The organism is Micromonospora sp. SD19, assembly GCF_054462275.1.
Genome location: NZ_JBTLMN010000002.1, coordinates 628682 through 685058, shown reverse-complemented (window position 1 = coordinate 685058; position 56377 = coordinate 628682). Strand labels below are relative to the sequence as shown.

The 56377-nt window shown below is 71.8% G+C and carries 57 protein-coding genes and 1 tRNA gene (1 of these 58 only partly in view); 44 read left to right on the top strand and 14 right to left on the bottom strand.

Annotated features, from left to right (window positions below; genetic code table 11):
- Window positions 1–982: the 3' end of an ABC transporter permease gene (locus tag ACX27O_RS10335; protein ID WP_458939339.1), read on the top strand. It extends 1493 nt beyond the left edge of the window; 982 of the gene's 2475 nt are visible here — the last part of the coding sequence; its start codon lies off the left edge, out of view; it ends in the stop codon at window positions 980–982.
- Window positions 983–1073: 91 nt separating this feature from the next.
- Here ACX27O_RS10335 and ACX27O_RS10330 read toward each other — a convergent pair whose 3' ends face one another.
- Window positions 1074–2336: a nucleotide sugar dehydrogenase gene (locus ACX27O_RS10330; protein ID WP_030338052.1), complete on the bottom strand. Its 1263-nt coding sequence runs from the start codon at window positions 2334–2336 to the stop codon at window positions 1074–1076.
- 123 nt (window positions 2337–2459) lie between these two features.
- Entirely contained in the window at window positions 2460–3830 is a 1371-nt protein-coding gene (locus ACX27O_RS10325) for a serine/threonine-protein kinase (protein WP_081884236.1), read from the bottom strand.
- A gap of 537 nt (window positions 3831–4367) precedes the next feature.
- Between ACX27O_RS10325 and ACX27O_RS10320 the strand changes: the two genes are divergently transcribed.
- The 10 genes from ACX27O_RS10320 (at window position 4368) to ACX27O_RS10275 (ending at window position 12185) form a co-directional block, all read left to right on the top strand.
- Window positions 4368–4997, top strand: coding sequence for an RNA polymerase sigma factor (locus ACX27O_RS10320; protein ID WP_210861090.1), 630 nt, complete (start codon window positions 4368–4370; stop codon window positions 4995–4997).
- A 16-nt stretch (window positions 4998–5013) separates the two neighbouring features.
- Window positions 5014–5832, top strand: coding sequence for a hypothetical protein (locus ACX27O_RS10315; protein ID WP_458939338.1), 819 nt, complete (start codon window positions 5014–5016; stop codon window positions 5830–5832).
- A 155-nt stretch (window positions 5833–5987) separates the two neighbouring features.
- Window positions 5988–7223: an ergothioneine biosynthesis glutamate--cysteine ligase EgtA gene (egtA, locus tag ACX27O_RS10310; RefSeq protein WP_210865862.1), complete on the top strand. Its 1236-nt coding sequence runs from the start codon at window positions 5988–5990 to the stop codon at window positions 7221–7223.
- An 80-nt stretch (window positions 7224–7303) separates the two neighbouring features.
- On the top strand, window positions 7304–8650 hold the full coding sequence (gene egtB, locus ACX27O_RS10305) for an ergothioneine biosynthesis protein EgtB (RefSeq protein WP_458939471.1): 1347 nt from the start codon (window positions 7304–7306) through the stop codon (window positions 8648–8650).
- Between the two features lie 43 nt (window positions 8651–8693).
- Window positions 8694–9470, top strand: coding sequence for an ergothioneine biosynthesis protein EgtC (gene egtC, locus ACX27O_RS10300; RefSeq protein WP_210865861.1), 777 nt, complete (start codon window positions 8694–8696; stop codon window positions 9468–9470).
- 20 nt (window positions 9471–9490) lie between these two features.
- Window positions 9491–10456: an L-histidine N(alpha)-methyltransferase gene (egtD, locus tag ACX27O_RS10295; protein WP_458939337.1), complete on the top strand. Its 966-nt coding sequence runs from the start codon at window positions 9491–9493 to the stop codon at window positions 10454–10456.
- Window positions 10457–10673: 217 nt separating this feature from the next.
- Window positions 10674–11261, top strand: coding sequence for a TMEM165/GDT1 family protein (locus ACX27O_RS10290; RefSeq protein WP_030338044.1), 588 nt, complete (start codon window positions 10674–10676; stop codon window positions 11259–11261).
- A 39-nt stretch (window positions 11262–11300) separates the two neighbouring features.
- Window positions 11301–11663, top strand: a complete 363-nt coding sequence (locus ACX27O_RS10285; protein WP_051708909.1) for a DUF1622 domain-containing protein — start codon at window positions 11301–11303, stop codon at window positions 11661–11663.
- Complete coding sequence (locus tag ACX27O_RS10280; protein WP_156058029.1) at window positions 11660–11983, top strand: hypothetical protein; 324 nt, start codon at window positions 11660–11662, stop codon at window positions 11981–11983. Before ACX27O_RS10285 ends, ACX27O_RS10280 begins: the two co-directional genes overlap by 4 nt.
- Window positions 11984–11987: 4 nt before the next feature.
- The gene (locus tag ACX27O_RS10275) at window positions 11988–12185 is read left to right on the top strand and encodes a hypothetical protein (RefSeq protein ID WP_030338041.1); all 198 of its coding nucleotides are present in this window, start codon (window positions 11988–11990) and stop codon (window positions 12183–12185) included.
- Window positions 12186–12263: 78 nt separating this feature from the next.
- Here the strand turns inward: ACX27O_RS10275 and nhaA are convergent, their stop codons facing one another.
- Window positions 12264–13622, bottom strand: coding sequence for a Na+/H+ antiporter NhaA (nhaA, locus tag ACX27O_RS10270; RefSeq protein ID WP_030338040.1), 1359 nt, complete (start codon window positions 13620–13622; stop codon window positions 12264–12266).
- 338 nt (window positions 13623–13960) lie between these two features.
- Here nhaA and ACX27O_RS10265 point away from each other — a divergent pair, with 338 nt between their 5' ends.
- Window positions 13961–15424: a tyrosine-protein kinase domain-containing protein gene (locus ACX27O_RS10265; protein ID WP_030338039.1), complete on the top strand. Its 1464-nt coding sequence runs from the start codon at window positions 13961–13963 to the stop codon at window positions 15422–15424.
- Here ACX27O_RS10265 and ACX27O_RS10260 read toward each other — a convergent pair.
- Window positions 15405–15959 carry an arsenate reductase/protein-tyrosine-phosphatase family protein gene (locus ACX27O_RS10260; RefSeq protein ID WP_030338038.1) on the bottom strand — a complete coding sequence of 185 codons (555 nt, stop codon included), beginning with the start codon at window positions 15957–15959 and terminating at the stop codon, window positions 15405–15407. The genes ACX27O_RS10265 and ACX27O_RS10260 overlap by 20 nt on opposite strands.
- 168 nt (window positions 15960–16127) lie before the next feature.
- Here ACX27O_RS10260 and ACX27O_RS10255 point away from each other — a divergent pair, with 168 nt between their 5' ends.
- From ACX27O_RS10255 to ACX27O_RS10240, 4 genes are all read left to right on the top strand, one after another.
- Window positions 16128–17375 carry a glycosyltransferase family 4 protein gene (locus ACX27O_RS10255; protein ID WP_458939336.1) on the top strand — a complete coding sequence of 416 codons (1248 nt, stop codon included), beginning with the start codon at window positions 16128–16130 and terminating at the stop codon, window positions 17373–17375.
- Window positions 17376–17479: 104 nt separating this feature from the next.
- Window positions 17480–19258, top strand: a complete 1779-nt coding sequence (locus ACX27O_RS10250) for a DUF4012 domain-containing protein (RefSeq protein WP_309140851.1) — start codon at window positions 17480–17482, stop codon at window positions 19256–19258.
- 13 nt (window positions 19259–19271) lie between these two features.
- Window positions 19272–19901 (top strand): hypothetical protein, encoded by a 630-nt coding sequence (locus tag ACX27O_RS10245; RefSeq protein WP_030338035.1) that lies wholly within the window; start codon window positions 19272–19274, stop codon window positions 19899–19901.
- Window positions 19902–20972: 1071 nt separating this feature from the next.
- Window positions 20973–21536, top strand: a complete 564-nt coding sequence (locus ACX27O_RS10240; RefSeq protein ID WP_458939335.1) for a hypothetical protein — start codon at window positions 20973–20975, stop codon at window positions 21534–21536.
- A gap of 121 nt (window positions 21537–21657) precedes the next feature.
- On the opposite strand, the gene ACX27O_RS10235 is transcribed toward ACX27O_RS10240, so the two are convergent.
- Both ACX27O_RS10235 and ACX27O_RS10230 read right to left on the bottom strand, forming a co-directional pair.
- Window positions 21658–23097 carry an MFS transporter gene (locus ACX27O_RS10235; protein WP_030338033.1) on the bottom strand — a complete coding sequence of 480 codons (1440 nt, stop codon included), beginning with the start codon at window positions 23095–23097 and terminating at the stop codon, window positions 21658–21660.
- 85 nt (window positions 23098–23182) lie between these two features.
- A complete protein-coding gene (locus tag ACX27O_RS10230; protein ID WP_210859535.1) occupies window positions 23183–23419 on the bottom strand; it encodes a hypothetical protein in 237 nt (78 codons plus the stop codon).
- 147 nt (window positions 23420–23566) lie between these two features.
- On the opposite strand from ACX27O_RS10230, the gene ACX27O_RS10225 reads away from it, so the two are divergent.
- Window positions 23567–24724 (top strand): geranylgeranyl reductase family protein, encoded by a 1158-nt coding sequence (locus tag ACX27O_RS10225; protein WP_357635288.1) that lies wholly within the window; start codon window positions 23567–23569, stop codon window positions 24722–24724.
- A gap of 1 nt (window position 24725) precedes the next feature.
- Window positions 24726–24986: a hypothetical protein gene (locus ACX27O_RS10220; protein ID WP_245233798.1), complete on the top strand. Its 261-nt coding sequence runs from the start codon at window positions 24726–24728 to the stop codon at window positions 24984–24986.
- A gap of 57 nt (window positions 24987–25043) precedes the next feature.
- Here the strand turns inward: ACX27O_RS10220 and ACX27O_RS10215 are convergent, their stop codons facing one another.
- A complete protein-coding gene (locus tag ACX27O_RS10215; RefSeq protein WP_210859531.1) occupies window positions 25044–26834 on the bottom strand; it encodes a bifunctional metallophosphatase/5'-nucleotidase in 1791 nt (596 codons plus the stop codon).
- A gap of 187 nt (window positions 26835–27021) precedes the next feature.
- Here ACX27O_RS10215 and ACX27O_RS10210 point away from each other — a divergent pair, with 187 nt between their 5' ends.
- The gene (locus ACX27O_RS10210; protein WP_309140766.1) at window positions 27022–27924 is read left to right on the top strand and encodes an SDR family oxidoreductase; all 903 of its coding nucleotides are present in this window, start codon (window positions 27022–27024) and stop codon (window positions 27922–27924) included.
- A gap of 160 nt (window positions 27925–28084) precedes the next feature.
- Here the strand turns inward: ACX27O_RS10210 and ACX27O_RS10205 are convergent, their stop codons facing one another.
- Entirely contained in the window at window positions 28085–28744 is a 660-nt protein-coding gene (locus ACX27O_RS10205; RefSeq protein WP_036412771.1) for a nucleotidyl transferase AbiEii/AbiGii toxin family protein, read from the bottom strand.
- Window positions 28741–29082: a hypothetical protein gene (locus ACX27O_RS10200; protein WP_458939334.1), complete on the bottom strand. Its 342-nt coding sequence runs from the start codon at window positions 29080–29082 to the stop codon at window positions 28741–28743. The genes ACX27O_RS10205 and ACX27O_RS10200 overlap by 4 nt, the downstream gene beginning before the upstream one ends.
- A gap of 775 nt (window positions 29083–29857) precedes the next feature.
- Between ACX27O_RS10200 and ACX27O_RS10195 the strand changes: the two genes are divergently transcribed.
- The 7 genes from ACX27O_RS10195 to selB all read left to right on the top strand — a co-directional run bounded on the left by ACX27O_RS10195 (window position 29858) and on the right by selB (window position 40024).
- Entirely contained in the window at window positions 29858–30424 is a 567-nt protein-coding gene (locus tag ACX27O_RS10195; RefSeq protein ID WP_458939333.1) for a hypothetical protein, read from the top strand.
- Window positions 30425–31277: 853 nt separating this feature from the next.
- Complete coding sequence (gene fdh, locus ACX27O_RS10190) at window positions 31278–34550, top strand: formate dehydrogenase (RefSeq protein WP_458939470.1); 3273 nt, start codon at window positions 31278–31280, stop codon at window positions 34548–34550.
- The gene (locus ACX27O_RS10185) at window positions 34540–35664 is read left to right on the top strand and encodes a 4Fe-4S dicluster domain-containing protein (protein ID WP_458939332.1); all 1125 of its coding nucleotides are present in this window, start codon (window positions 34540–34542) and stop codon (window positions 35662–35664) included. Before fdh ends, ACX27O_RS10185 begins: the two co-directional genes overlap by 11 nt.
- A complete protein-coding gene (gene nrfD, locus ACX27O_RS10180) occupies window positions 35661–36800 on the top strand; it encodes an NrfD/PsrC family molybdoenzyme membrane anchor subunit (protein WP_210857802.1) in 1140 nt (379 codons plus the stop codon). Before ACX27O_RS10185 ends, nrfD begins: the two co-directional genes overlap by 4 nt.
- A 13-nt stretch (window positions 36801–36813) precedes the next feature.
- Window positions 36814–36909 (top strand) — tRNA-Sec (locus ACX27O_RS10175).
- A 23-nt stretch (window positions 36910–36932) separates the two neighbouring features.
- On the top strand, window positions 36933–38237 hold the full coding sequence (selA, locus tag ACX27O_RS10170) for an L-seryl-tRNA(Sec) selenium transferase (protein WP_030327727.1): 1305 nt from the start codon (window positions 36933–36935) through the stop codon (window positions 38235–38237).
- Window positions 38238–38239: 2 nt separating this feature from the next.
- On the top strand, window positions 38240–40024 hold the full coding sequence (gene selB, locus ACX27O_RS10165; protein WP_458939331.1) for a selenocysteine-specific translation elongation factor: 1785 nt from the start codon (window positions 38240–38242) through the stop codon (window positions 40022–40024).
- An 18-nt stretch (window positions 40025–40042) separates the two neighbouring features.
- Here the strand turns inward: selB and ACX27O_RS10160 are convergent, their stop codons facing one another.
- A complete protein-coding gene (locus ACX27O_RS10160) occupies window positions 40043–41083 on the bottom strand; it encodes an NAD(P)-dependent alcohol dehydrogenase (RefSeq protein WP_458939330.1) in 1041 nt (346 codons plus the stop codon).
- A gap of 96 nt (window positions 41084–41179) precedes the next feature.
- On the opposite strand from ACX27O_RS10160, the gene ACX27O_RS10155 reads away from it, so the two are divergent.
- The 5 genes from ACX27O_RS10155 to ACX27O_RS10135 all read left to right on the top strand — a co-directional run bounded on the left by ACX27O_RS10155 (window position 41180) and on the right by ACX27O_RS10135 (window position 44445).
- Window positions 41180–41788, top strand: a complete 609-nt coding sequence (locus tag ACX27O_RS10155) for a TetR/AcrR family transcriptional regulator (RefSeq protein WP_030327724.1) — start codon at window positions 41180–41182, stop codon at window positions 41786–41788.
- Between the two features lie 55 nt (window positions 41789–41843).
- The gene (locus ACX27O_RS10150; protein WP_458939329.1) at window positions 41844–42575 is read left to right on the top strand and encodes a hypothetical protein; all 732 of its coding nucleotides are present in this window, start codon (window positions 41844–41846) and stop codon (window positions 42573–42575) included.
- A 57-nt stretch (window positions 42576–42632) separates the two neighbouring features.
- Window positions 42633–42830, top strand: coding sequence for a hypothetical protein (locus ACX27O_RS10145; RefSeq protein ID WP_030327722.1), 198 nt, complete (start codon window positions 42633–42635; stop codon window positions 42828–42830).
- A gap of 79 nt (window positions 42831–42909) precedes the next feature.
- Window positions 42910–44187 (top strand): hemolysin family protein, encoded by a 1278-nt coding sequence (locus tag ACX27O_RS10140; protein ID WP_458939328.1) that lies wholly within the window; start codon window positions 42910–42912, stop codon window positions 44185–44187.
- A 72-nt stretch (window positions 44188–44259) separates the two neighbouring features.
- Complete coding sequence (locus tag ACX27O_RS10135) at window positions 44260–44445, top strand: hypothetical protein (RefSeq protein ID WP_036410487.1); 186 nt, start codon at window positions 44260–44262, stop codon at window positions 44443–44445.
- 5 nt (window positions 44446–44450) lie between these two features.
- Here ACX27O_RS10135 and ACX27O_RS10130 read toward each other — a convergent pair whose 3' ends face one another.
- Window positions 44451–45101, bottom strand: a complete 651-nt coding sequence (locus ACX27O_RS10130; protein WP_458939327.1) for a hypothetical protein — start codon at window positions 45099–45101, stop codon at window positions 44451–44453.
- Between the two features lie 133 nt (window positions 45102–45234).
- On the opposite strand from ACX27O_RS10130, the gene ACX27O_RS10125 reads away from it, so the two are divergent.
- Window positions 45235–45438 (top strand): hypothetical protein, encoded by a 204-nt coding sequence (locus ACX27O_RS10125; protein ID WP_124774060.1) that lies wholly within the window; start codon window positions 45235–45237, stop codon window positions 45436–45438.
- 5 nt (window positions 45439–45443) lie between these two features.
- Here ACX27O_RS10125 and ACX27O_RS10120 read toward each other — a convergent pair whose 3' ends face one another.
- The 3 genes from ACX27O_RS10120 to ACX27O_RS10110 form a co-directional block, all read right to left on the bottom strand.
- Window positions 45444–45920 carry a hypothetical protein gene (locus ACX27O_RS10120; RefSeq protein WP_124774061.1) on the bottom strand — a complete coding sequence of 159 codons (477 nt, stop codon included), beginning with the start codon at window positions 45918–45920 and terminating at the stop codon, window positions 45444–45446.
- On the bottom strand, window positions 45917–46129 hold the full coding sequence (locus tag ACX27O_RS10115; protein WP_030327717.1) for a hypothetical protein: 213 nt from the start codon (window positions 46127–46129) through the stop codon (window positions 45917–45919). Before ACX27O_RS10115 ends, ACX27O_RS10120 begins: the two co-directional genes overlap by 4 nt.
- 99 nt (window positions 46130–46228) lie before the next feature.
- The gene (locus ACX27O_RS10110; protein ID WP_458939326.1) at window positions 46229–47110 is read right to left on the bottom strand and encodes a universal stress protein; all 882 of its coding nucleotides are present in this window, start codon (window positions 47108–47110) and stop codon (window positions 46229–46231) included.
- A gap of 116 nt (window positions 47111–47226) precedes the next feature.
- Between ACX27O_RS10110 and ACX27O_RS10105 the strand changes: the two genes are divergently transcribed.
- From ACX27O_RS10105 to ACX27O_RS10050, 12 genes are all read left to right on the top strand, one after another.
- Window positions 47227–47973 carry an SAM-dependent methyltransferase gene (locus ACX27O_RS10105; protein WP_458939325.1) on the top strand — a complete coding sequence of 249 codons (747 nt, stop codon included), beginning with the start codon at window positions 47227–47229 and terminating at the stop codon, window positions 47971–47973.
- A 71-nt stretch (window positions 47974–48044) separates the two neighbouring features.
- Window positions 48045–49217, top strand: a complete 1173-nt coding sequence (locus tag ACX27O_RS10100) for a PP2C family protein-serine/threonine phosphatase (protein ID WP_458939324.1) — start codon at window positions 48045–48047, stop codon at window positions 49215–49217.
- Between the two features lie 56 nt (window positions 49218–49273).
- Window positions 49274–49735 carry a MarR family winged helix-turn-helix transcriptional regulator gene (locus ACX27O_RS10095; protein ID WP_285796217.1) on the top strand — a complete coding sequence of 154 codons (462 nt, stop codon included), beginning with the start codon at window positions 49274–49276 and terminating at the stop codon, window positions 49733–49735.
- Window positions 49736–50029: 294 nt separating this feature from the next.
- Entirely contained in the window at window positions 50030–50662 is a 633-nt protein-coding gene (locus tag ACX27O_RS10090) for a CDP-alcohol phosphatidyltransferase family protein (RefSeq protein WP_357839679.1), read from the top strand.
- Entirely contained in the window at window positions 50659–51603 is a 945-nt protein-coding gene (locus ACX27O_RS10085; protein WP_458939323.1) for a DUF881 domain-containing protein, read from the top strand. The genes ACX27O_RS10090 and ACX27O_RS10085 overlap by 4 nt, the downstream gene beginning before the upstream one ends.
- The gene (locus ACX27O_RS10080; protein WP_030327710.1) at window positions 51600–51932 is read left to right on the top strand and encodes a small basic family protein; all 333 of its coding nucleotides are present in this window, start codon (window positions 51600–51602) and stop codon (window positions 51930–51932) included. Before ACX27O_RS10085 ends, ACX27O_RS10080 begins: the two co-directional genes overlap by 4 nt.
- Before the next feature lie 11 nt (window positions 51933–51943).
- Complete coding sequence (locus ACX27O_RS10075) at window positions 51944–52939, top strand: DUF881 domain-containing protein (protein ID WP_357596061.1); 996 nt, start codon at window positions 51944–51946, stop codon at window positions 52937–52939.
- A 60-nt stretch (window positions 52940–52999) separates the two neighbouring features.
- Entirely contained in the window at window positions 53000–53380 is a 381-nt protein-coding gene (gene gcvH, locus ACX27O_RS10070) for a glycine cleavage system protein GcvH (RefSeq protein ID WP_091397961.1), read from the top strand.
- Between the two features lie 214 nt (window positions 53381–53594).
- On the top strand, window positions 53595–54047 hold the full coding sequence (odhI, locus tag ACX27O_RS10065) for an oxoglutarate dehydrogenase inhibitor Odhl (protein WP_007071101.1): 453 nt from the start codon (window positions 53595–53597) through the stop codon (window positions 54045–54047).
- Window positions 54048–54097: 50 nt separating this feature from the next.
- The gene (gene ftsR, locus ACX27O_RS10060; RefSeq protein ID WP_279515601.1) at window positions 54098–54799 is read left to right on the top strand and encodes a transcriptional regulator FtsR; all 702 of its coding nucleotides are present in this window, start codon (window positions 54098–54100) and stop codon (window positions 54797–54799) included.
- A 183-nt stretch (window positions 54800–54982) separates the two neighbouring features.
- The gene (locus ACX27O_RS10055; protein ID WP_030327706.1) at window positions 54983–55447 is read left to right on the top strand and encodes a bifunctional nuclease family protein; all 465 of its coding nucleotides are present in this window, start codon (window positions 54983–54985) and stop codon (window positions 55445–55447) included.
- Between the two features lie 159 nt (window positions 55448–55606).
- Complete coding sequence (locus tag ACX27O_RS10050; protein WP_081883657.1) at window positions 55607–56203, top strand: MerR family transcriptional regulator; 597 nt, start codon at window positions 55607–55609, stop codon at window positions 56201–56203.
- Window positions 56204–56377: the final 174 nt, after the last annotated feature.

The window sequence follows — 56377 nt, the reverse complement described above, 5'->3', positions numbered from 1 at the left end:
CACCAAGGACGGCATCGAACGCAGCGTCGACGCTCAGATCGGCACCGACTTCGTGGTCAGCGGAATCGGACAGGACCTGCCGGCCGCGCTCGTCGGTGAGCTCATCGCCCGCCCCGAGTTGGGGGTCGTGCACGAGCAGCGCAGCGTCGTCGTCGACGACGTCGAGATCCGCGCGGCCCACCCGGCGCTGGTCTCTCGGACGCTGAGCGGAGTGCTGGCCGGCGACGCCGACCGTGTCGGTCCGGGGCAGGTGCTGGTGCACAGCGAGTTGGCGCGCTCCCGTGGTTGGCAGGTCGGTTCGCCGGTGACCGTCGCGGGCCGGTCGATGCGGGTGGCCGCCGTGGTCACCGACGACACCCCCGGCGGTGCGGTGCCGGCGGGTCACGTCATCGACCTGTCCGACCAGGACTTCGCCGCGCTCTTCCCCGCCCAGCGGGGCTACCTGGCCGAGATCGACCCCGCCGCCGGGGTGAGCGCCGATCGGGCTCGTGCGGCGATCACGGCCGTGCTCGGCCGGTACCCGACGGTGAACCTGATGGACCAGGGCGCGTACAAGAAGATGCTCACCGGCACTGTGGACATGCTGCTCGCCTTCGTCACCGCGCTGCTCGGCCTGGCCGTGGTGATCGCCCTGGTCGGCGTCGCGAACACGCTGAGCCTGTCGGTGCTCGAACGGACCAGGGAGAACGCCGTGCTGCGGGCCGTCGGGCTCAGCCGGGGGCGGATGCGGGCCGTGCTCGCCGTCGAGGCGGTGCTGATGGCGGTGGTCGGCGCGGTGCTCGGCGTCGGGCTCGGCACCGGAGTCAGCGCGTCCACGATGGCCCTGCTGGACCGCCTCGGCGGCGACTTCCACGTGGTGCTGCCGTTCGGTCAGCTCGGGCTGATCCTCGGCGTCGCGGTGCTGGCCGCCCTGCTCGCCTCGGTGCTGCCGGCCCGCCGGGCGCTGTCCCGCCCGGTCGTCGAGGCGCTCGCCGACCAGTGACCGGCCGGGTTGTCGGCAGTGGCACCGGACGGACATCGCCGGCCGGCCCCGCCCTCTTCCCCGGTGGCGGGACCGGCCAGCGGTGCCGGGTCTACAGGCGCTCGACCATCGGGCCGACGCACCGGTTGCGGGTGTCGAAGACGTAGCGGGCGTGCGTGACCACGAGGTCGTAGTCGAAGATGTCATGGTCGGTGACCACCACCACCGCGTCGGCGGCGCGCACCTCCCGCTCGGTGAGCCCGACCATGGTGACCCCGGCGGGGAGCTGGTGCGCCTCCGCGTACGGCTCGACGGCGTGCACCTCGGCGCCGAGGGCCTGCAACCGTCGCGCCACATCGACGGCCGGGGAGTCCCGCATGTCGCCGGTGTTCTTCTTGTAGGCCAGACCGAGCAGCAGCAGCCGGGCGCCTCTGGCGGCCCGACCGTCCCGGTTCAGCCCCGCCATGATCCGCTGCGCGACGTGCTCGGGCATCTCGTGGTTGACGTCGTTGGCCAGCTCGATGAACCGGAACTGCCGCCCGAGGCGGCGCTTGACCTGCCAGGACAGGTAGCACGGGTCGATCGGCAGGCAGTGCCCCCCGACGCCGGGGCCGGGCCGGAACGGCAGGAAACCGAACGGCTTGGTCGAGGCCGCGTCGATCGCCTCCCAGACGTCGATGTCGAGGTGGTGCGAGAGCATGGTCAGCTCGTTGATCAGCGCGATGTTGACCTGGCGGAAGGTGTTCTCGATCAGCTTGGTCAGCTCGGCGACGCGGGTGGAGTCCACCGGCACGGTGCGTTCCACGAGGCGCCGGTAGAACTCGTCCACCCGGGCCAGCGACGCCCGGTCCACACCGGAGACCACCTTCGGGGTGTTCTCCAGGCGCCAGGTCGGGTTGCCCGGGTCGATCCGCTCCGGGCTGTAGCCCAGGTGGAAGTCGCCGGGGCTGGTCAGCCCGCTGGCCGACTCCAGCAGCGGGCGCAGCAGCTCCTCCGTGGTGCCGGGGTACGTGGTCGATTCCAGGATCACCGTGCAGCCCGGGCGTACGTACGGGCCGATGCCGATGCCGGCCTGCTCGACGAAGCTCAGGTCGGGGGTGCCGTCGCGCAGCGGGGTCGGCACCGTGATGACGCAGATGTCGAACCCGTCGGCGTCGGTGTACTCGGTGCTGGGGTGGTAGCGACCGCTGCCCAACGCCCGGCCCAGCCGGTCGGCCGGGATGTCCTCGACGAACGACTCGCCGGAGGCGAGGCGCTTGACCCGGTCGGCGTCGACGTCCAGCCCGACCACGTCGAGCCCCGCCTCGACGGCCCGCATGGCCAGTGGCAGTCCCACATACCCCTGACCGATGACGACCAGCTTTTCAGCGCTCACCCAGGCTCCCGCAGCAGATGGTGTAAATGGCCTGCTGAGAGCCTAGAGGCGTCTTCGGTGACGTAAGTCCGTTTTGGGGATATGGGTGCCGGTGGGACTGTGGGGACGTCGACGGCGCGTGGCTCAGCCGCCGGCCGGCACCTCCGGATCGGCCGGCGCGCTCGTGGTCGTGGGCGGCGTGGTCGGCGGCGTCGGATCGGTCGGTGGCAGGCTGGTCGGTGGTGCGCTGGTCGGTGGTGCGCTGGTGACGACCGCCGTCGGCGTCGGCGAAGTGGCGGTCTGGCTCGGCTCCAGGCTCGGCGTGGCCGAGACCGAAACCGACGGCGGGTTGTTGGGTGCCCGCGTGCGGTCGGGCCGGCCTGGGTCGACGCTGGTGATCTGTTCGTTGGCCGCGGGCAGGTCCACGGGACCGCTCGGCGCGACCGTCGGCGCGGTGGTCGGCAGATGGACCGCCGGATCCTCGCCCGCGTGGCGCTGCGCGGCCAGTGCCGCGCCGAGCCCGACCAGCGCGACGAGCATGGCCGCGGCCGCACCGACCAGCGGGCCCCGCCGGCGCGCCGCCCGTGACCCGTTCGCCACCGCCGCGCCCACCGGCACGTCGGTGCGGGTGCCCGGCCCGGCGTTGCGCAGCGCGACAGGGGTGGCCATCGCCGTCGGTGGCTCGCCGTCGGTGACCGCCGTCCGAGCGGCCTCGGCCATCGCCGCGCCGCTGGTGAACCGCTCCAGCGGATCCTTGGCCAGGGCCCGCGACACCAGGGCGCGGACCGCCTCCGGGATGTCGTGCGGCAGCTCCGGCGGCTCGTCGTCCAGGTGTCGGACGGCGACCTGCAGGGGGTTGTCGCCGGTGAACGGCGGACTGCCGGTGAGGCAGCAGTAGGTGACCGCGCCCAGGGCGTAGATGTCGGTGGCGCCGCTGACCGGCCGACCGGCCGCCTGCTCGGGAGCCATGTAGAGGGCGGTGCCCGGCACCGCGTTGGTGCTGGTGATGCTGGTGATGTCGGTGGAGCGGGCCACGCCGAAGTCGACCAGGACGACGGTGCCGTCCTCCTGCACCAGCAGGTTGCTGGGCTTGACGTCGCGGTGCACGATGCCGCCGCGATGGGCCGCGTTGAGCGCTGCCGCCGCCTGGGCCACGATCGACATCGTCTCGGCCACGTCGAGCCGCCCGGCCGCCTCGATCCGCTTGGACAGGGGCTCACCGGCGACGAACTCCATGACGAGGTAGTCCGCCCGGCCGCCGTCGGGCAGGTCGTCCGCGCCGCAGTCGAAGACCTGCACGATGCCGGGGTGCCGCAGCGCCGCCATGATCCGGGCCTCGGCGCGGAACCGGGCGATGAAGTCCGGGTCGGAGACCAGCGCGGGGAGCAGAACCTTGACCGCGACCTGTCGGCCGAGGATCAGGTCGGAGGCACGCCAAACGTCGCCCATGCCGCCCGTGGCGACACGTTCGTCCAAGCGGTAGCGACCGCTGAGCACGACCTCCGATGACAACACCGCCTTACCGTACCTAGCGCGGCTCGGGCCGGCGCGCCGTGGCAGGGCCGCCGTGCGGCTGGTTCAGGTTGGCTGATTCGCTGTGACCTGTGTGGACGCTCACCCTTGGTGACGCAGCGGATATGCGGTGTCACGAAAAGCGACAAATTCCGTCGTTCAAGCCCTCAGCGGTGGCAAGAAACCGCCTCCGAACGCGGTTCGTGTTCCCTGCTCACCGGCCGTTACCGCGACGCGCCGCCCGGCAGGGCTGAGAATTGTCACTCTTCCGTGACACGACGCCGACTTGTCGCGTCGTGGGCCCCCTCCTAGCGTTAGCCCCGGCTCGGGCCCTCCCGGCTACCTCGGCGGGCAGCGCGCCGATCGACCCCCTGGCGTCGGCCCCAAACACGCCGCCCCGACAATCGTGGTCGCGGGCACAACGAGAGCGGCGGAGGGCGGTGCGGGCGTGGTGTTGAACGGGCGGACGACTCGTACCCCGTGCCGTGCCCCGGTGCCGTTGGTCGGGCGGGGCCGCCCCGGGCGATACGTGGGCCGCGGATGACCGACGATCTGTCGGAGGTGGTGAGCGCCGCGCAGGCCGGAGACGAAGAGGCGTTCCGCTTCCTCTACCGCAGCCTCCAGCCCGGGCTGCTGCGGTACCTGACCGCCATCGTCGGGGCCGACGCCGAGGACGTCGCCTCCGAGACGTGGCTGCAGGTCTCCCGTGACCTGCCCGGCTTCACCGGGGGTGAGTTCCGGGCCTGGACGGTCACCATCGCCCGTAACCGCGCCATGGATCATCTCCGCCGGATGCGCCGCCGCCCCTCGCTCCCGGTCCCGGTGCAGTCGCTCGTCGATCTGGCCAGCGACGCGGACACCGCCGAGCGAGCCAGCGAGACGATCGGTACCGAGACCGCGCTCGCGCTGATCGCCACCCTGCCGCCCCGGGAGGCCGAAGCGGTCCTGTTGCGGGCCGTGATCGGCCTGGACGCGGGATCCGCCGGCCGGGTGCTGGGCCGCCGCGCCGGTGCCGTACGCACCGCCGCTCACCGGGGTCTACGACGGCTGGCGGTGCTGTTGGAGCGGCAGAGCCCGACCGGGTCGCCGGTCGCGAGCGAGGGGACGCCGCCGCGTGCGGGCAGCGGCCCCGCCCGGCGGGCACCGCAGGCCGAACCGGCGGACGGCTGACGTGAGGGGACTCCCGATGAACCCGTTCCGGCGGGCCGACCACGCCGACGCCGAGCGGCTGCTCGACGCGGCCCGCGCCCGGCTGGCCACCGCGCCGGCCCAGCGTCACGCCGCCACGCCCGCGGACGCGACCGCGCCGGAGGCGTACGCCACCGGCCCGAACGTGCCCCCGGCCGAGCCGGTGGCCGCGTTGCTCGCCGCTGCTGCCGGGCCGGTCCGTGCGGGCGAGCTGGCCGGGGAGGAGGCCGCGCTGGCCGCGTTCCGGGCCGCCCGGGCCAACCCGGCCTCAGTCGCGCCGCAGCCGACCCGTCGTCGTCGGATCCGGACCGGCGTGGTGGCCTGGATCGGCGCGGTGGCCGCCACCGCCACCGCGGGGGCCGCCTTCGCCGCGGTCACCCGGGACCGGGCACCGGACCCCGTCGCGCCGGCCCCGTCGGGCTCGTCACCGTCGCCGCAGCCGGGCACGTCCCGGTCGGCCGAGTCCGGTCGGTCGGTGGCCCCGGGTGTCCCGTCGCCGGGCACGTCGTCGTCCGTCACCGCCACGCCATCGGCCAGTCCCGCCCTCGCCAACCAGCTGCCCGGACTGTGCCGTGCGTGGCGGGCCAAGAAGCCCGACCAGCGGGAGAGGGCACTGCGCTCGCCGGCCTTCCACCCGTTGGTGACCGCCGCGGGCGGCCCCGCCGACGTCGAGGCGTACTGCCAGCGCCTGGTGCCGGAGACGAAGCCGTCCGAGTCGGCGAAGGTCACCCCGTCCGAGTCGGCGAAGAGCAAGCCGTCCCCGGCGGCGAAAGCCCCACCGTCACCACCGCGGCCAGGCCATCCCACCGACGGCTGAACGGTAGGCGGCCGAGACGGTTTGGTTCCGCCCTGCGCCGGAAATTCGTCTGTTAGACAGAGATTGGCGGCACGCACACCCACCGACGGTGTCGGTGGGTGGGTTTACGGTGGCGCGAAGTCCCGAAACCGGCACACGGAGAGGGGGTCCGACCCGTGGTGACGTCACCCGACCTGGACCGCAGCATCATCCTGCGCGATTCCGCAGCCGCGGTCCGACACCTCGTCCGGATCTGTTTCAAGACCGGGCCGCCCACCCACACCGGCGTCGAACTGGAATGGACCGTGCACGACGCCGCCGATCCCGCCCGCCCCGTCGACGCGACGCGGCTGCGGACGGCGTTGGGGCGGCACACCCCCACCACGCTGGATGCCGGCAGCCCGGCCGAGCCGCTGCGAAACGGCGGCACCGTCACCCTGGAGCCGGGTGGCCAGTTGGAGATCTCCACCCCGCCCCGCCCCTCGGTCGCCGCGCTGATCAGCGCCACCGAGGCCGATATCGCCCAGGTCACCGACCTGCTGGCCGCCGCCGGGCTGATCCTGGGCCGCAGCGGCATCGATCCCCACCGACGGCCCCGCCCGGTGGTGGAAACCCCCCGCTACCGCGCGATGCGCGACACCTTCGACCGTCGTGGCCCGGCCGGCCGCACGATGATGTACAGCACCGCCGGCCTGCAGGTCTGCCTCGACGCCGGTGAGGCGGACCAGGTCGGTGACCGCTGGGCAGCGGCCCACGCGGTCGGGCCGCCACTGCTCGCGGCGTTCGCCTCCGCCGCCCGACACGCCGGGCGGCGCACCGGTTGGGCGTCCGCCCGGATGGCCGCCTGGCTGGCCATCGACCCGGCCCGGACCCGCCCGGTCTGGTCACCCGCCGGCGCCGCTGACGATCCGATCGACGCCTGGGTCAGCTATGTGCTCGCCGCGCCGCTGCTGTGCCTGCGCCGGCGTGACGCCGACTGGGCCGCGCCGCCCGGCGTGACGTTCGCCGACTGGCTCGACGGCGCGTTGCCGCAGTCGCCCACCACCGATGACCTCGACTACCACGTCAGCACGCTCTTCCCGCCGGTGCGGCCGCGCGGCTACCTGGAGTTGCGCTACCTGGACGCCCAGCCCGACCGGGACTGGCGGCTGCCGTTGGCGGTGCTGACCGCCCTGTTCGACGACCCGGGCACCGTGCGCGAGGCGTCCGCGATCGCCATGCCGGTGGCGCACCGCTGGTCGGCGGCCGCCCGGCACGGTCTGGCCGACCCGGCGCTGGCCGCCGTCGCGGCGGCCCTGCTCGACCTGGCCCTGACCGCCCTACCCCGACTGGAGCTGCCGGCCAGCACCCACGACGAGATCCAACAAGGGGTACGCCGACGGCTGGCCGCCGCAGAGAGGAGAGACCAGTGAGCGCGAGGAGTGAGCCGGGGTTGCGAGCCTCGCAGTCGCGAACGGAGGGCGGCTCGGTGAGCGCGAGGAGTGAGCCGGGGTTGCGAGCCTCGCAGTCGCGAACGGAGGGCGGTGTTCACGGGGAGCGGTTGCGCGACCGCATCGCGGCGGAGTTGGCGCGGGCGCGTGCCCGTACCACCTTGTTGACCGAGGTGGTCGACGACGGCGACCTGATGCACCAGCACTCACCGCTGATGTCGCCGCTGGTCTGGGACCTGGCCCACGTGGGTAACCAGGAGGAGCTCTGGTTGGTCCGGGACGTCGGGGGCCGGGAGCCGGTCCGGTGTGACATCGACGAGTTGTACGACGCGTTCAAGCAGCCACGTCGGGACCGCCCCGCGTTGCCCCTGTTGCCGCCCGCGGAGGCGCGCGCCTATCTGGCCACCGTTCGGGACAAGGTGCACGACCTGCTCGACGCGGTGGCCTTCACCGAGCGGCCGCTGGTCGCCGACGGCTTCGCGTTCGGCATGATCGTGCAGCACGAGCAGCAGCACGACGAGACCATGCTCGCCACCCACCAGCTGCGTTCGGGGCCGGCGGTGCTGCACGCTCCGCCGCCGCCGGAGCCGTCGGCGCGGGTCGGCGGGGAGGTGCTGGTGCCGGCCGGTGAGTTCATCATGGGCACCGACACTGATCCGTGGGCGTTGGACAACGAGCGCCCGGCGCACCGGGTGGACCTCCCGGCGTACGCCATCGACGCCGCGCCGGTGACCAACGGCCAGTACGCGGCCTTCATCGCCGACGGCGGCTACACCGAGCGGCGTTGGTGGAGCCCGGCGGGTTGGGAGCATCGGGTTCGCGAGCAGCTCAGCGCGCCGATGCACTGGCGCCGCGACGGTGACGACTGGTCGTACCGGCGCTTCGGTCGGTGGGATCGGGTTCGCGCCGATGAGCCGGTGGTGCATGTGTGCTGGTACGAGGCGCAGGCGTACGCGGCGTGGGCCGGCAAGCGGTTGCCGACCGAGGCGGAGTGGGAGAAGGCCGCCCGGTGGGATCCGGCGACCGGGCGGTCCCGTCGTTACCCCTGGGGGGACGACGACCCGACCCAGGTGCACGCCAACCTCGACCAGCGTCATCTGTGGCCGGCGCCGGTGGGCGCGTACCCGGCGGGTGCGTCGCCGTTGGGTGTGCACCAACTCATCGGCGATGTGTGGGAGTGGACCTCGACGACGTTCGACGGGCACCCGGGGTTCACCGCGTTTCCGTACCGCGAGTACTCGGAGGTCTTCTTCGGCGACGACTACCGGGTGTTGCGCGGTGGCTCGTTCGGCACCGACCGCTCTGCCTGTCGGGGCACCTTCCGCAACTGGGACTATCCGATCCGCCGGCAGATCTTCAGCGGTTTCCGCTGCGCCCGGGACGTGCGACCGGACGAGTCGTACCGGTGAGTGGCCGCACGACCGGTGGCCCGGCGGCGGGCCGTGGGCGCTGATGTGCCGCCACCTGGCCTACCTGGGGCCGCCGGTGACCCTCGCCGAGCTGTTGTTCGAGCCGCCGTACTCGTTGGTGCGGCAGTCCTGGGCGCCGCGCGACATGCGCGGCGGCGGCACGATCAACGCCGACGGGTTCGGTGTCGGCTGGTATCCGGGTGAGGGTGAGCCGGTGCGGTACCGGCGGGCGCAGCCGATCTGGAGCGACCCGACCATCGCGCAGCTGGCCGCGGTGACGCGCAGCGGCGCGGTGCTGGCGGCGGTGCGCTCGGCCACGGTGGGGATGGCGGTGCTCGACGGCGCGGCGGCGCCGTTCGCCGAGGGGCGCTGGCTGTTCAGCCACAACGGTGTGGTCCGCGGCTGGCCGGACAGCGTGGTGCCGCTCGCCACCGGTCTGCCGGTGCGTGACCTGCTCACCCTGGACGCGGCCACCGACTCGGCGCTGCTCTGGGCGTTGGTGCGGCATCGGTTGCGCGCCGGCGTCGACCCGGTCGAGGCGGTCGGGCGGACGGTGACCGACGTCGCCGCCGCCGCTGCCGGGTCGCGGCTCAACCTGCTGCTCACCGACGGGCACCGGGTGGTGGCCAGCGTGGCGGGGCACGCGTTGTCGGTCCGCGAGTCGCCGGGTTCGGTGCTGCTCGCCTCGGAGCCGCATGACGACGATCCCGGGTGGCGGCCGGTGCCGGAGGGGCACCTCGTCGTCGCCACCGCGGGCGAGGTGCGGGTACGTCCACTGCCGGCTGCGGTGCGCCGCGCCGGGCACACACGCAACGGTTGATCGAGCAGAGGAGCGAACCGATGACAGCCGAACCCCTGGAGATCTACCTGGAAGAGGGTGACCTGGAGCGCGGCCTGCGTGACGACGTTCGGGCCGGGCTGAGCGCCGGGAGGAAGTGGCTGCCGCCGAAGTGGTTCTACGACGCGCGGGGGAGCGAGCTGTTCGAGGAGATCACCCGACTTCCGGAGTACTACCCGACCCGGGCCGAGCGGGCGGTGCTGGCCGCGCACGCTGCCGACATCGCGGCGCTGACCGGGGCGAAGACGCTCATCGAGTTGGGTTCCGGTTCGTCGGAGAAGACCCGGCTGCTGTTGGACGCGTTCACCCGCCAGGGTGGGCTGGGCACGTTCGTTCCGCTGGACGTGTCGGTCAGTGCCCTGCGCGGGTCCACCGCCGAGATCGCCGCCGACTATCCCCGCCTGCGGGTCCGGGGCATCGTCGGGGACTTCACCCGGCAACTGGACCGGCTGCCCACCGGCGGTCGGCGGTTGGTGGTGTTCCTCGGCGGCACCATCGGCAACCTGTTGCCCGCCGAGCGGGCCGAGTTCCTCACGGCGATGCGCGCGGCGCTGGAGGTCGGCGACTGGCTGTTGCTCGGTACGGACCTGGTGAAGGACCCGTCGGTGATCGTGCCGGCGTACGACGACGCCGCCGGGGTCACCGCCGAGTTCAACCGCAACGTGCTGCACGTGATCAACCGCGAGTTGGGCGCCGACTTCGACCCGGGCGCGTTCGAGCACGTCGCGGTCTGGGATTCCGACAATGAGTGGATCGAGATGCGGTTGCGGGCGACCCGGCCGATGAGCGTGCGGGTGCTGGGGCTGACCGTCGACTTCGCGGCGGGGGAGGAGCTGCGGACCGAGGTCTCGGCGAAGTTCCGCCGGGAGGGGATCGCCGCCGAGTTGACCGCGGCCGGCTTCGGCACGGCGGAGTTCTGGACCGACCCGGACGCGCTCTTCGGCGTCACGCTGGCGCGGGCGCGGTGAGCCTGTTCACCCGACCCGGTCGGGCCGGAGGGTGATCCGCTAGGCTGACCACGCGAAGGGGAGTAGCCCCCAATGTCGTGGTCGACATACTGGTGCGTTCTGCATCCGGCCACGCGGCCCCGGTTCTCCCGGGGCGGGCGAGACCTTCGACTCAGGCTGTTGCAGCCGGGTCGAGGGCGCCCCTGTACCTCCTCCCGGCGTGAACGGGAAGGACGTCATGGAGGGATTCTTCGCCGCGCTGGTCGTCAGCTTCGGCGTCATCTTCGTCGCCGAGCTGGGGGACAAGTCCCAGCTGATGGCGCTGACCTTCGCCACGCGGTTCAAACCGATCCCGGTGCTGATCGGCATCACGGTGGCGACAGCTGTGGTGCACCTGGCGTCGGTCGCCATCGGCGCGGGTCTCGGGGCGGTGCTGCCCACCGAGTGGATCTCCCTGGTGGCCGGCGTGGCGTTCCTCGGGTTCGGTGCGTGGACGCTACGCGGGGACAAGCTCACCGAGGAGGAGAAGCGCAAGGCCGAGAAGACCAACAAGACCGCGCTGGTGGCGGTGTCGGTGGCGTTCTTCCTCGCCGAGCTGGGCGACAAGACGATGCTGGCCACGATCACGCTCGCCACCAAGTACGGCTGGTTCGGTGTCTGGCTCGGCTCGACGATCGGCATGGTGGCCGCGGACGCGCTGGCCATCCTGGTCGGCCGGATGCTCGGTCGGCGGCTGCCGGAGAAGACCATCAAGTACGGCGCCGCGATCCTCTTCGCCATCTCCGGTCTCTGGCTGATCCTGGAGGCGGTGAACGAGCTGACCTGAGCGCCGACTAGCTGCCCCGTGGGCGGGTAACGGCCCGGGGTGGACCCGGCCGAGTTGTTGCGCCAGGGCGACCAGGTGCTGGTTGCGGTGGTGGAGGTGGCCGGCGCGCTGGTGATCTTCGTTGGCGCGGTGTGGGCGGCGGTGCGGTTCGTGGTCGAGGGGCTGCGACACCGCACCGCCGCCCGCTTCACGCCGATCCGACTCTCGCTGGGTCGGTTTCTGACCCTCGGCCTGGAGTTCCAGCTGGCGGCCGACGTGCTGCGCACGGCGGTGTCCCCGTCGTTCGCGCAGATCGGCCAACTGGCCGCGATCGCGACGATCCGAACGGCGTTGAACTACTTCCTGGGCCGGGAGATCCGCCAGGAGCAGCGTCAGGTGGCTGAGGGCGAGCAGCGGCGGTGACGGGCGTCCTGGTCACAGCGGTCACCGCGCTGGCGCTGGTCGCTGGCGTGGTCACCGCGCTCAGCGCCCGCGCGCTGCGCAGCGGCGTGCGCGTCCTGCTGGACCTGCTCACCGCGGCCGGCCTGCTGCGGCTCGCCGGTGATCCGGGTTGGAACGGGCTGGCCGGCGCGGTGGCGATCATCGCCCTGCGTCAGCTGCTCGGGGCGGCGCTGAGCAGGCCAGCACCGTGGTCCGGCCGACAATCCCCGGCCCGCTGCGCCGACGACGATCACCACCTACCGTTGGCGTCGACAGGTGAAATCGGTAAATCGGGAGGATGACCAGATGGGTCGGCACGACGAACCGAACGAGTACGGCTTCGCCGGCGGTGCCACCGCTCCGGAGCCGCAGCCCGGCGGGAAGCCCGACGAGCAGGACCGCGCCGAGGCGGTGGCGGTGCCGGGCGACGACCTCACCGGGCCGACCGCCGAAGCGTTGGCCGAGGAGACCGAGGACCTGCCCCCCGCCGACCGTCGCCACTGAGCGCCGGCCCCGGGCCGCCGGCGCGGCGACGAGCCCATGCTCGTCAGGCCGCGCCGTGCGCACCCCGGGGCGGGCGGTTCAGTGGGCGTCGGGGTGCTGGTAGACGTCGGGTACGCCATCCCCGTCGGCGTCCATCCGCTCGCGTTGCGCCACCCTCCGGTACGTCGCGTTGCGGCGGCTGAGCACCGTGGCGGCCAGCCCGGCGGAGATCACCGAGCCGAGCAGTACGGCGACCTTGACCCGGTCGTCGGCGGTGCTGCCCGCCCCGAAGGCCAGGTCGCCGATGAGCAGCGAGACGGTGAACCCGACGCCGGCCAGCAGGGCGATCCCGAGCAGGTCGGTCCAGGTGATGTCCTCGTCGAGTTCGGCGCGGGTGAACCGGGCCAGCAGGTACGTCGACCCGAAGATGCCGATGCTCTTGCCGAACACCAGCCCGGCGACGATGGCGATCACGATCGGGTCGCGCAACAGGGCACCCAGGTCGGTGCCGCGCACTGTGACACCGGCGGCGAACAGGGCGAAGATCGGCACCGCGAGGCCGGCCGACACCGGCCGCCAGCGATGCTCCAGGCGCGCGGCGAGGCCACCCTGGTCCGCTCCCGCGTCGGCGGTGGCCGGCTGGCCGCCGCCGCGCGGTCGGCGGGCGAGCACCGGGACGGTGAAGCCGAGCAGGACGCCGGCCACCGTGGCGTGCACGCCCGAGGCGTGCATCAGGGTCCAGGCGGCGACCGCGAGGGGGATCAGTGCCCACCACCAGGTACGCCCCCGCTGCACCAGCACCGCGAAGAGCGCGATCGGCGCCAACGCGGCGAGCAGCGCGAGAGGTTGGAAGTCGGCGGTGTAGAAGATCGCGATGATGGTGATCGCGAACAGGTCGTCGACCACCGCGAGGGTGAGCAGGAATGCGCGCAGGCCCTGCGGCAGATGTGAGCTGACCACGGCGAGCACGGCGAGCGCGAAAGCGATGTCGGTGGCGGTCGGAATGGCCCATCCGCGCAGGCCGTCGCCGCCCGCGCTCAGCACCACCGCCACGTAGATCAGCGCCGGCAGCAGCATTCCGCCGAGTGCGGCCGCCACCGGCAGCGCGGCCCGGCGCGGGTCGCGCAGTTCCCCGGCGACGAACTCCCGTTTGAGTTCCAGGCCCACCACGAAGAAGAAGATGGCCAGCAGGCCGTCCGCCGCCCAGGTGGCCACGTCCAGGTCGAGGTGCCAGGGGGCGCCCGGCCAGGGCACGGCATGGCTGAGCCGGGTGTACGAGTCGGACCACGGGGAGTTGGCCCAGATCAGCGCGAGCACGGCGCCGGCCAGCAGCAGCGCGCCACCGACGGTTTCGGTGCGGAGCACGTCGGCCAGGTGCCGGGCCTCCGGCCAGGACGACCGGGAGAACAGCCGGGTCTTCGGCGGGCGTGGCCCCGATGGCGGGGTGTGGGAGGTCATCTGCGGGCTCACCTAGGGGAGTCGGGACGGCAAAAATCCACTCGCCGACCAGGCTTCCCGGCACACCGTTGTCAACCCTATCCGGCGCCTCGGGCGGGGCGACGGCCGGGCCGAACGGCTGCCGTCCGATCGGCCCGGCGACTTTTTCCCGGTTGTCGCCGCTGCCGAATGGGTGTTTGTCGGGTTGGTCAAGCGGGCGCGCATCACGTCACCGGAAAATGCATAACTCCGGACATAAGGCGTATGAGCCGCTTTAATGGTTTCACGAGTTTAGAGACGACCTTGGGGGTTTTCGTGAAGTTCTTTGGCGTAACCGGACCGACACGGAGGCGCTCCTGATGGACCTGCTCCGCCAATTGCGCCACGTGCGTCGGCACTGGTGGGTCGCACTGGTCACGGTCATGGTGGCCCTCGGCGTCTCGGCGTTCGTGACCGTACGGGCCCAACCCCGGTACGTCGCCTCGGTGACCTTCTTCGTCACGACCCCCAACTCGGGCGTCACCGACGCCTACCAGGGCGGGCTCTTCCTGCAACAGCGCGTCAAGTCGTACGCCGACCTGCTCAGCAGCGACCGGCTGGCGCAGAGCGTGGTGGCCGAAACTCCGGTCGGCCTCACCGCCGACGAGGTGCAGCGCCGGGTGAGCACCTCCACCGAGACCGGCACCGTCCTGCTGCGGGCATCGGTCACCGACACCGACCAGACCCGCGCGTTGCGGGTGACGGAGAGCCTCGCCAGCAAGTTCGTCGAACTCGTCCAGAAGGTCGAGACGACGCCGGAGGGCAAGGCACCCATCAAGATCGAGGTGGTGAGTGGCCCGCGGGTCAGCGCCAACCCCGTCTCGCCGCAACCGGTGCGCAACCTCACCCTCGGTGGTCTGATCGGCCTGATCCTCGGCATCGGCCTGGCGATCCTGCGCGGCGTCGCCGACGTCCGACTGCGCGACGCCGCCGGACTGCAACGCGCCACCGGCAGCCCGCTGCTCGGTGAGATCCCGTTCGAGGCCAACGCCCGCAGCGCCCCGCTCATCGTGGGCGACGCCGCGACCTCGGCGCGGGCCGAGGCGGTCCGCAAGCTGCGCACCAACCTGCGTTTCGTGGACGTCCACGAGCCGGCCCGGGTCATCGCGGTGACCAGCGCCCTGCAGGGCGAGGGCAAGACCACGCTCTCCTGCAACCTGGCCATCGCGCTGGCCGAGGCGGGCTGGCGGGTGCTGCTGGTCGACGCGGATCTGCGCCGACCGAAGGTCGACGACTACCTGGGCCTCGACGCCGGCGTCGGCCTCACCGACGTGCTGGTGGGCGACGTGAAGGTGGGCGACGTCGTGCAGCGCTGGGGAGACAAGTCGCTGTTGGTGCTGCCCAGCGGGTCCGCCCCGCCGAACCCGAGCGAGCTGCTCGGCTCGAAGGCCATGTCGGACCTGCTGCTGGCGCTGCGCGAGTCGGCGGACATCGTGATCATCGACACCGCGCCGCTGCTCGCCGTGACCGACGGCGTGGTGGTGGCCGTGCAGGCCGATGGCGCGCTGTTGGTGACCCAGCAGGGCCGTACCTCACGCACCCAGGTCGCCGCGGCGGCCCGGTCACTGCACTCGGTTTCGGTCCGGCTGCTCGGCTGTGTGCTGAACATGGCCAAGGTGGCCAAGGCTGAGGCTTACCAGTACGAGGCCTACCGGGTGGTCGCCTCGGCGACCGGAGCCTCGGTGCCGGCCGACCGGGCCGCGTCCGGCCGGCACAGCGAGACCATCACCGGGGTCAACGGCGTCGCCGACCACACCCAGGAACTCACCCGGCTGCCCCGATGAGCGCGGCGAGGGGTCGCAGCGACCGTTCGATCTCCTCGGCGCAGAGTCGGAAGTCGGCGGCGGTGCCGCCGATCGGGTCCCGAAGGTCGTCCGCGTCCGGGGCGGCCGGTTGCAGCCGGCCCCGGGCCTGGGCGGCGGCGGCGATCGCCGCCCGCAGCGGGTCGTCGGCCGACCCGGCGGGCGGCTCGGCCGCGGCGGCCAGCCGTCCGAACTGGCGCAGCGTGAACGTCCGGTGCAGCGCTCCCGGCGCCAACGCGGTGCAGACCGAGCGTTGGCGCCGGGTCGCGGTCAGCACGAGCGTCGCGTCGACCAGGTACTCGGGGCGCAGCACCCGGGTCCGGAACGCCGCCGGGTCCGCGCCGCTCTCGGTCGCGACCTCCATGGCGTACGGGTGCATGGCCAACCCGTCGATCGCGTCGGTGCCGGCGCTGGCCACCTCGACGGGTCGGTCGGTCAGCAGCCGACGGGCCAGGTACTCGGCCATTGGCGACCGGCACAGGTTGGCGTGGCAGACGAACAACACGCGATCAGGCATCGGTGCCCCTCTCATCGGTGCGGACGCGGGCGCGCACACCGCGAGGGCGGTGCGTCGACGTCGGTGGCCGCGCAAGGAGGGGTTGTCGGCATCGTACGCGGGCCGCACGCCCACCGGCTGTGCTGCCGCGCCGGCCGACGTCGATCCGCCGCGGACGGGGGTGAACCGGTGAAGATCGGCATCCTGTCGTACCACTTTCCGCCCGAGCCGGCGTTCATCCCTGGGAGCCTCGCCGAGGAGTTGGCCGCGCGGGGGCACGAGGTACGGGTCCTGACCGGCTTTCCGGACTACCCCGGCGGGCACGTCTATCCGGGCTGGCGGCAGCGGTGGTACCACGAGACGCACAGCCAACGGCTCAGTGTCCGACGGGTGCCCCGCTACCCAGGGGGCGCCGCGTCGGTCGGGGGCCGGATGGCCAGCTACCTCTCCTTCGCCGGCAGCGCGGGCCTGGTCGCCCGCCGGTTCCTCGGCGACATCGACGCGCTCTACGTCTTCCAGCTGCCGGCGACGACGTTCGCCGCCGCCGGGGTGCTCCGGTTGCTGGGCCGGGTGCCGGCGGTGCTGCACGTGCAGGACGTCTGGGCTCGCGACGGCGTCGACGAGCGGGGCGAGGGGCGCTGGGCGGCGCGGCTGGGCGCCACGATGACCCGGGTCTACCGGACCGCGGCGCGCATCGCGGTCGCCGCGCCGTCGATGCGGGACCTGGTGGTCGCCGCCGGCGCCGACCCGGACCGGGTCCGGATGGTGCTGAACTGGACCGACGAGCGGATCTTCCATCCGGCGACGCCCGGCGCGGCGGCCCGCCAACTGGTCCGCCGCGACGGTCGGTGCGTGGTGATGCACGCCGGGACCATCGGGGCGCGGCAGGGGTTGGAAACGGCGGTCCGGGCGGCCGCGGCGCTGGACCGGACGATGGATCTGGTCCTGGTCGGTTCGGGTGCGCAGGAGCGGCGGGTGCGGGGGCTCGCCGCCGAGCTGGGTGCGGAGAACGTGCGCTTCCTGGAGCGGCGCTCGCCGGTCGACATGCCCGAGCTGTACGCCGCCGCCGACTACCAGCTGGTCATGTTGCGTGACCTTCCGGAGCTGCGCGGCACCGTGCCCGGCAAGCTCCAGGCCGCGCTCTCCTGTGCCGCGCCGGTGATCGCGTCGGCCGGTGGGGACACCGCCGAGCTGGTCGAGCGGGCGCGGGCCGGGTTGTCCTGCCCGCCGGAGGACTGGGCGGCGCTGGCCGACCGGTTCTGGTTGGCCGCCACCATTCCGCCGCCGACCCGTACCGAGATGGGGCGTCGAGGGCGGGCCGCGTACCTGCGGGAGATGGCGCTGCCCGCCGGCGTGGACCAGATCGAACGGCTGTTGCACGAGGCGGCCGGGCGGGTCGCGCCCAGCCAGCCGGTAAGTGCGAAGAATACTCATTAAAAGGGCAACAACCGTGATAAGGGTACGAAATTCCCTAAGGCGTGCTAAGAACGTCAGGGAATCGACCTTCTGTCCGGTTCCGTGAACAGGAGTGTGGTGTGACGGTGAGCGATCGACCGACCCGGCGACGGAGCCGGTCCCGGCGTCGTCGGCGTGCCCGACTGCGCCGGGCCCTTCTCGGCGTCCTGGTAGTCGGCTCGCTGCTGCTGGCGACCGGCGGATGGATCGGCTTCCGCGGTTGGCAGGCGCGCGCCCACCTGCTCAACGCCGCCGGACTGGCCCGGGAGCTGAGCGCCCAGGTGGTCGGTGGGGACAGTGCCCGGGCGCTGCGGACCCTCGCCGCGCTCCAGGAGCAGGCCGGTGCGGCCCGCGCCGCGACCACCGACCCGAGCTGGCAACTCGGCCGCCGTACGCCGATCGCCGGCGACGACCTCGACGCCGTCCGCCGGATCGCCATCGCCATCGACGACCTGGCCCGGCAGGCGTTCCCGACCCTGCTCCGCACGGACCTGACCAGCCTGGTGCCGACCGGCGGCCGGCTGGACCTGGCCCGGCTCACCACCGTTTCCGCCGAGCTGACCCGGGTGAACGAGTCGGTGCAGCGGACCCGCCGGGATCTGGCCGCGGTGCCCGCCGACCGGCTGGTCAGCCAGATTCGGCAGGCGCTGACCGACCTGCGTGACGAGATCGGCCGGCTGGCCAGCCTCACCACGGCCGCCGACCAGGGAGCCCGTCTGTTGCCGCCGCTGCTCGGCGCGAACGGCCCTCGTCGCTACCTGCTCGTCTCGCAGAACCTCGCCGAACTCCGCGCGACCGGCGGCATGTTCGGCGCGTACGCGATGATCGAGGCCGAGAACGGCGCAGTGAAGATGGGCAAGCAGGGCAGTAGCGCCTCGCTCGGTCGGTTCGTCCCGGCGTTGAAGGTGCCCACCGAAACCCGCGCCCTCTGGACCGACCTGCCCGGCATCTACCCCGCCGACGTCAACCTGTCTCCGCACTTCCCGACCGCCGCCACGCTGTACCGCGAGATGTTCCGCCGCAAGACCGGCACCACAGTCGACGGCGTGCTCGCCGTCGACCCGGTGGTGCTGTCCTATCTGCTCAAGGCGACCGGCCCGGTGCTCGTGCCCGGTGGTGTGCCGCTCGCCAGCGAGAAGGTCGTGCAGACGCTGCTCAACGACAGCTACCAGCGGCTGGACCTGAAACAGCAGGACGAGTTCTTCGCGGCGTCGGCGGCAGCGGTCTTCGACGCCTTTTTCAAGAAGAATGTCAACCCGAAGGTGTTGTTGTCCGCATTTGACCGTGCTATCACGGAACGCCGGATATTGTTCTGGAGTGCCCGACCTGAGGAGCAGCGGACATTCGGCGACAGCCGGATGGCCGGAACGCTCCCGGAGCAGGACACCGTGCCAACTGTCGGCGTGTTCCTCAACGACGGCAGCGGCGCGAAGCTCGGCTACTACCTGCGGCCGACGGCGAACCTGACGGTCGGCGAATGCCGGCCCGACGGCCGCCGCGAGCTCCGGCTGCGGGTGACCCTCCGCTCGACGGCGCCGAAGTCCGGACTCACCGAGTCGGTCCTCGGCCTCGGCCTGGCAGGCGATCCGTACACCGCACGCACGTTGGTGTCGATCTTCAGCCCGGCCGGTGGAGCGGTGCTCGAGGCCCGGCTCGACGGGGTCGAGACGGCACTTGGCAGCGGCACCGAACGCCGCCGCCAGGTGGCGACGGCCAGCGTGGACGTCGGCCCCGGTGCCGAACGGGCGCTGGAGGTCACCGTGCTGACCGCCAAGACCGGCGTCGGGCAGGCCGAGCTGTGGCTGACCCCCACCGCCAGCCCCTGGACCACCCAAGTTCATTCCGCACCAAGCTGTGACCAGTAGGAGGGAACCAATCATGCGGCTATCCCGCATCATCATGGCGCTCACGGTCGGCCTGGCCGTGGTGGCCGTGCCGACGGCAGCGGGGGCGGCACAGCCGCAGCCGACGCCCAGCGCGACCACTGACCCGCCCCAGCCGCCGCCGTACCCGCCGGCAGCCGCTTCGCTGACCGTCAACCGGCCGACGATCTTCCTCGGCGAGACGGTGTTGTTGACCGGCACCGGCTTCGGCCCGAACGAGACGGTCGACATCTCCGTGACGGTGACCCCGCTGGCCGCACCGGCCGGCGGTCAGGCTCCGGCTCGCCGGAGCGACGGCAGCACCGTGGCCATGACCCCGGTGGCGTACCAGGCGAGCGCGCCCCTGAACTTCACGGCGTTCACCAACGCCCAGGGTCGCTTCACCAAGAGCTACAAGCCGTCGGTGACAGGTCTGCTGACCTTCACCGCCACCGGTCGGGAGTCCGGCCGGACCGCCAGCACCGAGCTGCGGGTGTTGCACAAGAAGCAGCCGCTGCCCGTCACGGGTGACAGCCTCGGCACACCCATGAAGCTCGGCGGCGGCCTGGTCGGCGCCGGAGCGGTCATGCTCCTGCTGACCCTGGCCTGGCGTCGCCGCCAGCGCTTCGGTGGTGCGGCGCACTGATCAACCCCACCGGGCTGCGCCCGGATTGCACGGAAGCTGGCGCCCGTCGGAACACTCCGACGGGCGCCAGCCCGTCCAGAAAGACCCCGCCACCTGGTACGGCTCCCGACCTCCGCGTTGTCCGGCGCGACTCCCGACCTCGGCCTCGTCTGGTGCGGGTCGTGCCCTCGGCCGGGTCTGGCACGGGTCGTGCCCTCGGCTGGGTCTGGCACGGGTCGTGCCCTCGGCTGGGTCTGGCACGGGTCGTGCCCTCGGCCTGGTCTGGTGCGGGTTGTGATCTCGGCCTGGTCTGGTGCGGGTTGTGATCTCGGCCTGGTCTGGTGCGGGTTGTGACCTCTGCGCCGCCAGGTACGGCTCCCGGCGAGACGGGAGGCGGTCCGCCGGGGAGGCGCTGATGATGGCGTTCTGCCCCAAGGGTCGGCGTGTCCGCTTTGCACCAGGCCGACCGTGCCGCCCGGCTCGCCGGCGGGTCGTTCCCGATGGTCACCGCCGCCGACGTTGATGCCGTCGTCCGATGCATGATCGGCTCGGGTTTCATGAAGTCGGGGTGTCCCGGCGTCCCGGATGCCCCGGTTTCCGGGAACCCGAGTGGATCACGGGCGTGCGGGCCGGTTCGGCGCCGTGGGGCCGTGGTTGTGTGGGTGGTGTGTCGGGTTGTGGGTGTTTGTGGGTGGTGGCCGTGGGCACCCGTAGGCGGGAATCGTGGCCGGGCCGGGGTCGTTACACACCCTGACGATCGCAGCACCACCTCCCGCCGCCCGGTCTTCACGGGCGCGGGATCTGAGGTCCGGCAGGGTGGAATGCCCCCCGCCACCCGGTCGTTGTGATCCCCACGATCGACCGCAGGCATCGCCTCCACCTGGGTGCCGACGGGATGGGCCACCCCCGGAATGACCCCGGCCCCCCGGTCGTTACACCTGGACCCCGGCGCCACGAGCCCCCCGCTCGCAGGCCGCCGACCCCTCAGACTTTCCCGGTTTGTTTGTGCAGCGCCGGACGAGGTGCTCACACCCCGCCGCCGTTCCCCCCTTTGGCGGTTCGGGTGTTCCTACCCCCGAAGGAGCTACCCCCATGAACACGATCTTCCGTAAGAGCATGCTGTCCGTTGCTGGTCTCGCGTTCGCCGGTGGTGTGTTCGCCGGCCCGATCGCCGCCCACGCCAACCCGGTAGTGGACGCCAAGCCCGCCGCCGCAGCGGTGGCGGTGCAGGCGGCGAAGCCGCAGGGCGAGCAGTCGCACATCACCCTCAACGACGAGCAGACGGCCAACGTCAAGGCGATCATCGCCGCGACGAAGAAGGCCGGCCTGCCTGAGCGCGCCGCGGTGATCTCGATCGCGACGAGCCTGCAGGAGTCGAAGCTGGAGAACCTGGGTCACCTGGGCGATATGAACGATCATGACTCGCTGGGCCTGTTCCAGCAGCGCCCGTCCAGTGGTTGGGGTACCCCGGAGCAGATCACCGACCCCGAGTACTCCACGACCGCGTTCCTCAAGGGCCTCAAGCAGGTTGACGGGTGGCAGGACATGCCGCTGACCGTGGCCGCGCAGACGGTGCAGGTGTCGGCGTACCCGGACGCCTACGCCCAGTGGGAGCAGCAGGCCACCGACCTCGTCGCCCAGCACTGGAACAGCTGACCCGCACCACCGCACGACCGAACAGCAACACCACCGCACCACCGCACCACCGCACCACCGCACGACTCTGACCGCTGGCCGGCACCCGCAACCCGGGGTGCCGGCCAGCGGCGTACCCCGGTCAGTTCTTGTGGTTGTGGTTGCGCCAGATGTCGATCAGCGCGGCGATCAGCGCGAGCACGATGATGCCGGTAGCCAGCATGAGGGACTGTTCGAAGGCGGTGGTCCAGTCGCCGCGGCTGTCGGCCAACGACGAGAAGAACAGTGAGCCGACGGCGGCGATGCCGGCCGCCGCGCCGATCCGCTGACCGGTCTGGAGCATGCCCGCGCCGCTGCCCGCCTGATCTACCGGCACTTCGGAGAGGGTGATCGTCTGGTTGGGGGCGATCACGAGTCCGCTGCCGATGCCGGCGACGAGCAGCGGGCCAGCGGTGACCCACGGTGCCGGGGCGTGCGGTGCGAGGTGCAGCGCGATGACCGTCGCGGCCAGCCCGACCACCACGGTGAGCAGGCCGATGGCGACCAGTGGTCGGCCGAAGCGGTTGACGATGCGGCCACCGAGTACGGCGGCGGCGGCCGAACCCAGGGCGAAGGGGGTGATGGCCAGGCCGGCGACGAGGGCGCTGTAGCCGAGACCCATCTGCAGGAACAGGGTGAAGATGAAGAAGATCGCGGTGAACCCGCCGAAGTAGACGAGCGCCAGGATCGAGCCCAGGGTGTACGACTGGAGGTTGAACAGTCGAAGGTCGAACAGGGGTTGGTTGCGGCGCGCGTACCGTCGTTCCCAGAGCCCGAAGGCGACCAGCACCGCCAGGCCGGCCGGGATGAGCGCCCACTTCCAGGGGGTGCGCCACTGCTGTTCCTGCACCAGTGGCAGCAGGACCAGCACCACGCCGATGCCGAGCAGCAGGACGCCGACGGGGTCGAGTCGACGCCAGCCGGGTTGACCGGTGGGGCGGCCGGGCAGCAACCGCCAGCCGAGGATCACCGCGAGAACACCGACGGGCACGTTGACGAAGAAGACCCAGCGCCAGCCGTGCTCCTCGCCGCCGACGGCGATGAGCAACCCGCCGAGTAGCGGCCCGACGGCGGTGGAGATGCCGATGGTGGCGCCGAGCAGCCCGAACGGGCGGGCGCGTTCGGGCCCCCGGAACAGCTGCTGGATCAGCCCGATGACCTGCGGGTTGACGACGCCGGCCGCGGCGCCCTGCAGCAGTCGGGTGATGACCAGCCAGGTGGGGGAGGTGGCGAGGCCGGCGAGCGCGCTGGTGATGGTGAACAGCGCGATGCCGAAGACGAACGCGTTGCGCCGCCCGCGGGCGTCGCCGAATCGGCCGGCGGGCACCAGCGCCAGGCCGAAGGTGAGCGCGTACCCGGAGAGAACCCACTGCAGGTCGCTCGGTGAGGCGTGCAACGCCCGGTCGATGGACGGCACCGCGACGTTGACGATGCTCACGTCGAGCAGGGTCATGAACGCGGCGACGAGTCCGACGCCGACGGCCTGCCAGCGTCGTCGGTTCTCGGCCGGGGTGACCGGCTGCGGCGGCTGCGCCGCGTTCATCGTGCCCCCCGTCGACCCTTGGTCACGCATGGTTGACCGCTACCCGGGTCGGCGGGGGGCGAACCGTGCCGGCTGGTTCCGTGGGTCACGCCATCTGGCGGGCGCAGAACCGGGGGCCGAAGTCGAGGCCGGCCATCGGTGAGTCCTCGCGGTGCAGCAGGCCCTTCTCGGTGAGCAGGTGCAGGGGGCTGCCCACCTGTTCCTCGGTGAGTCCGGATTCCTCGGCGATCAGGTCCGGGTAGGGCACCTGCCCGCGTGCCTCAAGGGTGGTGACCGCCTGGTACACCCGTTGCTCGGCCTCCGACAGTGGCACCTGCTGCATGGTTCCTCCTTCGCTCGGCCGCCACTGCGGTGGCGGTTGCCGTGCGCCGGTTACCCCCTCGGTGACCGAAGATGCGCACCCGATCGGGCGGTCGCGACGGCGGGCGGGTCGGCCGGTCGCGCGTCGGTGGTGCCCTAGGCTGCTTCCGTGATCGTTTGGGACCTCGTCGTTGTCGGCGCTGGCCCCGCCGGGCTGTCCGCGGCGCACGCCGCCGCCCGTGCGGGCGTTTCCACACTTGTTGTCGAGCGGGCCGCGCACCCGCGGTACAAGACCTGCGGTGGTGGTCTGATCGGCACCTCGCTGGCGGCTGTCGAGGGTCGGATCGAGGTGCCCGCGCACGACCGGGTGGACCGGGTGACGTTCACCCGCGACGGCGGTCGGGAGTTCACTCGCCGCAACGACAGTCCGGTGGTGACGATGGTGCGCCGCGAGGAGTTCGACGACCGGCTGCGGGCCGCGGCGGTCGCCGCCGGGGCCGAGATGCGGGAGCGGGTCGCGGTCCGCGCTATCGAGCAGGACCCTGATGGGGTACGCCTGCGGCTGGCCGACGGTACGACGATCGCGGCTCGTGCCGTGATCGGGGCGGACGGCTCGTCGGGGGTGACCGGCCGGCATGTCGGGGTTCGGTACCGGCAGGTGGATCTGGGTCTGGAGGTGGAGCTTCCGGTGCCGCCCGTCGAGCAGGAGCGGTGGCGGGGTCGGCTGCTGCTGGACTGGGGTGCCATGCCGGGCTCGTACGCCTGGGTCTTTCCGAAGGGTGACCGGCTGACCGTCGGTGTGATCGCCGGTCGCGGCGCGGGGGAGGGGACCCGTGACTACCTGCGGCGGTTCGTCGACCGGTTGGGTCTGACCGGGTTGCCGGCGGAGCACGACTCCGGTCACCTGACCCGGTGCCGTGCGGAGGATTCACCGTTGCGCAACGGCCGGGTGCTGGTCGTGGGGGACGCGGCGGGGCTGTTGGAGCCGTGGAGCCGGGAGGGCATCAGCTTCGCGTTGCGGTCCGGTGCGTTGGCCGGGGCGGCGGTCGCGGGCGGTGATCTGGCGGGGTACGAGCGGGCGGTGGCCGAGCGTCTGCTGCCGGAGATGCGGGCGGGGTTCCGGCTGCTCGACGTGTTCACCCGCCGCCCGGATGTGTTCCACGCCCTGTTGGCGACCCCGCCGGGCTGGCGGATGTTCGTGCAGTTCTGCCAGGGTCGGGCGAGCTTCGACGAGATGCTGCGCCGCCGCCCCATCCGGGCAGCCCTCGCGGTGCTGGATCGGTTACCCGCCCCCCGCCGGGCACCCGCTATTCACCCAGGATCCTAGGATGCCCTACGCGACGTGCGCCCCGCCACTGGTGTCCAACGGGCTGGGCGTCGGACAATCGCAGGGGAGTCAGGAGGTGCCGATGACCGAGCAGCCGTTCACCGACGACGAGTACGCGTTCCTGCGCCACGTACGGTTCGGGCAGTTGCCGCTCGCCGCCCGCCCCGATCAGCGGGTCGAGCTGACCGAAACCGAGTCACGAAGCGATCGGCCCGACGTGTGGGACGACCCGGTCCACTGGGACCTGCGCCACGCCGGCTGACAACGCACGACGGGCCGCGGGTGTCGCCACCCACGGCCCGTCGATGCTGCGCTGAGGTCAGAAGACCGGCACGCCCTCGCGTACCAGCCGCCAGTTCGGCTGGAAGAAGTCGGCCGGGTCGATCGTCCCCTTGGCCTGCGCCCAGTCGATGAGCAGCTGGCGGATCTCCTGCTGCGCGTTGTAGACCTGGGTCTTCACGATGCCGGGGAAGTTGCCGCCGCCGCTGCGCCGGTAGTTGTTCACCGCCACCACGAACTGGGCGTTGTCGGCCACCGGCGTGTCGGTGCCGGCCAGCACCAGGCGGGTGATGCGCTGCCCGACCGGCTTGGAGATGTCGATGTCGTAGTCGACGCCGGAGAAGACGTCGTAGTTGTAGTCCGGCACGGCCGGGTCACTGATCTGCTCCGGGTCGACCGGCGCGCCCGGCGCCAGGGTGCGGAAGTACTTCGCCGAGTACTCCAGGTACGCGCGCACCTCGGCTCCGCTGAGCACCACCGCCTCGAGGGTGTTGTCGTACACGTACAGGCCGGCCACGTCGCGAATCTTGACGTCGCCGGCGGGGAAGACGGCCGTGCGGCTGAACGGCGCCGCGATCGACAGCACCGGCAGGTCCGCGTACGCGGTGCCGGCCAGCGCCGCGCCGACCACCTCGGTCTGCACGTGGTTGATGAAGTCCAGGATGGGCGTGTCCTTGTACCGCGACTCGGCCGCCGACAGCTCCACCGTCGACTGCGCGACCACCTGGTTGACGTACGCGATGGTCTTCTGGTGTTGGGCTCGCACGGCGGCGAGCACCTTCGGGTCCTCGACCACCGTGTTGGTGTTCAGCATGGTGGCGGCCTTCTTGGTGATCGTCCACCGACCACGCTCGCGGGCCAGGGTGAAGTCCATGCGGGTGAGCCGCTGGCCCCACTTCGACGGCTCGGAGAGCAGCACCTGCGCGCCGGTCCGCTCGTTGGTGACGAACCGCTCGACCACCTCGTTGTGCGCGTGGCCGAAGAGGATCGCGTCGATTCCCGGCACCTGCTGGGCGATCAGCGCCACCGGGTTCTCGTTCGGCAGCTCCGGGCCGTAGCTGGAGGTGCCGCTGTCACCGCCGTGCGCGGAGATCAGCACCAGGTCCGCGCCGCGGGCCCGCATGATCGGCACCCACTTCGCGGCGGTCGCGATCATGTCGTCGAAGCGCAGCTTGCCCTCGACGTTGCCCTTGTCCCAGATGGCCACGCCGGGGTTGGTCAGCCCCAGGATGCCGACGCGCAGGGTCGGCGCGGCGAAACCGAGGGAGACCTTCTTGATGACGTACGGCAGGAAGGCCGGCTTGCCGGTCTTCGCGTTGACGGCGTTCGCGGCGAGCGCGGGGAAGCCGAGCTGGCGGATCCACAGGTCCAGCAGCGGCAGACCGTAGTTGAACTCGTGGTTGCCCAGGGTCACCGCGTCGTAGTCGATGACGTTCATCGCCCGGGCCATCGGGTGCTTCTCCCCGGTGGCGGTGATCGGCTCCTGCTTGGCGTAGTACGTCGCGAGGGGAGTGCCCTGAATCGTGTCGCCGGCGTCGAGCACGAGCGTCGCCTTGCCGCGCCGCTCCCGACGGATCTGGTTGATCAGGGTCGCCAGCTTCGCAACACCGATGTCGTTCTGCTTGCTGTCGTCGTACTCGGCGTCGCGGTAGTAATCCCAGTTGTAGACGTTGCCGTGCGTGTCCGACGTGCCCAGGAGGGTGAGGTCCCAGGTGCGCGGCCGGGCCGGGCCGGCCGCCTGCGCGGGCGCGGCGGCGATCAGCGGGGTGGTCGCCGCCGCCGCTGCGGCGACGAGCACCTGGCGGCGCGACGGGCCGGATCCAGAGGTCATGACGTGCCTTTCCATGGGGGTGGACGCGCCTCGTGAGCGCCTTGCGCACCATAACCAGCAGCTGACACTCCCGCCACGCCAGCCCCGGCAGCTGCAACGGTTTCCGCAGGCCGACGCAGGGTAGGGCCATCACGACGACATTCGCGGGAGAGCCCCACCTTCCGCGCGCGACGAGGAGATGGCAGCAGTGAGCGAGGATCAGCACACCCAACAGGACCCGACCAGCCAGTACGGCCAGCAGTCCGGCCAACCCGCACAGCAGCAGTCGGCGCCGGGCGCGACCGCGGAGATGACCCCGAAGCCGGACCACGGGGAGGAGTCGTACCGGGGCAGCGGCAAACTCGACGGCAAGCGGGCACTGATCACCGGCGGTGACTCCGGGATCGGCCGGGCGGTCGCGATCGCCTTCGCCCGGGAGGGCGCGGACGTCCTCATCTCCTACCTTGGCGAGGAGGAGGACGCCGACGCCCGGGAGACCGTCCGGCTGATCGAGGCCGCCGGGCGCCGAGGCATCGCGGTACGTGGCGACATCACCGACGAGGCGCACTGCCAGGAACTGGTCGACCGGGCGGTGCGGGACCTGGGTGGCCTCGACATCCTGGTCAACAACGCGGCGTACCAGATGTCGCAGGACAAGGGCATCCTCGGGATCAGCACCGAGCAGTTCGACCGGGTGTTCAAGACCAACCTGTACGCGATGTTCTGGCTCTGCAAGGCCGCCATCCCGCACCTGGCCGAAGGGGCGGCGATCATCAACACGTCGTCGATCCAGGCGTTCGACCCGTCGCCGCAGTTGCTGGACTACGCCACCACGAAGGCGGGGATCGCCAACTTCACCAAGGCCCTCGCCGCCGACCTGGCCGAGCAGGGCATCCGGGTCAACGCTGTCGCTCCCGGTCCGGTGTGGACGCCGCTGATCCCGGCCACCATGCCGAAGGAGAAGGTGGAACAGTTCGGCACCGACACCCCCGAGGGACGCCCCGGGCAGCCGGCCGAGCTGGCACCCGCGTACGTCTTCTTCGCCTCGCAGGAGTCGAGCTACGTCACCGGCGAGATCCTGGGCGTCACCGGCGGTCGACCGACCAAGTGATGACCCACCCGGGTGGGCGTCGTGCGGGCGCCCACCCGGCGCTGTGGTGTGCCGGGGCCACCGGCCGTGCTGGCTCAGTGCCTCGCACGCTCCCGCGAACCGGCTCATCGGGCGTGGTCGGGTGGTGCGCACCGATGGTGCGGTGCGGTCGGGCGTGGGGTTAACGCGGCCAGCTGGCGAAGCGTTGTCGAATCTCGGCGACCTCGGCGGCGCCCAGGCCGTACCGGCCGAAGCGCTGGTCGGAGAGCCGGTCCAGGTAGCGGCCAGCGGCGCGGACGTCGTCCGGGTCCAGCGCGGGATCGACCTGACGGGCCAGCACCAACAGCTCGGTCACGTCATAGTGGTCGAGAGCCGCGGCCACGTCGATGAAGTCGCGAACCTCCCGCCGGTTGACCAACGCCGCGATCTTGTTCGCCACCAGGTCACGGACGTCCATCACCGGGCCGAGGTCCATCACCACCGGGCTCTGCTGGCGGTCCAACCGGGCCAGGCTGAGCCGGATCTGCCGTCCGTCGCGGCTCACCACGAAGTCCTTCATGTCCTGCTCGTACCCGTCGAACAGCTCGGCCAGCTCACTGTCCGGGTCGGCGTCAGTGACGAGGAACCCGGCCCGCTCCAGAGCCACGCGCACCCCGGCGGACGCCGCCGCCGCGGCACCCTCCACGTCCGCGAAGAGGTCGACGTCCTCCGTCGGTCGGGCGACCAGACCGTGCGCCGCCCACGCCACCCCACCACCCAGCACGAACCGGTACGGCCCGGCGGCGGACAGCGCCACCCGGGCCACCTCCCGGTAGAACTCGTGCAGATGCGGTTCGGTCACGCCGTACGCAGGCCGCGGTGCCGGCTCTCCCACGCCTGGCGTACGCCCCGAGGCAGGTTGAGCAGTCGCCACACCCGGCGCAACGTCCGCCCGTTGATCAGGGAGCGCAGATCCTCGGCCCGGGTGGTCTCGCGAAGCACGTTCTCGTACATCCAGAGCAGCTGGTCGGGGTCGCCGAGGTCGAAGGTGCGCTCGGCGTTCCACATCAGCCGCACCGGCAGCTCCACCGCACCCCGAGTGGGACCGGCCAGCTCGGCGAGCGTCCGCGCCACCACAGCGGGACGACCCGGGCGGGCCAGAAACGCCACGCCGGTCGCGGTGGGGGAGACGGCCTGCATGGTGTCAGGGTAACGCCCACCCGGGCCGGTGTCGCTCAGGCTGATCCCATCGCGCTATCGCAGACGAACCCACCCGACCTTGCTCGCCGCGATGTTTGTCCGGTTATGCGCCAGCCGAGGTCGTCAGACGATGCATGATCGACTCGGGTTTCATGAAGTCGGGGTGTCCCGGCGTCCCGGATGCCCCGGTTTCCGTGAACCCGAGTGGATCACGGGCGTGCGGGCCGGTTCGGCGCCGTGGGGCCGTGGTCGTGTGGGTGGTGTGTCGGGTTGTGGGGTGTGTGTGGGTGGTGACCGGGCGCACCCGCAGGCGGGAATCGTGGCCGGGCCGGGGTCGTTACACACCCTGACGATCGCAGCACCACCTCCCGCCGCCCGGTTTCACGGGCGCGGGATCTGAGGTCCGGCAGGGTGGAATGCCCCCCGCCACCCGGTCGTTATGGTCCCCACGACCGACCGCAGGCACCGCCGTGATGGGGGTGTCGGCAGGTTGGGCCAGCCCGGAATGACCCCGGCCCCCCGGTCGTTGTGATCCCCACGATCGACCGCAGGCATCGCCTCCCCGTGGGTGCCGACGGGTTGGGCCACCCCCGGAATGACCCCGTCCCCCCGGTCGTTACACCTGGACCCCGGCGCCACGAGCCCCGCTCGCAGGCCGCCGACCCCTCAGACTTTTCCCGGTTTGTTTGTGCAGCGCCGGACGAGGTGCTCACACCCCGCCGCCGTTCCCCCCTTTGGCGGTTCGGGTGTTCCTACCCCCGAAGGAGCTACCCCCATGAACACGATCTTCCGTAAGAGCATGCTGTCCGTTGCTGGTCTCGCGTTCGCCGGTGGTGTCTTCGCCGGCCCGATCGCCGCCCACGCCAACCCGGTCGTGGACGCCAAGCCCGCCGCCGCAGCGGTGGCCGTGCAGTCGGCGCCGAAGCCGCAGGGCGAGCAGTCGCACATCACCCTCAACGACGAGCAGAGCGCCAACGTCAAGGCGATCATCGCCGCCACGAAGAAGGCCGGCCTGCCTGAGCGCGCCGCGGTCATCTCGATCGCGACGAGCCTGCAGGAGTCGAAGCTGGAGAACCTGGGCCACCTGGGTGACAGGAACGATCATGACTCGCTGGGCCTGTTCCAGCAGCGCCCGTCCAGTGGTTGGGGTACCCCGGAGCAGATCACCGACCCCGAGTACTCCACGACCGCGTTCCTCAAGGGCCTCAAGCAGGTCGACGGGTGGCAGGACATGCCCCTGACCGACGCCGCGCAGACCGTGCAGGTCTCGGCGTACCCGGACGCCTACGCCCAGTGGGAGCAGCAGGCCACCGACCTCGTCGCCCAGCACTGGAACAGCTGACCCGCACCACCGCACCACCGCACGGTAGAACCGTGAGAACACCGACCGCTGGCCGGCACCCGCAACCCGGGGTGCCGGCCAGCGGCGTATGTGTCACGTGGTGGTGCGCGCCGGCGTCGTCGCGTCATTCGTTCGCGAGATCTTGGACAGTTTCCGTTACGTGAGAACGGAAACTGTCCAAGATCTCGCGATTCCGGGTCCTGATTGAGCGTCGCGGTGGGGCGTCGCGGTGAGGTGGCTCCGTCGTGGGGTGGGTCGGGCACCGCGCTGGCCGACCCGTCGCGGGCGGGGCAGTGTCGTGCCGCGACGTGCGGCGACGCCACGGCGGCCCGTGCGGGAACGACGGTGGTTCGTGCGGCAACCGACCGCGGTCCGTGCGGCAACCGACGGCGGACCGCGCGCCAACCCGGGACGACCCGCGCGGGAACGACGACCACCCGCGCGGCAACCCACGACCGCCCGCGAGGCAAGCCACGGTGGTCCGGGCGCCAACCCACGACCGCCCGCGCGGAAACGACGGCGGCCCACCCGGGAAGCCGGCGCGTCCGTGCGCCAACCCCAGCGGCGCGGAGACCGATGGCGGCCTGCGCGGGGAACAAGGTGGGGGTGCGGCTGGTTGAGGACAGTGTCGGTGTGACTCAGTGTCCCCGGGCCTCACCTAATATCGCCTTCGCGGAATACCGTTCGGCTGGAGCCGCGTCGTGCCACTCGCCGAGAGGCGACCTGCACACCGACACCCAGCGCCGCCCCCGGCCCAACGGCCGGGGGCGGCGCTGTCGGTATCCCCGGTTCGCGAACCTGTCTCGGTTGACCTATGTTCAGAGGGTCGCTCGCGTGGGAGGGGGTGTCGGGGTTGGGCCTGCGGACCTTTATCGAGGGTTGGCCGGTGTACCGGCAGCTCACCGGCACGGACCCGCTGGGTCGGGGCGCGGCGGCGAAGTCCGACGGGTCCCGCGCGCTCACCGCCCGCACCGACACCGCCGATTCGGTCGCCCGTTCCGTCTGCCCGTACTGCGCCGTCGGGTGTGGTCAGCGGGTGTTCGTCAAGGACGGGCAGGTCAGTCAGATCGAGGGTGATCCGGACAGTCCGATCTCGCGGGGTCGGCTCTGCCCGAAGGGTTCGGCCAGTAAGAGCCTGGTGACCAGCCCGCTGCGGCAGACCACGGTGCGCTACCGCCGCCCGTACTCGACGCAGTGGGAGGATCTGGACCTCGACACGGCGCTCGACATGATCGCCGATCGGATCCTCGCCGCCCGGGAGCAGACCTGGGAGGACGTCGACACGCAGGGCCGGCCGCTCAACCGGACACTGGGCATCTCCAGCCTGGGCGGGGCGACGCTGGACAACGAGGAGAACTACCTGATCAAGAAGTTGTTCACCGCGATGGGGGCGCTTCAGATCGAGAATCAGGCCCGTATTTGACACTCCGCCACCGTCCCCGGTCTGGGGGCCAGCTTCGGTCGTGGCGGTGCGACGGATTTTCAGCAGGACATCGCCAACGCTGACGTGATCGTCATTCAGGGTTCGAACATGGCTGAGGCGCACCCGGTGGGTTTCCAGTGGGTGATGGAGGCCAAGCGCCGAGGGGCGAAGGTCTTCCACGTCGACCCACGGTTCACCCGGACGAGCGCGGTAGCGGACGCGTACCTGCCGATCCGGGCGGGCACGGACATCGCGTTGCTCGGTGGGGTGGTGCGTTACATCCTGGACAACGAGTTGGACTTCCGGGAGTACGTGCTGGCGTACACCAACGCGGCGACGATCGTCAGCGAGGAGTTCAGCGATACCGAGGACGGCGACGGTTTCTTCTCCGGTTTCGACCCGGAGACCGGCACGTACGTGCAGGACAGTTGGCAGTACGAGGGCCACGAGGACTCGTCGGGCAGTGGGCACACCGCCCAGGAGCGGGACAGCGCCGCGGGGTTGACGCACGAGTCGCACGGCGCGCAGGTGGGTGGGCAGACGCGGCGCGACGAGACGTTGCAGCATCCGCGCTGCGTTTACCAGATCCTGAAGCGACACTTCTCCCGCTACACGCCCGAGATGGTGGAGCGGGTCTGCGGTATTTCCCAGGCGCAGTTCCTGGAGTTGGCGCGGGCGTGGACGCAGAACTCCGGGCGGGACCGCACCGGCATGCTCGTCTACTCGGTGGGGTGGACGCAGCACAGCGTGGGTGTGCAGTACATCCGCACCGGCGCGATCATCCAGCTGTTGCTGGGCAACATGGGTCGCCCGGGCGGCGGGGTGATGGCGCTTCGTGGGCACGCCAGCATCCAGGGCTCCACCGACATTCCGACACTGTTCAACCTGCTGCCCGGTTACCTGCCGATGCCGCACCACGCCGAGCACCCGAGCTTCGACGAGTGGGTGGACAGCATCCGCCACCCGGGGCAGAAGGGGTTCTGGGGTAACGCGCGGTCGTTCGCCGCGAGCCTGCTCAAGGCGTACTGGGGGGACGCGGCGACGCCGGAGAACGACTTCTGTTACGGCTATCTGCCGCGGATGACCGGTGATCACGGCACCTACCAGCAGGTGCTGAACATGATCGACGGCAAGATCAAGGGGTACTTCCTGCTCGGTCAGAACCCGGCCGTCGGGTCGGCGCACGGTCGGGCGCAGCGCCTCGGCATGGCCAACCTCGACTGGCTGGTGGTCCGGGACCTGTTCATGATCGAGAGCGCGACGTTCTGGCAGAACGGCCCCGAGGTCGCCACCGGGGAGATCGTGCCCGAGGAGTGCCGCACCGAGGTGTTCTTCCTGCCCGCGGCGTCGCATGTGGAGAAGGAGGGCACGTTCACGCAGACGCAGCGGTTGTTGCAGTGGCGGGAGAAGGCCGTCGAGCCGCCGGGTGACGCCCGCTCCGAGCTGTGGTTCTTCTACCACCTGGGCCGCAAACTGCGCGAGAAGCTGGCCGGGTCGCCGTTGTCGCGCGACCGGGCGCTGCTCGACCTGACCTGGGACTATCCCACGCACGGTCCGCACGCGGAGCCGAGCGCCGAGGCGGTGCTGCGCGAGATCAACGGGTACGACGTGGCGACCGGCGCGCCGTTGTCCAGCTTCGCGGAGGCGCGCGCCGACGGTTCCACAGCCGTCGGCTGCTGGATCTACACCGGGGTGTACGCCGACGGCGTCAACCAGGCCGCCCGCCGCAAGTCCCGGCACGAGCAGGACTGGGTGGCCGCCGAGTGGGGTTGGGCCTGGCCGGCGAACCGGCGCATCCTCTACAACCGGGCCTCGGCCGACCCGGACGGCAACCCGTGGAGTGAGCGCAAACGCTACGTGTGGTGGGACGCGGACAAGGGCGAGTGGACCGGTTACGACGTGCCGGACTTCGAGAAGACCAAACCACCGTCGTACCGGCCGCCTCCCGGTGCGTCGGGGACGGAGGGCATCGCCGGCGACGATCCGTTCGTCATGCAGGGCGACGGCAAGGGCTGGCTGTACGCGCCCAGCGGCGTCCTGGACGGCCCGCTGCCGACGCACTACGAGCCGGTGGAGTCGCCGGTGCGTAACCCGCTCTACGGTCAGCAGGCGAACCCGACCCGCAAGATGTACGCGCATCCGGTGAACTCGGTGAACCCGAGCCCGCCGCAGGAGCACAGTCAGGTGTTCCCGTACGTGTTCACTGTCAGCCGGCTCACCGAGCACCACACCGCCGGTGCGATGAGCCGGACCGTGTCGCCGTTGGCCGAGTTGCAACCGGAGATGTTCGTCGAGGTGTCCCCGGAGCTGGCCGGCGAGGTCGGGTTGGCGCATCTGGGCTGGGCGCACCTGGTCAGTGGCCGCGCGGTGATCGAGGCGAAGGTGCTGGTGACCGACCGGTTGACCCCGCTGCGGGTGGACGGTCGGGTCATCCACCAGGTGTGGTTGCCGTACCACTTCGGTTTTGAGGGTTTGGTGACCGGCGACTCGGCCAACGACCTGTTCGGGATCAGCCTGGATCCGAACGTGCTGATTCAGGAGAGCAAGGTGGGCACCTGCGACGTGCGGCCGGGCCGGCGTCCCACCGGGCCGGCGTTGCTCGACCTGGTGGCCGACTACCAGCGGCGTGCCGGGATCAACCCGGGCCAGCACGCCCCGGCCGTGACCACTGACGATGAGGGGAAGGAGCACGGTGCTTCCTGACCCGAACAGCCTGTACGGGCCGCTGGACCCGGCACCGGACGCGGGCTACGAGGACGCGCCGCCGCGGATGGGGTTCTTCACCGATACCAGCGTCTGTATCGGTTGCAAGGCGTGTGAGGTGGCCTGCAAGGAGTGGAACGGTGTGCCGGAGAGTGGCCTCGATCTGCTGGGTATGTCGTACGACAACACCGGCGCTCTGACCGCGAACTCGTGGCGCCACGTCGCGTTCATCGAGCAACCCCGGCCGGCCGGGCATCGCGCGCCGCCGTTCGTGGGAACGCCGACCGAGGGTTCGGCCAGCGCGGCGTCGGCGGTCGTGGCGGCCCGCACCGGTGGGCGCACCGGCACTGACCCGGGCGTGCCGACCGGTGCGCCGTCGGCGGCCGCCGGGATGGCCGCGGGCGGGCCGGTGGACGTGCTGGGTGCCCCGATGGGCGCCGGCCCGGCCGATCCGATCGCCGGGAGCGGGGGTGGCGCCGGTCCGCAGTTCCTCGGGATGCCGGGTGCGCAGCCGCCGGGGCGGGGTTCGGGTGCGGAGGGTCGGACGGATTTCCGGTGGTTGATGATGTCGGATGTCTGTAAGCACTGCACGCATGCGGCGTGTCTGGATGTGTGTCCGACGGGTTCGTTGTTCCGGACGGAGTTCGGGACGGTGGTGGTGCAGGAGGACATCTGCAACGGCTGCGGTTACTGCATCTCGGCGTGTCCGTACGGGGTGATTGATCAGCGTAAGGGTGATGGTCGGGCGTGGAAGTGCACGTTGTGCTACGACCGGTTGGGTGTGGGAATGACGCCGGCGTGTGCGCAGGCGTGTCCGACCGAGTCGATCCAGTACGGGGAACTCGACGAGTTGCGCGAACGCGCCGCCGCCCGGGTGGCGACGCTGCACGAGCGGGGGGTGCCCGAGGCGCGACTGTACGGGCACGACCCGAACGACGGTGTGGGTGGGGACGGGGCGTTCTTCCTGCTGCTGGACGAGCCTGAGGTGTACGGGCTGCCACCGGACCCGGTGGTGACCACCCGCGACCTACCGAAGATGTGGAAACGCGCCGGCCTCGCCGCGCTCGCCATGGCGGCGGCGACCGTCGCCGCGTTCGTCGGAGGTTCTTCATGACGCCACCGGGCCCGGTCGGCGACCGGTTCCGCCGCTTCCGGGAGCGGCTCGCCGACGAGCACAGCAACCAACCCTCGGTGAGCGCCCCCGGGGGCGACCTGACGGTCCGGCGAGACGCCAACCGTCGGCGCGGCGGGCGGCGCGGTGGCGGCGAGGAACTGCGGGTGCCGGAGGCCGAGTTCACCTCCTACTACGGTCGGCCCGTCCTGAAGCCGCCGGTCTGGAAGTGGGACATCGCCGCGTACCTGTTCACCGGCGGGTTGGCCGCCGGCTCATCGTTGCTCGCCGCGGGCGGGCAGCTCACCAGGCGGCCCGCGTTGCGGCGCGCCGGCCGGGTCACCGCGTTGGCCGCCGTCAGCGCCAGCGCCGTCTTCCTGGTCAGGGATCTGGGCCGGCCGGCGCGGTTCCACCACATGCTGCGGGTGGCCAAGCCGACCTCGCCGATGTCGATGGGCACCTGGATCCTCACCGCGTACGGGCCGGCGGCGGGCGTCGCCGCGATCGCCGAGGCGGCCGGTGTGCTGCCCCGGCACGGTCTGCTCGGGCTGGCCGGTCGGGTGTTGCCGCCGGTCGGGCACGCCGCCGGGCTGCTCGCCGCCGGCACCGCGCCCGCGCTGGCCACGTACACCGGGGTGTTGCTGGCCGACACGGCGGTGCCGTCGTGGCATGAGGCGTACCCCGAGCTGCCGGTGATCTTCGCGGGCAGCGCGTTGGCCAGCGGCGCCGGCGTGGGTCTGCTCGCCGCGCCGCCGGCCCAGGCCGGGCCGGCCCGCCGGATGGCGGTGGCCGGCGCGGCCCTGGAGCTGTACGGCGCGCACCGGGTGGAGACCCGTCTGGGCCTGCTCAGCGAGCCCTACCGGTTGGGCCGGCCGGGTCGGTTGCTACGCGCGGGGCGGCTGCTGACCGCCGGTGGGGTGGCCGGCGCGCTGCTGGGCCGGCGCAGCCGGGTGGTCGGTGCGCTCTCCGGGACCGCGCTGCTGGCCGCGTCGGTGCTGACCCGGTTCGGGATCTTCTACGGCGGCGTCGCCTCGGCCCGTGACCCCCGGTACACGGTGGTTCCGCAACGCGAACGGGTCGAAGCGCGGCGAAGCGGCATGGATCTTCCATCTGATCGGGCGGCCCCGCCCGCGGTGTGATCGAATGTCCGGTGGAGGCGTTCAGGCGGCTGGTGCCCCTCCCGGTCTTCAAAACCGGAGTGGTCCGGGACCCGGGCCAGGCGGGTTCGATTCCCGTCCGTCTCCGCCACACCGCTTGCAGGAGATGACGTGATGGGCGACGGCCCGGTGGACCCGCGACGTCGGGTGCCCCGTACGGACACGCTGCTGGCCGACCCGGTGCTGGCCGCCGCCACGGTGACCCTCGGCCGGGAGCAGGTCAAGGCGATCGTCTCCCGCGCGCAGGACCGCGCCCGTCGCGGCGAGCTCCACCCCGACGAGGTACGCGACGCCGCGGTCGTCGCGTTGCCCACTCCCGGCCCCCGGGTGGTGCTCAACGCCACCGGCGTCGTGCTGCACACCAACCTGGGCCGGGCCCCGTTGTCGCCCGCCGCCGTCGCCGCGGTGGTGGCCGCCGCCGGGCACACCGACGTCGAGTTGGACCTGGCCACCGGTCGGAGGGCCCGTCGCGGCCGGGGCGCGCTCGACGCGCTGGCCGCCGCCGTGCCCGACGCCGGCGCCGTGCACGTGGTCAACAACGGCGCCGCCGCGCTGGTGCTGGCCGCCACCGCGTTGGCCGCCGGCCGGGAGATCGTGGTCAGCCGGGGTGAGCTGGTCGAGATCGGCGACGGTTTCCGCCTGCCTGACCTGCTGGAGAGCACCGGTGCGCGGCTGCGCGAGGTGGGCACCACCAACCGCACCACGGTCGCGGACTACGCCGCCGCCCTCGGCCCGCAGACCGGCTTCGTGCTCAAGGTGCACCCGTCGAACTTCCGGGTCACCGGCTTCACCTCCGCCGTCGGGGTGCGGCAACTGGCCACACTCGGGGTGCCGGTGGTGGCCGACATCGGCTCCGGGCTGCTCGGCGCGGACCCGCTGCTGCCCGACGAACCGGACGCGGCCAGCACCCTGCGCGCGGGCGCCGCACTGGTCACCGCCAGCGGCGACAAGCTGCTCGGTGGGCCGCAGGCGGGGCTGCTGCTGGGTGACGCCGAGCTGATCGACCGGCTGCGTCGCCACCCGCTGGCCCGGGCGCTGCGGGTGGACAAGCTCACCCTGGCCGCGCTGGCCGCCACCCTGCACCAACCGGGCACCCCGACCCGGGCGGCGCTGCACGCCGACCCGGGTGTGCTGCGCGAACGGGTGGAGCGGCTGCGCGACCGCCTCGGCGCGGACGGCCGCAAGGCGGAGGTGGTGCCGGCCGTCGCGGTGGTCGGCGGGGGCGGCGCCCCCGGGGTGGAGCTGGACTCGTGGGCGTTGAGCCTGCCCGAGCGGTACGCGGCGCCGCTGCGCACCGGAGAGCCGCCGGTCCTCGGCCGGGTGGTACGCGGCCGGCTCCTGCTCGACCTGCGCTGTGTGCCCGCCGACGCCGACGAGGCCGTCCGCCAGGCGGTGCTGCGCGTACCCGGGGACGACTGACAGTGTTCGTCGTCGCGACCGCCGGGCACGTCGACCACGGCAAATCGACGCTCGTGCGGGCCTTGACCGGGATGGAACCCGACCGGTGGGCGGAGGAACGCCGCCGGGGGATGACCATCGACCTGGGTTTCGCCTGGACGACACTGCCGTCCGGCGGCACCGTCGCGTTCGTCGACGTACCCGGGCACGAACGGTTCGTGCCGAACATGCTCGCCGGGGTCGGCCCGGTCCCGGCGGCGCTGATCGTGGTGGCCGCCGACGAGGGGTGGATGCCGCAGTCCGCCGAGCACCTGGCCGCCCTCGACGCGCTCGGTGTCGCGTACGGCCTGCTGGCGGTGACCCGCGCGGACCTGGCCGACCCGGGGCCGGCGATGGCCCGCGCGCGCGCCGAGATCGCCGCGACCAGCCTCGGCGCGGTGCCGGCGGTGGCGGTCAGTGGCCTGACCGGCGCGGGCCTGCCGGAATTGCGGGCCGCCCTGGACCGGCTCGCCGCCGACCTGCCCGCGCCGGTGCTGGACGATCCGGTCCGGCTCTGGGTGGACCGCAGCTTCACCGTGCGGGGCAGCGGCACCGTCGTCACCGGCACCCTCGGCACCGGTCGACTGCGAGTGGGCGACGAACTGGAGCTGGCCGGCGCCGACGAACCGGTCCGGGTCCGTGGCCTGCACTCGCTGGGCGAGCCCCGACCGGAGGCGGCGGCGGTCGCCCGGGTCGCGGTCAACCTGCGCGGTACGCCCCGCGACCGGCTCGGTCGGGGCGACGCGCTGCTCACCCCGGGCCGGTTTCACCACACCGACCTGGTCGACGTCCGGCTCGCCGGCGACCCGGCCGCCGACCTGCCGGCCACCCTCACCCTGCATGTCGGGTCGGCGGCGGTGCCGGTACGGGTGCGCCCGCTCGGCCCGGACACCGTCCGGCTGCGGCTGGCCCGACCGTTGCCGTTGCTGGTGGGCGACCGGGCGCTGCTGCGGGACCCGGGTCGCCACCACGTCAGCGGCGGGGTGTGGGTGTTGGACGTGGCACCCCCACCGTTGGCTCGACGCGGCGCGGCGGCCGCCCGCGCCCAGGTCCTCGCCGAGCTGGGCGGTCGACCCGACCTGGCGGGGGAGCTGCGCCGCCGCCGGCTGGTCCGGGCCGGCGCGTTGGTCCGGATGGGCGTGCCGGTGCCCACCGTGTCGGGTCGGGACCGGCCGGAGTTCGCCCAGCCGGTGGCCGGTGACTGGTTGGCCGACCCCGCGTACTGGCGGGTGCTCGCCGAGCGGCTGACCGAGGAGGTCGCCCGCCACGCGCGCGAGCACCCGTTGGAGCCCGGGATGCCGGTGGACGCGTTGCGGCAGCGTCTCGCCCTGCCCGACCGGGCGCTGGTCGAGGCGCTGGTCCGGCCGCCGCTGCGGATCCACTCCGGCCGGGTCGGGGCGTCGAGCACCGACGCGCTGCCCGAACCGGTGGCCCGGGCCGTGCAGCGGGTCCGCGCCGAGTACGGCGACCGGCCGTTCCGCGCCCCCGAAGCCGATCGCCTCGTCGACCTCGGTCTGGGTCCCCGGGAGATCGGTGCCGCGGTGCGCGCCGGCGCCCTGCTGCGGTTGGCCGACAACGTGGTGTTGCTGCCCGACGTGCTCGACGACGCGGTGCGGGTGCTGGCCGGGCTGCCGCAGCCGTTCACCCTCTCCGCGGCGCGGCAGGCGTTGGACACCACCCGCCGGGTGGCGGTGCCCCTGCTGGAGTTGCTGGACCGGCGGGGCGCCACCCGCCGGCTGCCCGACGACGCCCGGATCGTCGTCACCTGAGCGGCGCGCCGACCACCGTCAGTCGAGGTCGGACATGTCCAGCACGAAGCGGTAGCGGACGTCGTTTCGCCGCAGGCGGTCGAGTGCCGTGCCCACCTGCGCCGACGGGAGGATCTCGATGTCGGCGGTGACGCCGTTGTCGGCGCAGAACTGGAGCATCTCAGCCGTCGAGCGGCGGCCTCCGCTCCCGGCGGAGCTGAGCCTCTTGCGGCCGATGAGCAGGTCGGTGGTCTCGACGGTCACCGGTCCCAGGTATCCGAGCAGGCTGAGGGTGCCGTCCATCGCCACCAGCCGCAGGTACGGCGCGAGGTCGTGCGGTGCGGAGATGGTGTCGATGACGAGGTCGAAGGTGTCGCGGGCGGCAGCCATCTGCTGGGGATCGGTGGAGTCGATGAGGTCGTGTGCGCCGAGCCGGCGGGCGTCGTCCCGCTTGTCCAGGGTGCGGCTGATCACGGTCGTGGTGGCGCCGAGTGCCACGGCCATCTTGACCGCGAGGTGGCCCAGGCCGCCGAGCCCGGCCACGGCGACGCGGGTGCCTGGGCCGACGTTGTGGGAGCGCAGGGGTTCCCACACGGTGACGCCGGCGCACAGCAGCGGGGCGGCTGCGGCCGGGTGGAGGCCGGCGGGGAGTGGGTAGGCGAAGGTGTCCCGCACGACGTATTCGCGGGAGAAGCCACCCAGCGTCGTCGACCCGTCCTGCCGGTCCGTGCCGCCGTAGGTCAGGGTCGGGAAGGAGTGGCAGAAGTTCTCCTGTCCGGCCGCGCACATGGCGCAGGCGCCGCAGGAGTCGACGATGTTGCCCACTGCGACGCTGTCGCCGATCGAGAAGCGGGTCACCTCGGGGCCGGTGTCAATCACCACGCCGGTGAATTCGTGCCCCGGCACCAGTGCGGCGTCGGCGTGCTGGTCGTGGTCGCGCAGGGCGTGCAGGTCGCTGTGGCAGACCCCGCAGTAGTCGACGCGCACCGCGATGTCGTCCGGACGTAGGTCACGGCGCTCGATCGGGGTACGCCGCAGTTCCGTCGGGCCGGTTGCTCGCCATCCGGTGGTCCTTCGCATGATCGACTCCTATAAACAGACTGTTCGGTCTGTTGGAGCTTAGGTCGGGCCGCGAGCCGAAGCAAACCAACTGTTCTGTTTTGCTACTGTGGGGCCATGCCGGAGCAGCCCCTGACCTCGCGAGGTGCCGCGACCTACCAGCGCATCCTGGACGCCGCCACCGAGGAGTTCGCCCAACACGGCATCGCCGGGGCCCGCGTCGACCGCATCGTGACGGCGGCCCGCACTAACAAGGCGCAGCTCTACGCCTACTTCGGGGACAAGGAACGACTCTTCGACGCGATCTTCCTCAGCTCGCTGGAACGCATCACCAACGTCGTGCCCATCGACGCCGACGATCTCGCGGACTGGGCCGTCCGCCTTTACGACGAATACCTGCGCCGCCCCGACCTCATCCGGCTCGCGACCTGGACGCGGCTGGAACGCCGGCCCGCAGGACACCTCGTCGAGACCCACCAGCACTACGACGATCGCAAGCTCACGGCGATCGCCGAGGCCCAGGCCGCCGGCCGGATCCGCGGTGGTGACCCGTTCGACATCATGGCCCTGGTCATCGCGATGTCGATGGCTTGGTCGCCGGTGAGCAACGTCTACGCCGCCAGCGGCCAGGAACCCGACGACGTGCACTCCCGCCGTCGTGCTCTGCTTCGCGACTGCGTCCGGCGAGCCATCGTGCCGACGGACCAGGATCACCCCGACCGCTGAGCGCCGCGACCGATCCGGTGCTGACCCGGTTGCGCCGAGATGCGACGGTGGGCTGATGGTCGAGGTGTCCCCGTCCCGGTCGTGCGGTGGTCGGTGGCGCGTCGTCTCGGTGGCGCTGCGTTGGGCGCTGCCGGTGCTGTGGGTGCTGTGGGCCGCTCTGGCGTGGTGGGTCGAGCCCCGCGAGTCGACCGAAGCCCAACTCGACCGGGATCTCGCGGCGGGCCGGGTGGTGACCTATCAGCGGGCGAACGGCTGGGACGACGACGACCCCTACTGGGGCAGCCGACCTGATCTGCGGCCCGCCGAGCAGGGTTGGATGATCACGTGGACGGTGCCCAGCGGTCAGACCCGGTACGCCTCGGTCCAACCGCCCGACCTCCAGCCGTACTCGGCGGGGCCGGACCGGCCAGCGCGGACCGGGCTGGATGCGCGGCTCGCCGCCGTCGCCGATCCGTGGCACGCCGTCGGGGACGTGGCGTCCCGGATTGCGACCACGGCGGGTCTGCTCGCCGGTGTGCTGACTCTGCTGTGGCTGGGCCGGCTGATCGTCGGCGCGCCGCCGCTGGCCGGCACGAGGTGGTTCTGGTTCTGGGTGGGGCTCCTGCCGTTCGGGACAGGTGTGCTGGCGTGGACGTACCGGGAGTTGTGGAAACCGCCGCAGGCGCCGGTGCCCGGCCGGGGCTCGGGGTGGCGTGGCTTCGGCTGGTTGATCCTCGCCGGCATCGGGATCAGCCTGCTGGTGTCCGTCGCCCGGATCGTGTTCGGAACGACGGTGGTGCCGGGCTGAGCCGGCGGTGCCGGCCAACCGACCCCGAGGTCGGCGGTGGTCACCTACGGTGACGCCATGGACCCTTCGGCGGTCTGGCGGGACCGGCAGCACCGGTGGCGGATCGAGGCGTACCGCGCTCCGGACCTGCGCTTCGCCATCTACGCCACCAACGGCCCCACCGAGTCGGTGCCGCTGTGGCTGTTCGGGATGTCGGCGTTGGCGCGGTGGCTGATGACCCACGCCATCTCGCTGGACGACCTGGAGGTCGACTGAACCGGGCGCGGTGGCAAACCGGGCCCGCGCCGCGGCCCGCTGCGGTTGAGTGACCTCAGGCGGCGGACGGGGGTACGCGATGGGCGGTCAGCTCGGGCAGTTGGCGTTGGTGGCCGTGCTGGTGCTCGTCAACGCCGCGCTCTCCGGCAGTGAGATGGCGTTGGTGACCCTGCGCGAGGGGCAGTTGCGGCGGCTGGGTCGGCGCAGCCGGGCTGGGGACCGGTTGGTGCGGTTGTCCCGCGACCCGAACCGCTACCTGGCCACGATCCAGCTGGGGATCACCCTGGCCGGGTTCCTCGCGTCGGCGGCGGCAGCGGTGTCGTTGGCCGGTCCGCTGGTCGGCCCGTTGGGTTTTCTCGGTGGGGCGGCGCGTCCCGCCGCGGTGCTGCTGGTGACAGTGGCGTTGACGTTCGTCACGCTGGTGCTGGGCGAGTTGGCGCCGAAGCGGCTGGCCATGCAGCGGGCCGAGCGGTGGGCGTTGCTGAGTGCCGGTCCGCTGGACCTGCTCGCCCGGGTGTCCCGCCCGGCGGTGTGGTTGCTCAGCCGGGCCACCGACGCGGTCGTGCGGCTGGCCGGTGGTGATCCGAGGGCCAACCGGGAGGAGATGACCGAGGAGGAGCTGCGGGAGATGCTGGCCAGCCAGCGCGGCCTGTCGGCCCAGCAGCGGGAGATCCTGACCGGCGCGTTCGACATCGCCGGCCGGACGCTGCGGGAGATCCTGGTGGCCCGGCGGGAGGTCACCACGCTACCGGCGAGCCTGGCCGCCGACGAGGGGGTCCGGTGGCTCGCCGCCGCCGGACGGTCCCGTGCTCCCGTCACGGGTCCCGGCGGCCTGGACGAGGTGCTCGGGGTGGTGCACATCCGTGACCTGGTGCGGGCCGGCACCGCCCCGGTGGGTGAGCGGGTCCGGGATCCGCTGCTGCTGCCGGTGACGCTGCCGGTAGCCGACGCGATGCGTCAGCTGCGGCAGGAACATCAGCAACTGGCCCTGGTCGTCGACGAGCACGGGGGCATCGACGGCATGGTGACCATGGAGGATCTGCTGGCCGAGGTGGTCGGGGAGTTGTACGACGAGACCGACCGTGACGTGCGGGGGGTCGTCCGGGAACCGGACGGGTCCCTGCTGGTGCCCGGTGACTTTCCGCTGCACGACCTGCCGGACCTGGGGGTGCGGCTGAGCTTCCCGTTGTCCCGGGACTACACGACGGTCGCTGGTCTGGTGCTGGCCCGGCTGCGGCACCTGCCCGACTCCCCGGGTGAGACGGTGCGGCTGCCCGGGCTGACCCTGCAGGTGGTGGAGGTCGCCGACCGGGCGGTGCGCCGGGTGCGGCTGTGCGGGTTCGTCACCGAACGCTGACCATCACACAGAAGAATGACAAAAAGGCCAAATCGCCATGGCGGCCACAGCGGTCCGCTTACGGTGCCAGATGTGAAGGACCGAGGTTTGCGGACGTTCGTCACGGTGCTGGCCGGTCTCGCGGTGATCTACTTCGGCAGCGCCGGGCGCAGTCCCGAGGAGGGCCGGGGCATCTCCGGCGGGGTGGTGGTCCTGGCGTTGCTCGCCGCCTTGCTGGTGTGGCACCTGACCCGCCCGGGGGACAAGACGGTCAAGTGAGCGCCTCACCGGGCGGCGACGCGGGTGACCTCACCGGCGGACTCCTCACCCAGCGCCACCCGCACCAACGCTGAGGCGAGCCGGCCGAAGTCCGGTTCGGCGACGAGACCGGCGAGCCGGTCCGGGGACCCCGGCAGACCCAGCCGCTTCGCCCCGGCCAGGGCCCGACGGTCGGCGTACGGGCGCACGTCCGACCAGACCGACTGCGCCTCGCGCAGGTAGATGTCAGCCCCGGTGGGGCCGATGCCGGGGAACTCGGTGAGTCGCCGACGCAGCCCGGCGGGATCACCCTGGGCTTCCCGGTGCAGCCGTCGCAGGTCACCGTGCCAGCGGTCCAGGCACAGCCGGGCGCCGGTGCCGAGCATGGTGGCGGTCCGCTCGTCGTAGCGGCGGTAGTGGCCTCGGCCCAGCGCGTCGACGCGCTCCTGCCAACTGGCCGTCTCCATGGCCTGTGGGGTGCGGTAACCGGCGGCGAACAGCTCGCGGGCGGCGTCCACCGCCACACACGCCCGGATCCGGGTGCTCAGCAGCGTGGTCAGCACCAACAGCTGGTAGAGCGGGCCGGGCCGGTCGGCGAGCTTGATGCCGGCCTCCTCGGCGTACGTGCAGCCACGCCGGTCGAGCAGGACCCGCACCACCGTTCGATCATTGCCCACACCCGTCGGGTACCCACTTGGGGGCGCGCTAGCCGTCGTACCGGTGACCGCGCTCGGAATGCCACAGCGGCGGGCGGGTATGCCGGCGGTGGAGGCGGTCGATGCCGCCTGCCGTACCGGAGGGAGACACCCCGTGACGAACCCGCAGCAGCAGGAGCTGCGCCGCAACGCACTGGGCGCGACCAGCCAGGACAACAAGGGCCCGGCTCCGGGCGGGCATCCGGCCAACCGTGGTACGTCGCGTGGCGACCAGGGTCGACCGGTGCCCAAGGGGCAGGTGTCGCCGTACGGCCCGGCCGGCGAGCCGGTGGCCGAGGACGACAGCGACACCCGCTGACCCGATCAGCGACCGCGACCTGGCGGCCGCCGCAACCTGTTCCAGGTGGCGGCGGCCGCCAGCCCGTACGCGAGGTGCGGAATGATGTCGGAGATCCAGTCGGAGCGCCGCCAGGTGCGCGGGTCGCTGATCCCGAGCACCGTGATCGACCCGTCGGTCATGGTCATGACACCGGCGCCGAGCAGCCCGGTGGCCACCGGCAACGGCTGACGCCGACCACCCGCGTACAGCGCGAACCCGACGCCTGCGGCGATTCCCAGCCCGTACCCGATGAGCGGCCCGAGGCCCGAGCGGCGATTGGCCGCCCGGGCCCCGTTGCCCAGGTCCACGTGCGCGATCCCGGCCAGCCGGTCGACGGTCTCCTGCGGGACGTCGCTCTCGGGCCGTCCCCGCAGTGCCATGTCGAGGTAACTGACCACGTTCAGCGCGGTGCTGCCGACGGCGCCCGCGATGGCGCCGTCGGCCACGTCGACCCTGCTCACTTCGGGTCGCCCGGTTCGCGCTCGCTCTTCGGGCCGTACGCGCGGTCACCGCGCACCACGCCGCGTTGGCCGCGATCCTCCTGGAGGATCCGGTTGGCGACCTGGTTGGCCTTGCCGTCGGGCACCCGGCGTCCGGAGTCGTCGATCGCGTTGCGCAACCGTGCCCGCTGCTTGTCGTACGCGTTACTGCCCGGCCGTGGTCCTGGCATCTGTGCCTCCTTCGTCGGTCTGGGCACCTGGTGCTGCCCACCGTCCGCTGGGCGTACCGCGGCCGTCTACCCGCCTGGCGGCGGACGAACCCCGGCGGGCTAGTGGGGAGCGCGGACCACCATGACCGGGCAGTGGGCGTGGTGCAGCATCGACTGGCTCACCGACCCCAGCAACAACCCGGTCACCTCGCCGCGCCCGCGCCCGCCGACCACCGCCAGTTGGGCGGAGCGGGACGCCTCGGCGAGCACGGTGCCGGGTCGACCACGTGTCGCCTGGCACGTCAACCGCAGACCCCGGTGGTCCTCGGTGAGGCCGGTCAGCCACCCGGCGAGCATCCGTTCCTGCTCACGGTGCAGCTTCGCCTCGTCGTACACCAGGGGTTGCATGTCGCCCGGTCCGCTGCTGCCGGGGTGCCGGTAGACGTGCACCGCCACCAGCGGCACGCCGAGCGACACGGCCATCTCGGCGGCGACGTCCGCCGCCCGCCGGGAGGCGTCCGAACCGTCCACTGCCACCAGCACCGGCTGGTCGGGGCGTTGCGTGCCGCGGGCGACCAGCACCGGGCAGTCGGCGTACGCGGCGACCTGCACCGCGACCGAGCCGACCACCAGCGCGGAGAACCCACCGAGCCCGCGGTCGCCGAGCACGATGAGCGCGGCGGTGGGGGACTCGCCCACCAGCACCGCGGCGGCCTCCCCGTCGATGATCTCGCCGGAGATCGACAACCCGGGCGCGGTGGCCTCGGCCTCGTTCACCGCGGCCTCGACGAGTTCCTCGGCCCGGTGACGCAGTCCACCGCCGGGCGGCGCGTCCGGGGCGGGGGAGACCGGTACGCGTAGCAGCGGCCAGATGAAGCCGTGCACGACCCGCAGTGGCCGATGCTGTCGGGCTGCCTCGGTGGCGGCGAGGCGGACGGCGCGCAGCGCCGGCTCCGAGCCGTCGACGCCGACCACCACAGCCGCGTTGTTCGCCGAGTTCACCGCCCACCTCCGCTCGCGGCCAGTATCGCGGGCCCGGACCCCTTCGCGCCGTGATACCGCTGAGCGCGTCCCGATCGGTACGCTGACGAGGACCGGCCGGGGAGGGAGCGTCGCCGATGGGTGAACCAGACCAACCGAGCACCGCTCGCATGATCGACTTCTGGCTCGGCGGGCAGCATCACTTCCCGGTGGACGTGGCTGCCGCTCACGCGTTCGAGCAGGCGTACGGGCCGTGCGCGCCGGTGTTCCGGGAGCTGCGGGCGTTCCTGGGTCGGGTGGTGCGGGCGATGGCCGGTCCGGGCGTGGACGGTTTCCTGGTGTTCGGCGCCGGGGTGCCGACGATGGGTAACGTGCACGAGGTCGCCACCGACGCGACGGTGCTCTACACCGACGTCGATCCGGTCACCATCCGGTTGGGACAGAGCATCCTCGCCGGCAGCGACCGGGCCGACTACGGCTTCGGCGACGCGACGGACATCGGCACCATCGATCCGGCGCAGCTGCACCGCTTCGTGCCGGGGTGGGGTCGGCGGCCGGTCGGGGTGGTCTTCCTCGGCCTGGCGGCGTTCCTCGACGACGCCACGCTGACCCGCACCCTCGACGAGTTGTACGCTGCCGCGGCGCCGGGCAGCCTGCTGGCGGTGGACTTCGACACCGAGGAGCTGGCGGGTCACCCGGAGGCGCTGGCCATGATGGGCCCGCAGTTTCGGATGCGCCCGCCGGCGGCGTTCGCGCCCCTGCTCGGTCGGTGGGCGCCGACGGCGGACGGGATCGTCCCGGTCGCCCAGTGGCGGGCGGAGGGTCCTCCGGCCCGGGTGCCCGACGCGTTCCACGGTGTGCTCGCGACCCGGGCGGCTGACTGACCGCGCCGATCCGCCGTCCGAGGGCGTCCGTATGATGCTTGCCCTATAGCAAGCTTCTGGGGAGGACGACGATGGTAGACGCGCCGGACGTGGTGTCGCGCGCGTTGCGCGAAGCCCCGCCCGACCAGTTGGCCGAGGCGGCGGACCGGGCGATCCGGTCGGCGATGGGCGCGCTGCGCACCGACGTCTTCGTCGCCGACTACCGGATCAGCGGCCTCTGGCCGGTGCTGGACCCGGACCTGCCGGCGGGTGGGTTCCTGGAATGCCACACCGTGGCGCAGCGCTGTTTCAGCAGCCAGCAGCCGGTACGCGACGGCGAGGGCCCGTGCCGGCTCTACCTGCCGTTGACGGTGTGGGGGGAGCGGCTGGGGGTGCTGCTGATCGAGCTGCCGGCCGTGCCGAATCCGGCGGTCACCGGTCAGGCCACGGACATCGCCGACGCCCTGGCGGTGGCGATGCGCGCGGCGGACCGGGAGACCGACCGTTACCGGCGGGCCCGCCGACGGGAGCGACTGACGATGGCCGCCGAGATGCAGTGGGATCTGCTGCCCGGTCGCGGTGTGGCGCACCACGCGTTCGATCTGGCCGGTCAGCTCGAACCGGCGTACACGGTGGGCGGTGACCACTTCGACTGGTCGCTGGACGGCGACCGTCTCACAGTGACGGTGCTCAACGGTGAGGGCACCGGGCTGGCCGCGTCGCTGTTGACCGCCGTCACCGTGAACGCGATGCGCAACGCGCGGCGCTCCGGTGGCGGCCTGGTGGAACAGGCCGAGCTGGCCTCGGACACGGTCTTCTACCAGCACCGGGGCGCTCGGTACGTGGCCACCCTGCTGCTCGAGGTGGACACTCGCTGCGGTCGGGTGCGGGCGGTCGACGCGGGTTCGCCCCATCTGCTGCGGATGCGCGGGTCCACGGTCGAGCCCATGAAGCTGGACCAGCAGCTGCCGCTGGGCATGTTCGCCGAGACGCGCTACGAGCTTCAGGAGGTGCAACTCGCTCCGGGCGACCGTCTCTTCGTGGTCAGCGACGGGGTGTGGGCCGCCGAGCCGCCGGGGCAGGAGCCGTACGGGCAGCGGATGATGGCGCGTTCCCTGCGTGCCACTCGGCTGCAGCCACCGGCCGAGGCGGTTGGTACGGTGATGCGCGAACTGCACGCCTATCACGCGGATTCCGACCTGCGCGACGACGCCGTCGTGGTCTGTCTGGACTGGCATGGTCCACGCGAACAGGGCACGGGGTGAGAGTCGCGGCCGCGTTGTCGGGCGGGCACCAGCGCGACGACGGCAGGGGACATCAGGTGGAGCGACCTGCGGATCTCGCCGCGGCGATCGACGCGGCCGCCGGGACGCTGATCGCTGTTCTGGACTCGGCTGCGGCGCGGCATCAGGTGCCGCCCACCCAGCTGCGGGTGCTCACGCTGATCTGCGGTCGACCGGAGACCAACGTCAACGGGTTGGCGGAGTTGCTGGACGTGGTGCCGTCGTCGGCGAGCCGCCTGTGCGACCGGCTGGAGGCGACCGGCCTGTTGCGCCGGGTGGCCGATCCCCGCGACCGGCGGGAGGTGCGGTTGGTGCCGACCGCCGCCGCGCTGACCCTGTTGCGGGAGTTGGCCGAGCGGCGTCAGCGCGCGGTGCAGGCGGTGCTGGACCGGATGCCGGCGCGGATGCAGCACGAGTTGCTGTTGGCGCTGGTCGGGTTCGCGCGGGCGGCGAACTCTGTGCCCGAGCAGCAGAGCGACTCCGCGGTGCAGACGGCCTGAGCGTCGCCCCCTTTCCCACTAGTATCCTAGGATGCCGTAGGCGTGGTGATCCACGCCATAGTGCGGCACAGCCGCACCGACAGCCCGGCGGCGGGACCCGGCCGGCGAGAGGAAGCCCGATATAGTGGCAGCGCATCTACCCGGCCCGCGATCTCGATGACCGCGGGCCGCATCAGGGGAACGGGTCCCACTCGGGGCCCTCGGGGAGAGCCGGCGGCGGTCGGCCTGACAGCACGTACGACCCTCAGCCGCGCCCGGCGTCGGCGGGGGCCCGCGTGCCGTGGAGGAGGATCGGTGTCGCGTCGGCCGGCTCGGGCAGAGCACCCGCGGGACACCGGTGACGAGGCTCCCGGCAACCAGGTGCTCACCCTGCCCAACCTGATCAGCTTCGGGCGGCTGCTGGGCGTGCCGCTCTTCCTCTACCTCTTCCTGGTGGCGCGGGCCGACGTGGCGGCGGTCGTCGTCCTGGCCATCGGCGGCACCACCGACTGGGTCGACGGCTGGATCGCCCGCCGGCTGCGTCAGGTGAGCCGCCTGGGCGAACTGCTCGACCCGCTCGCCGACCGGCTCTACATCCTCGCCACCCTGGTCGCGTTCACCGCGCGGGAGGTGGTGCCGTGGCAGTTCACCGCGGCGCTGCTGGCCCGTGAGGTGCTCCTGCTCGGCTCGCTGGCGGTGCTGCGTCGCCACGGGTACGGGCCGCCGCCGGTGCACTACGTCGGCAAGACCGCCACGTTCCTGCTGCTCGCGGCGTTCCCGGTGCTGCTGTTGGCCACCGCGGCGACCGACGTGGCGACGGCGGCGAGCGCCATCGGCTGGGCGCTGGCCTGGTGGGGTCTGGTGCTCTACTGGGTGGCCGGCGGAATGTACGTCGTGCAGGCGGCCCGGCTGGTGCGCGCGGTGCGCGGCCCGGGAGCGCCCGCGTGAGCGCGCCGCGGCTGGGCAAACCCGGCCAGGACCGGGTGTACGCGCCGGATTTCCTCACCGAACTGTTTCGCAACCCGTTGGATCCGGGGTACGCGGACGCGGCCGCCGCCCGTCGGAGCTCGGCGCAGTCAGCTGCGGCGCGCGGATGGCGGGCCTGGCCGGCGCGCTCGGTGAGCCTGGTCGTGGTGGTGATGCTCGGTTTCCTGTTCGCGGTCGCGTACCGGCAGACCATGGCCGACGAGCCGGGCCGCAGCCAGGCCCGCTCGGGTCTGGTGGCGCAGATCAAGGAGCGGGAGAGCCAGACCGACCGGTTGTCCACCCGGGCCGACCAGCTGCGCGAGGAGGTCGGTCGGCAGCGGGACGCGGCGTTGAGCGGGTCGGCCGCCGCCCGGTTGCGCAACCTGGAGGCGAGCACCGGGCTGGGTCGGGTGCGTGGCGATGGTGTGGTGGTGCGGTTGGCGGACGCGCCGGACAAGGCGGACGCGGTGACCGGTGCCGGTGCGGGGCCGCCTCGGGTGCTCTACAGCGACCTGCAGGGGGTGGCGAACGCGTTGTGGAGTGCCGGCGCGGAGGCGATCGCCATCAACGGTCAGCGGTTGACGTCGACGTCGACGATCCGGTCGGCGGGTGAGGCGATGCTGGTGGATTTCCGGCCGGTGACCGGGCCGTACGAGGTGTCGGCGATCGGGCCGGAGTCGATGCGGCGCAAGTTCGAGGACAGTCGGAACGCCGCGCTGATGCGGAAGGTGGCGCAGGGGACCGGGTTGTCGTTCGGTGTTCGGGAGTCGGATGACCTCACCCTGCCGGCGGCTCCGGAGCCGCAGCTACGCTACGCCAAGCCGTCGGTCAGTCCGAGCCCTTCCGCGTCGGGTGTCCGGTCCGGCAGTCCCGGGTCGTCCGGTCCGGCGACGACTGTTAGCCCCTCCGGAGGTGGCCGATGATCGCGGTGCTGGCGTTGCTCGCCGGTGTGGTGCTGGGCGTGTGGCTTGATCCCACGGTGCCGGCGGCGTTGCAGCCGTACCTGCCGATCGCGGTGGTGGCCGCGTTGGACGCGGTGTTCGGTGGGGTGCGGGCCCGGTTGGACCGCATCTTCGACGACAAGCAGTTCGTGGTGTCGTTCATTTCGAACGTGCTGGTCGCTGGTCTGATCGTGTATCTGGGTGACCAGCTGGGTGTGGGCGGGCAGTTGTCCACCGGTGTGGTGGTTGTGCTGGGTGTGCGTATCTTCGGCAACGTGGCGGCGATCCGTCGGCACCTGTTCCGGGCGTAGGTTGGGTTGGGATGAGTGACGAGCAGACCGACACGGGGACCGGGTGGCCGCAGCCGGCGGGCCCGGCGCGCCCGGGTGGCCCGGCGGGTGAGCCTGATCCGCGGCCTGATGCGCCGGATCCGGACGAGCTGAGCCCGTTGGCGCCGCAGGGGCCCGCGCGACCGTCGGACGATGAGCCGGTGGCGGAGCCGGGTGTGGAGCCGGTCGACGACGGTGCGACGGTGGACCTGAACGCGGTGTCGCGGTCGGGGGAGCCGGTCGCGGGGTCCGATTCGTCGGTCGAGGCGGCGGAGCCGGTGGTGGCTGGTCGGTCCCGGTGGAGTACGGCCGGTGTGATGATCGCCGCGTTGTTGGCGTTGTTGGGGTTCACGTTGGTGGTGCAGTTGAAGACGACCTCGACGGACCCGACGTTGGGGGCCACGCGGCAGGAGGACCTGGTTCGGATCCTGTCGGATCTGGATGCGCGGGAGAACCGCCTGCAGCAGGACATTCGCGCCCTGGAGGACAGTCAGCGTCAGTTGCGCTCGGGTGAGCAGGGTCGTCAGGCGGCGTTGGACGAGGCGACGCGGCGGGCTGACGAGTTGGGCATCCTGGCGGGGACGTTGCCGGCGGTGGGTCCGGGGTTGACGGTGCAGTTCGACTCCGGGGCGAAGCCGATCTCGGCGAACCGGGTGTTGGACGCGGTGCAGGAGCTGCGTGGTGCGGGTGCCGAGGCGATGCAGATCTCCGGTGGGGATCGGGCGACGGTTCGGATCATCGCGTCGACGTACTTCCTCGATGGGGACAACGGGTCGTTGATGGTGGAGGGGCGTCGGTTGACGGGGCCGTACACGATCACGGTGATCGGTGATCCGGCGACGATGCGTACGGCGTTGAACATTCCTGGTGGGGTGGTCGCGTCGGTTCGGGGTGACGGCGGTAACGTGACGTTTGGGGAGCGTGAGGTTGCCGAGGTTTCGGCGCTGCACGTGCCGATCAAGTTGGAACACGCCCGTCCGGTCTCCTGACCGGCGCGGCCGCGCCGGACCCGGGTGGTCCGGGGCACCGATGGATGAAGGACGCGTCTGGTGATTCCCGAGGATCTGCGATACACCGCCGAGCATGAGTGGGTGGCGGGTGACGGCACGGCTTCGGTCCGGGTCGGCATCACCCACTTCGCGCAGGACGCGCTCGGTGACATCGTGTACGTGCAGTTGCCCGAGGCGGGTGCGGTGGTCGCGGCCGGTGACTCGTTGGGTGAGATCGAGTCGACCAAGAGTGTGTCGGAGATCTACGCGCCGGTGGCCGGTACGGTGGCGGCGCGCAACGACGCGTTGGCTGACACGCCTGAGCTGATCAACACTGATCCGTACGGTGAGGGTTGGTTGGTGGAGATCACGCCGAATGATCCGACGGCGACGGATGGGTTGCTCACGGCGGCCGCGTATCAGAAGATCACCGAAGGCTGAGTGTGCTTGATCCGGTGCGTGTGATGTCTGCGCGCGTCCGGTTGCCCTGCATTTCGGCGCTGGCTAGGCTCGCCCAGTCGACCGAGAACCCAATAGTTGAGCGTTGTGGAATTGCCTTCCCGGGCACGGGGAGCCAGCCGCCGGGTGTGCATGTGCCCGGCGGCCAGACCCGCCATTACCCGACGCCGACCGAACAGATCCGTGAGGTGGTCCCATGACGCGGCCAGACGACGAGTTCCCCCCACTCGACGTCACTTCGACGCTCAATCTCGGTTCGCTCGACGAAGTGCTGGAGGGGCCGGACACCGATGTGGTGCCGAGCCGGATGTCCGGTTCGTTGCCGCCGGGTATGGCGCTGCTGGTGGTTCGTCGAGGCCCGAATGCGGGTGCCCGGTTCCTGTTGGACCACGATGTGACGACCAGTGGCCGGCACCCGGACAGTGACATCTTCCTGGATGACGTGACGGTGTCGCGTCGGCATGCGGAGTTCCACCGTGACGGTGGGACGTTCACGGTGCGCGACGTGGGCAGCCTGAATGGCACGTACGTCAATCGTGAGCGGGTTGAGGCGGCCACGTTGAGCAACGGTGACGAGGTCCAGATCGGTAAGTTCCGGGTGGTGTTCATCGCCGGTCCGCGCCCGGAGGAGGAGGCCGGCCGGGGGTGAACGAGCCTGCGGCCTCCACGTCACCCGGGGCGGCTCGGTCTCAGCCGCTGATGAGCATCGGTGAGGTGCTTGGGCAGTTGCGGGTGGATTTTCCGGATACCACGATTTCGAAGCTGCGGTTTCTTGAGGCTGAGGGTCTGGTCGAGCCGCAGCGGACGGCGGCGGGTTACCGGAAGTACAGCTGGGACGATGTGGCGCGGTTGCGGTTCGTGTTGACCGCGCAGCGGGACAGGTACCTGCCGTTGCGGGTGATCCGGGAGCAGTTGGCCCAGTGGGATTCGTCCGGTGAGCAGCCGGAGCGGTCGCGGCCGGCGTTGGTGGCGGTTGGTCCCGATGGTGCGGTGCCGGGTCGTGAGGTGCCGGAGCCGGCCGAGTCGTCGCAGGTGCGGCTCGGCCGGTCGGATCTGGTGGCGCGCAGTGGGATCGACGAGTCGACGCTGGCGGAGTTGGAGCGGCTCGGTGTGCTGGTGTCGGATCCACCGGGTTGGTATGACGCGGATGCCCTGATCATCGCTTCGGCGGTGGCGGGGTTGGCGTCGTACGGGTTGGAGCCGCGGCATCTGCGGGGTTATCGGACGGCGGCGGACCGGGAGGTCGGTTTGTTCGCGCAGTTGGTGGCGCCGTTGGCGCGGCAGAGTGATCCGGCGGCGCGGGCGCGGGCGGCGGAGACGGCGCGGGAGTTGGTGGCGTTGTCGGAGCAGTTGCACGCGGCGTTGGTGCGGGTGGGTCTGCGGTCGACGTTGGGTCGGTGAGGGTGCCCGGCGGGTGGCGGCTGAGCGGAAAGATCTCTTCGGGGAAGCGTGCCGTAGGCTTGCCGGGGTAACCCCTTTTCGGCGCGGGCGTGGTGCTGTAGCGCATGGGACGGCCGTGTTGCGGTCCGTGTACCGTGCAGGGAAGGGCGCGGTGCGTAGGTTGACGACGACACGGAGGCGGCGGTGCGCGAGCTGAGCGTGGTCGGAGTTCGGGTGGAGCTGCCCAGCAACCAACCGATCGTCCTGCTCAGGGAGGTCGAGGGGGACCGCTATCTGCCGATCTGGATCGGCGCGGTCGAGGCGACGGCTATCGCTTATGAGCAGCAGGGGGTCAAGCCGGCCCGGCCGTTGACCCATGATCTTCTGCGGGATGTGTTGGCGGCGTTGAAGGCGCCCTTGCAGGCGGTGGAGATCACCGAGCTGAAGGAGAACGTCTTCTACGCGGATCTGTTGATCGGCGATGGGGTGCGGGTGTCGGCGCGGCCGAGCGATTCGATCGCGTTGGCGTTGCGTGTCGGTGCGCCGATTCGTTGTGCGGAGCAGGTCCTCAGCGAGGCGGGGATCGTTATCCCTGATGAGCAGGAGGACGAGGTGGAGAAGTTCCGCGAGTTCCTGGAGCAGGTGCGTCCGGAGGATTTCGCGGGCTGAGGTGTGCCCGGGCTCGGTTGGTGATCTTTCTCGGTGGCTGCGCGGCGTGTCGCGTCGGTTCCTCCGTGGTAACCCCTGACGGTGGCGATAGGGTTTCCATGTCGAGGGGTGCGCGTCCCGGAAACGATGCGTCGCCACACTGACGGGGAGGTTGTCCGGATGCACGAGCCGCGGGATTCCGATCCGGGTGCAGAGTTCGACGAGCCGGGTGCCTCGTCGCCAGGTGTGGCGGCTGAGGGTGACGGTTCGGTTGGCTACCGGGGTGTGACGGCGTGTCACGCGGTGGGCATCAGTTACCGGCAGTTGGACTACTGGGCGCGGACGACGCTCGTGGTGCCGAGCGTTCGGGATGCTTCGGGTTCGGGGACGCAGCGGTTGTACTCGTTCCGGGACCTGGTGGTGTTGAAGGTCGTGAAGCGGTTGTTGGATGCGGGGGTGTCCCTGCAGAACATCCGTAAGGCGATCGAGGCGTTGCGGTCGCGTGGCGTGGAGGATCTGGCGGGGATCACGCTGATCTCTGATGGGACGACGGTGTACGAGTGCCGGTCTCCGGAGGAGGTGGTCGACCTGTTGCAGGGTGGCCAGGGGGTCTTCGGCATCGCGATCGGTGGGGCTTTCAAGGAGATCCAGGGGTCGTTGTCGCATCTGCCGGCGGAGCCGGCGACGAGCGGCCCGGTGGAGCCGGCGGCGGTGTCCGGGGCGGATCCGGTGGGTGACGAGCTGGCGGCACGGCGGGCGCGACGGCGGGCCGGCTGACCCGTTCGGCTTCCAATTTTTTCCGGTTGGGTTTTCTCGCGACCGTCGGTGACGGTGGCCGGGGGTGATCGACCACGCCGGTCCCTTGTGGATACGTTCGGTGTGGTGTTGGTGGCCGATTGTGGAGATACCGATCGGTAGTGATGACGCAACGTGTCGGTCGTATTGTCGGGA

Coding starts and splice junctions, on each gene's coding strand:
- ftsR (WP_279515601.1), top strand. CDS start 54,098: ATGAGCATCGGTGAGGTGCTTGGGCAGTTGCGGGTGGATTTTCCGGAT.
- ACX27O_RS10315 (WP_458939338.1), top strand. CDS start 5,014: ATGAACCCGTTCCGGCGGGCCGACCACGCCGACGCCGAGCGGCTGCTC.
- ACX27O_RS10075 (WP_357596061.1), top strand. CDS start 51,944: ATGAGTGACGAGCAGACCGACACGGGGACCGGGTGGCCGCAGCCGGCG.
- egtC (WP_210865861.1), top strand. CDS start 8,694: ATGTGCCGCCACCTGGCCTACCTGGGGCCGCCGGTGACCCTCGCCGAG.
- ACX27O_RS10195 (WP_458939333.1), top strand. CDS start 29,858: ATGAACACGATCTTCCGTAAGAGCATGCTGTCCGTTGCTGGTCTCGCG.
- ACX27O_RS10260 (WP_030338038.1), bottom strand. CDS start 15,959: ATGCCTGATCGCGTGTTGTTCGTCTGCCACGCCAACCTGTGCCGGTCG.
- selA (WP_030327727.1), top strand. CDS start 36,933: ATGGGCGACGGCCCGGTGGACCCGCGACGTCGGGTGCCCCGTACGGAC.
- ACX27O_RS10215 (WP_210859531.1), bottom strand. CDS start 26,834: ATGACCTCTGGATCCGGCCCGTCGCGCCGCCAGGTGCTCGTCGCCGCA.
- ACX27O_RS10240 (WP_458939335.1), top strand. CDS start 20,973: ATGAACACGATCTTCCGTAAGAGCATGCTGTCCGTTGCTGGTCTCGCG.
- egtD (WP_458939337.1), top strand. CDS start 9,491: ATGACAGCCGAACCCCTGGAGATCTACCTGGAAGAGGGTGACCTGGAG.
- ACX27O_RS10275 (WP_030338041.1), top strand. CDS start 11,988: ATGGGTCGGCACGACGAACCGAACGAGTACGGCTTCGCCGGCGGTGCC.
- ACX27O_RS10155 (WP_030327724.1), top strand. CDS start 41,180: ATGCCGGAGCAGCCCCTGACCTCGCGAGGTGCCGCGACCTACCAGCGC.
- nrfD (WP_210857802.1), top strand. CDS start 35,661: ATGACGCCACCGGGCCCGGTCGGCGACCGGTTCCGCCGCTTCCGGGAG.
- ACX27O_RS10115 (WP_030327717.1), bottom strand. CDS start 46,129: ATGCCAGGACCACGGCCGGGCAGTAACGCGTACGACAAGCAGCGGGCA.
- ACX27O_RS10320 (WP_210861090.1), top strand. CDS start 4,368: ATGACCGACGATCTGTCGGAGGTGGTGAGCGCCGCGCAGGCCGGAGAC.
- ACX27O_RS10150 (WP_458939329.1), top strand. CDS start 41,844: ATGGTCGAGGTGTCCCCGTCCCGGTCGTGCGGTGGTCGGTGGCGCGTC.
- ACX27O_RS10235 (WP_030338033.1), bottom strand. CDS start 23,097: ATGAACGCGGCGCAGCCGCCGCAGCCGGTCACCCCGGCCGAGAACCGA.
- ACX27O_RS10100 (WP_458939324.1), top strand. CDS start 48,045: ATGGTAGACGCGCCGGACGTGGTGTCGCGCGCGTTGCGCGAAGCCCCG.
- ACX27O_RS10080 (WP_030327710.1), top strand. CDS start 51,600: ATGATCGCGGTGCTGGCGTTGCTCGCCGGTGTGGTGCTGGGCGTGTGG.
- nhaA (WP_030338040.1), bottom strand. CDS start 13,622: ATGACCTCCCACACCCCGCCATCGGGGCCACGCCCGCCGAAGACCCGG.
- ACX27O_RS10220 (WP_245233798.1), top strand. CDS start 24,726: ATGCCCTACGCGACGTGCGCCCCGCCACTGGTGTCCAACGGGCTGGGC.
- ACX27O_RS10200 (WP_458939334.1), bottom strand. CDS start 29,082: ATGCAGGCCGTCTCCCCCACCGCGACCGGCGTGGCGTTTCTGGCCCGC.
- ACX27O_RS10140 (WP_458939328.1), top strand. CDS start 42,910: ATGGGCGGTCAGCTCGGGCAGTTGGCGTTGGTGGCCGTGCTGGTGCTC.
- ACX27O_RS10105 (WP_458939325.1), top strand. CDS start 47,227: ATGGGTGAACCAGACCAACCGAGCACCGCTCGCATGATCGACTTCTGG.
- odhI (WP_007071101.1), top strand. CDS start 53,595: ATGACGCGGCCAGACGACGAGTTCCCCCCACTCGACGTCACTTCGACG.
- ACX27O_RS10050 (WP_081883657.1), top strand. CDS start 55,607: ATGCACGAGCCGCGGGATTCCGATCCGGGTGCAGAGTTCGACGAGCCG.
- ACX27O_RS10265 (WP_030338039.1), top strand. CDS start 13,961: ATGGACCTGCTCCGCCAATTGCGCCACGTGCGTCGGCACTGGTGGGTC.
- ACX27O_RS10290 (WP_030338044.1), top strand. CDS start 10,674: ATGGAGGGATTCTTCGCCGCGCTGGTCGTCAGCTTCGGCGTCATCTTC.
- ACX27O_RS10230 (WP_210859535.1), bottom strand. CDS start 23,419: ATGCAGCAGGTGCCACTGTCGGAGGCCGAGCAACGGGTGTACCAGGCG.
- ACX27O_RS10145 (WP_030327722.1), top strand. CDS start 42,633: ATGGACCCTTCGGCGGTCTGGCGGGACCGGCAGCACCGGTGGCGGATC.
- ACX27O_RS10245 (WP_030338035.1), top strand. CDS start 19,272: ATGCGGCTATCCCGCATCATCATGGCGCTCACGGTCGGCCTGGCCGTG.
- ACX27O_RS10160 (WP_458939330.1), bottom strand. CDS start 41,083: ATGCGAAGGACCACCGGATGGCGAGCAACCGGCCCGACGGAACTGCGG.